General features: G+C 46.5%; 52 protein-coding genes and 1 tRNA gene (1 of these 53 running past the window's edge). 7 read left to right on the forward strand and 46 right to left on the reverse strand.

What is annotated here, in order from left to right; translation table 11 throughout:
- The 3 genes from ACFVQB_RS10425 to ACFVQB_RS10435 form a co-directional block, all read right to left on the reverse strand.
- Positions 1-152, reverse strand: partial view of a CxxH/CxxC protein gene (locus ACFVQB_RS10425; protein WP_017691462.1) — the 5' portion only. It extends 16 nt beyond the left edge of the window; the window shows 152 of its 168 coding nt (coding positions 1-152); it begins with the start codon at positions 150-152; its stop codon lies off the left edge, out of view.
- Between the two features lie 325 nt (positions 153-477).
- The gene (locus ACFVQB_RS10430) at positions 478-999 is read right to left on the reverse strand and encodes a hypothetical protein (RefSeq protein WP_379437915.1); all 522 of its coding nucleotides are present in this window, start codon (positions 997-999) and stop codon (positions 478-480) included.
- 299 nt (positions 1000-1298) lie between these two features.
- A complete protein-coding gene (locus ACFVQB_RS10435) occupies positions 1299-2570 on the reverse strand; it encodes a S1C family serine protease (RefSeq protein ID WP_379437917.1) in 1272 nt (423 codons plus the stop codon).
- A gap of 733 nt (positions 2571-3303) precedes the next feature.
- Between ACFVQB_RS10435 and ACFVQB_RS10440 the strand changes: the two genes are divergently transcribed.
- Positions 3304-3516 carry a hypothetical protein gene (locus ACFVQB_RS10440; protein ID WP_036611899.1) on the forward strand — a complete coding sequence of 71 codons (213 nt, stop codon included), beginning with the start codon at positions 3304-3306 and terminating at the stop codon, positions 3514-3516.
- Here ACFVQB_RS10440 and ACFVQB_RS10445 read toward each other — a convergent pair.
- The 27 genes from ACFVQB_RS10445 to rpsF form a co-directional block, all read right to left on the reverse strand.
- Positions 3485-4291 carry an MBL fold metallo-hydrolase gene (locus tag ACFVQB_RS10445; RefSeq protein ID WP_062327768.1) on the reverse strand — a complete coding sequence of 269 codons (807 nt, stop codon included), beginning with the start codon at positions 4289-4291 and terminating at the stop codon, positions 3485-3487. The two genes, ACFVQB_RS10440 and ACFVQB_RS10445, sit on opposite strands and share 32 nt — an antisense overlap.
- 6 nt (positions 4292-4297) lie before the next feature.
- Positions 4298-5041 carry a two-component system regulatory protein YycI gene (gene yycI, locus ACFVQB_RS10450; RefSeq protein ID WP_379437921.1) on the reverse strand — a complete coding sequence of 248 codons (744 nt, stop codon included), beginning with the start codon at positions 5039-5041 and terminating at the stop codon, positions 4298-4300.
- A gap of 268 nt (positions 5042-5309) precedes the next feature.
- Positions 5310-6590: a YycH family regulatory protein gene (locus ACFVQB_RS10455; RefSeq protein WP_379437924.1), complete on the reverse strand. Its 1281-nt coding sequence runs from the start codon at positions 6588-6590 to the stop codon at positions 5310-5312.
- A complete protein-coding gene (gene walK, locus ACFVQB_RS10460; RefSeq protein WP_379437927.1) occupies positions 6574-8424 on the reverse strand; it encodes a cell wall metabolism sensor histidine kinase WalK in 1851 nt (616 codons plus the stop codon). The genes ACFVQB_RS10455 and walK overlap by 17 nt, the downstream gene beginning before the upstream one ends.
- A complete protein-coding gene (yycF, locus tag ACFVQB_RS10465) occupies positions 8424-9146 on the reverse strand; it encodes a response regulator YycF (RefSeq protein WP_062327757.1) in 723 nt (240 codons plus the stop codon). Before yycF ends, walK begins: the two co-directional genes overlap by 1 nt.
- A 264-nt stretch (positions 9147-9410) precedes the next feature.
- The gene (locus ACFVQB_RS10470; protein WP_379437931.1) at positions 9411-10943 is read right to left on the reverse strand and encodes a peptidoglycan DD-metalloendopeptidase family protein; all 1533 of its coding nucleotides are present in this window, start codon (positions 10941-10943) and stop codon (positions 9411-9413) included.
- 604 nt (positions 10944-11547) lie between these two features.
- Positions 11548-12339, reverse strand: coding sequence for a hypothetical protein (locus ACFVQB_RS10475; RefSeq protein WP_379437933.1), 792 nt, complete (start codon positions 12337-12339; stop codon positions 11548-11550).
- A gap of 224 nt (positions 12340-12563) precedes the next feature.
- The gene (locus ACFVQB_RS10480) at positions 12564-13850 is read right to left on the reverse strand and encodes an adenylosuccinate synthase (RefSeq protein WP_076287194.1); all 1287 of its coding nucleotides are present in this window, start codon (positions 13848-13850) and stop codon (positions 12564-12566) included.
- Positions 13851-14293: 443 nt separating this feature from the next.
- Positions 14294-15655, reverse strand: a complete 1362-nt coding sequence (dnaB, locus tag ACFVQB_RS10485; protein WP_024629551.1) for a replicative DNA helicase — start codon at positions 15653-15655, stop codon at positions 14294-14296.
- Between the two features lies 1 nt (position 15656).
- Positions 15657-16100, reverse strand: coding sequence for a 50S ribosomal protein L9 (rplI, locus tag ACFVQB_RS10490; RefSeq protein ID WP_024629550.1), 444 nt, complete (start codon positions 16098-16100; stop codon positions 15657-15659).
- Positions 16097-18085, reverse strand: coding sequence for a DHH family phosphoesterase (locus ACFVQB_RS10495; protein ID WP_379437938.1), 1989 nt, complete (start codon positions 18083-18085; stop codon positions 16097-16099). The genes rplI and ACFVQB_RS10495 overlap by 4 nt, the downstream gene beginning before the upstream one ends.
- A gap of 11 nt (positions 18086-18096) precedes the next feature.
- The gene (locus ACFVQB_RS10500) at positions 18097-19017 is read right to left on the reverse strand and encodes a DUF2232 domain-containing protein (protein ID WP_379437940.1); all 921 of its coding nucleotides are present in this window, start codon (positions 19015-19017) and stop codon (positions 18097-18099) included.
- Entirely contained in the window at positions 19014-19316 is a 303-nt protein-coding gene (locus ACFVQB_RS10505; RefSeq protein ID WP_024629547.1) for a MazG-like family protein, read from the reverse strand. Before ACFVQB_RS10505 ends, ACFVQB_RS10500 begins: the two co-directional genes overlap by 4 nt.
- A 265-nt stretch (positions 19317-19581) precedes the next feature.
- Entirely contained in the window at positions 19582-20007 is a 426-nt protein-coding gene (locus tag ACFVQB_RS10510; RefSeq protein WP_063567369.1) for a CBS domain-containing protein, read from the reverse strand.
- A gap of 185 nt (positions 20008-20192) precedes the next feature.
- Positions 20193-21227, reverse strand: coding sequence for an LCP family protein (locus ACFVQB_RS10515; protein ID WP_379437945.1), 1035 nt, complete (start codon positions 21225-21227; stop codon positions 20193-20195).
- Between the two features lie 322 nt (positions 21228-21549).
- Positions 21550-23142: an MFS transporter gene (locus tag ACFVQB_RS10520; protein WP_379437948.1), complete on the reverse strand. Its 1593-nt coding sequence runs from the start codon at positions 23140-23142 to the stop codon at positions 21550-21552.
- A gap of 237 nt (positions 23143-23379) precedes the next feature.
- Entirely contained in the window at positions 23380-25809 is a 2430-nt protein-coding gene (locus tag ACFVQB_RS10525) for a S9 family peptidase (RefSeq protein WP_379437950.1), read from the reverse strand.
- A 154-nt stretch (positions 25810-25963) separates the two neighbouring features.
- Positions 25964-26854 carry a D-alanyl-D-alanine carboxypeptidase family protein gene (locus ACFVQB_RS10530; RefSeq protein WP_379437953.1) on the reverse strand — a complete coding sequence of 297 codons (891 nt, stop codon included), beginning with the start codon at positions 26852-26854 and terminating at the stop codon, positions 25964-25966.
- 252 nt (positions 26855-27106) lie between these two features.
- A complete protein-coding gene (locus ACFVQB_RS10535; RefSeq protein ID WP_379437955.1) occupies positions 27107-28933 on the reverse strand; it encodes an oligopeptide ABC transporter substrate-binding protein in 1827 nt (608 codons plus the stop codon).
- A 19-nt stretch (positions 28934-28952) separates the two neighbouring features.
- Positions 28953-29858 carry an ABC transporter permease gene (locus tag ACFVQB_RS10540; protein WP_063567375.1) on the reverse strand — a complete coding sequence of 302 codons (906 nt, stop codon included), beginning with the start codon at positions 29856-29858 and terminating at the stop codon, positions 28953-28955.
- A gap of 29 nt (positions 29859-29887) precedes the next feature.
- Positions 29888-30850, reverse strand: a complete 963-nt coding sequence (gene opp4B / locus ACFVQB_RS10545; protein ID WP_099857737.1) for an oligopeptide ABC transporter permease — start codon at positions 30848-30850, stop codon at positions 29888-29890.
- 7 nt (positions 30851-30857) lie between these two features.
- Positions 30858-31790: an ABC transporter ATP-binding protein gene (locus ACFVQB_RS10550; protein WP_379437959.1), complete on the reverse strand. Its 933-nt coding sequence runs from the start codon at positions 31788-31790 to the stop codon at positions 30858-30860.
- 4 nt (positions 31791-31794) lie between these two features.
- Entirely contained in the window at positions 31795-32793 is a 999-nt protein-coding gene (locus ACFVQB_RS10555) for an ABC transporter ATP-binding protein (protein WP_113053368.1), read from the reverse strand.
- Positions 32794-33525: 732 nt separating this feature from the next.
- Entirely contained in the window at positions 33526-34119 is a 594-nt protein-coding gene (locus ACFVQB_RS10560) for a M15 family metallopeptidase (protein ID WP_379437963.1), read from the reverse strand.
- 220 nt (positions 34120-34339) lie between these two features.
- Positions 34340-34612, reverse strand: coding sequence for a 30S ribosomal protein S18 (gene rpsR / locus ACFVQB_RS10565; RefSeq protein ID WP_062327715.1), 273 nt, complete (start codon positions 34610-34612; stop codon positions 34340-34342).
- 55 nt (positions 34613-34667) lie between these two features.
- Positions 34668-35153 (reverse strand): single-stranded DNA-binding protein, encoded by a 486-nt coding sequence (gene ssb / locus ACFVQB_RS10570; RefSeq protein ID WP_024629535.1) that lies wholly within the window; start codon positions 35151-35153, stop codon positions 34668-34670.
- A gap of 48 nt (positions 35154-35201) precedes the next feature.
- The gene (gene rpsF, locus ACFVQB_RS10575; RefSeq protein WP_024629534.1) at positions 35202-35495 is read right to left on the reverse strand and encodes a 30S ribosomal protein S6; all 294 of its coding nucleotides are present in this window, start codon (positions 35493-35495) and stop codon (positions 35202-35204) included.
- A 201-nt stretch (positions 35496-35696) separates the two neighbouring features.
- Here rpsF and ACFVQB_RS10580 point away from each other — a divergent pair, with 201 nt between their 5' ends.
- Complete coding sequence (locus ACFVQB_RS10580) at positions 35697-35891, forward strand: YjzC family protein (protein ID WP_379437966.1); 195 nt, start codon at positions 35697-35699, stop codon at positions 35889-35891.
- Between the two features lie 420 nt (positions 35892-36311).
- Here ACFVQB_RS10580 and ACFVQB_RS10585 read toward each other — a convergent pair.
- From ACFVQB_RS10585 to ACFVQB_RS10600, 4 genes are all read right to left on the reverse strand, one after another.
- A tRNA-Ser gene (locus ACFVQB_RS10585) sits at positions 36312-36402 on the reverse strand.
- A gap of 114 nt (positions 36403-36516) precedes the next feature.
- Complete coding sequence (locus tag ACFVQB_RS10590) at positions 36517-36726, reverse strand: DUF951 domain-containing protein (protein ID WP_379437969.1); 210 nt, start codon at positions 36724-36726, stop codon at positions 36517-36519.
- Positions 36716-37651 (reverse strand): mechanosensitive ion channel family protein, encoded by a 936-nt coding sequence (locus tag ACFVQB_RS10595; protein WP_379437972.1) that lies wholly within the window; start codon positions 37649-37651, stop codon positions 36716-36718. Before ACFVQB_RS10595 ends, ACFVQB_RS10590 begins: the two co-directional genes overlap by 11 nt.
- A 14-nt stretch (positions 37652-37665) precedes the next feature.
- On the reverse strand, positions 37666-37929 hold the full coding sequence (locus ACFVQB_RS10600; protein WP_029880815.1) for a putative Se/S carrier protein: 264 nt from the start codon (positions 37927-37929) through the stop codon (positions 37666-37668).
- A 116-nt stretch (positions 37930-38045) separates the two neighbouring features.
- Between ACFVQB_RS10600 and yyaC the strand changes: the two genes are divergently transcribed.
- On the forward strand, positions 38046-38651 hold the full coding sequence (yyaC, locus tag ACFVQB_RS10605; protein WP_024629529.1) for a spore protease YyaC: 606 nt from the start codon (positions 38046-38048) through the stop codon (positions 38649-38651).
- On the opposite strand, the gene ACFVQB_RS10610 is transcribed toward yyaC, so the two are convergent.
- From ACFVQB_RS10610 to rpmH, 12 genes are all read right to left on the reverse strand, one after another.
- Positions 38626-39126 (reverse strand): DUF4446 family protein, encoded by a 501-nt coding sequence (locus ACFVQB_RS10610; RefSeq protein ID WP_379437976.1) that lies wholly within the window; start codon positions 39124-39126, stop codon positions 38626-38628. The genes yyaC and ACFVQB_RS10610 overlap by 26 nt on opposite strands.
- A 235-nt stretch (positions 39127-39361) precedes the next feature.
- A complete protein-coding gene (locus ACFVQB_RS10615) occupies positions 39362-40522 on the reverse strand; it encodes an aminotransferase class V-fold PLP-dependent enzyme (protein ID WP_379437978.1) in 1161 nt (386 codons plus the stop codon).
- A 152-nt stretch (positions 40523-40674) separates the two neighbouring features.
- On the reverse strand, positions 40675-41520 hold the full coding sequence (locus ACFVQB_RS10620; RefSeq protein ID WP_379437980.1) for a ParB/RepB/Spo0J family partition protein: 846 nt from the start codon (positions 41518-41520) through the stop codon (positions 40675-40677).
- A complete protein-coding gene (locus ACFVQB_RS10625; RefSeq protein WP_024629525.1) occupies positions 41513-42274 on the reverse strand; it encodes a ParA family protein in 762 nt (253 codons plus the stop codon). Before ACFVQB_RS10625 ends, ACFVQB_RS10620 begins: the two co-directional genes overlap by 8 nt.
- Positions 42275-42459: 185 nt before the next feature.
- A complete protein-coding gene (gene noc, locus ACFVQB_RS10630; protein ID WP_379437982.1) occupies positions 42460-43278 on the reverse strand; it encodes a nucleoid occlusion protein in 819 nt (272 codons plus the stop codon).
- A 741-nt stretch (positions 43279-44019) separates the two neighbouring features.
- Positions 44020-44742 carry a 16S rRNA (guanine(527)-N(7))-methyltransferase RsmG gene (rsmG, locus tag ACFVQB_RS10635; protein ID WP_379437984.1) on the reverse strand — a complete coding sequence of 241 codons (723 nt, stop codon included), beginning with the start codon at positions 44740-44742 and terminating at the stop codon, positions 44020-44022.
- Entirely contained in the window at positions 44742-46631 is a 1890-nt protein-coding gene (gene mnmG, locus ACFVQB_RS10640; RefSeq protein ID WP_379437986.1) for a tRNA uridine-5-carboxymethylaminomethyl(34) synthesis enzyme MnmG, read from the reverse strand. Before mnmG ends, rsmG begins: the two co-directional genes overlap by 1 nt.
- Before the next feature lie 220 nt (positions 46632-46851).
- A complete protein-coding gene (gene mnmE / locus ACFVQB_RS10645) occupies positions 46852-48228 on the reverse strand; it encodes a tRNA uridine-5-carboxymethylaminomethyl(34) synthesis GTPase MnmE (RefSeq protein ID WP_379437988.1) in 1377 nt (458 codons plus the stop codon).
- Between the two features lie 214 nt (positions 48229-48442).
- Entirely contained in the window at positions 48443-49144 is a 702-nt protein-coding gene (gene jag / locus ACFVQB_RS10650) for an RNA-binding cell elongation regulator Jag/EloR (protein WP_053781950.1), read from the reverse strand.
- A complete protein-coding gene (locus ACFVQB_RS10655) occupies positions 49141-50022 on the reverse strand; it encodes a YidC/Oxa1 family membrane protein insertase (protein ID WP_379437991.1) in 882 nt (293 codons plus the stop codon). The genes jag and ACFVQB_RS10655 overlap by 4 nt, the downstream gene beginning before the upstream one ends.
- A gap of 74 nt (positions 50023-50096) precedes the next feature.
- A complete protein-coding gene (rnpA, locus tag ACFVQB_RS10660) occupies positions 50097-50447 on the reverse strand; it encodes a ribonuclease P protein component (RefSeq protein WP_024629518.1) in 351 nt (116 codons plus the stop codon).
- Between the two features lie 267 nt (positions 50448-50714).
- The gene (gene rpmH / locus ACFVQB_RS10665; protein ID WP_024629517.1) at positions 50715-50849 is read right to left on the reverse strand and encodes a 50S ribosomal protein L34; all 135 of its coding nucleotides are present in this window, start codon (positions 50847-50849) and stop codon (positions 50715-50717) included.
- A 782-nt stretch (positions 50850-51631) separates the two neighbouring features.
- On the opposite strand from rpmH, the gene ACFVQB_RS10670 reads away from it, so the two are divergent.
- From ACFVQB_RS10670 to dnaA, 4 genes are all read left to right on the forward strand, one after another.
- Positions 51632-52306, forward strand: a complete 675-nt coding sequence (locus ACFVQB_RS10670) for a GntR family transcriptional regulator (protein WP_379438016.1) — start codon at positions 51632-51634, stop codon at positions 52304-52306.
- Positions 52307-52554: 248 nt separating this feature from the next.
- Positions 52555-53916, forward strand: a complete 1362-nt coding sequence (locus ACFVQB_RS10675; protein ID WP_053781947.1) for a GntP family permease — start codon at positions 52555-52557, stop codon at positions 53914-53916.
- Between the two features lie 87 nt (positions 53917-54003).
- Entirely contained in the window at positions 54004-55551 is a 1548-nt protein-coding gene (gene gntK, locus ACFVQB_RS10680; protein WP_379438018.1) for a gluconokinase, read from the forward strand.
- A gap of 755 nt (positions 55552-56306) precedes the next feature.
- Positions 56307-57653, forward strand: coding sequence for a chromosomal replication initiator protein DnaA (gene dnaA / locus ACFVQB_RS10685; protein WP_036611990.1), 1347 nt, complete (start codon positions 56307-56309; stop codon positions 57651-57653).
- Positions 57654-57671 lie beyond the last annotated feature (18 nt).

Consider the following 57671-nt stretch of genomic DNA (forward strand, 5'->3'; position numbering starts at 1 on the left):
TCCGCGTGTTGTTCGCACTCGGCGCACTTCGCAGGCGGGTCCCAATCGGCAAATTCCGTCTCCTTCAGATCAACGATATCCGGAGCGTCCTCATACTCATCAACAAACATGTCGATGGCGATGTCCACGTGTTCTTTGCATACAACGTACATCCGTTCAAGCATCCTTTCTGTATCCAGCTATGCTCCCGATTCACAACCGCTTATCCATACAGGATAGCCACTTCTCTGTTCTATCACACCTGCCGCGGAAAAGAAACCCCTAGCCCCCATTTATCGTGTCCAACTTCCACCAATCCCCTCATTTCAGCACAAACAAAACCAAAAAAGCGTCACTTCTCGACACCCTGTTGGCATCCCAAAGTAACACTTCTCTAAATTCCGAATCTATCCCACTCATTGATTACTATTCAGATTACCGCACATATGAAAGCCATCGTCCTATTGTATTCGAATCCATACTCAATGAATATCGATCTTACTCCAGCCCCGACTGCGCCTTCGTCAGCAGCTTGCCACCCTGGAATGCGATTACTGCATTGGCTCCCGAACTCCCGGTGCCTTTATAATTGTAGACCACCATATTTTCCGCCTCGCTCAATGCCTCACCTTCACCACCAAGGATCTCGATAACATCCTCCACCGACATGCCGACCTCAAGCTTTTCGTACTGGGCAAACGTAATCAGTACCCCATCGCCCTTTCCACCCGATCCGTTGTTTCCCGTGGCTACAGGCGCTTTACCGCCAGCCTCATTCACCGCAATCACGGTGGTACTTAGCTCCTCCAGCTTTTTCTCCAGATCCTCGATCTTCTTGTTCTGCTCACTATTCTTCTCGCTCTGATCCGCAAGCTTCTTCTCCAGACCTGTAATCTGCTCCTGTAAACCATTAACATCAGCAGACCCTGATGGGGACACCTCAGAAGTACATGCGGACAAAACAAACATCGCAGATACTAGACCTGTTCCCCCCAACATGGTTTTCGTCAAACGTTTCATTGAATTAACCCCTTCCGCTCCAGATTGAGAATACAGATCGACAAACAGATGTTACTCGCACAGCCGCCCATCACCAACACATTCCCAACAGTTTACCATAACTGGAACCCTCTATAACAGAGACTTTGGCTCTGGTCCCAAACGATCATTGGGAAACGACAAAATATCCCCTGTAACCTCATGGCTTTGGTTTATATGTAAATCAAGATTAGTGCAATAAAAAAGAGCGGATCAACGAGTTGATCGACTCTCTTTCATTACCCTATTTCTGTATGCCATATACATGAGAGCAATTCTCTTTACTCCGGTTTATCCGTGAGCTTCACCGACACTTTCTCGGCGTTGCCGTCCCGGTAAAAAGTGATTTCAATCGTATCGCCGATCTTTTTCTTATCGTACAGATATTTCCGCAGATCAAGCGTAGAGGTAATTTTTTGCCCATCAAATTCCGTAATGACATCATTCAGCTTCATGCCCGCATCAGATGCCGGACCAGACGCTTCCAGTACAACCACACCGCTGTCCACGTGGGATGGCAGCTTCAGATCCTTGCGCTGCTCGTCATCCAGTGGAGCATATGGATTACTCAGATCGACAGTATACACGCCCAGATATGGACGAGATACTTTGCCATTCAGCAGCAAGGAATCGACCGTTTTCATCACTTCGTTCATCGGAATCGCAAAGCCGAGGCCTTCAACGCCTGTATCCGAGATCTTCATCGTGTTGATGCCGACCAGTTTGCCGTTAAGATCGGCCAGCGCCCCGCCACTGTTGCCTTCGTTAATCGCCGCATCCGTCTGAATCACGTTTTGTTCCCAGTCGTACACACCATCCTGATTAATGGATACCGGCAGGATCCGATCTGTGTAACTGACAATACCGGATGTCAGCGTGCCACCCAGACCGAGCGGATTTCCGATCGCCAGCACCGTTTGACCGCGCTGAAGTTTGCTGGAATCACCAAGTTCTGCGGCTGGACCGATGCCCTTATCATCTTGCACGGACAATACGGCAATGTCACTCACCCGGTCTTTGCCCACCAGCTTCGCCTTGTGCGTTTCCCCGTCCACCGTCACAATCTCCAGATCACTCGCACCTTCCACAACGTGATGGTTGGTCATGATGTAGGCTTTGCCATCTTCCTTTTTGAAAATAACCCCTGATCCCAACGCGGAATCTTCCATCGACAGGCTACTGCCTGTCTTATGGTTCACGATGCTCACCACGGAAGGGCGAACCTTCGCCGCTGCCTGGATAATCCGGTCATACGGATCAGCGGCCTGCGCTGCCTGTGTACCGCCTCCGCCGTTCCCTGCAGCGTTCGCCAGAGGTAACGCTGCGGGCTGCATGATAAAGCTGAACAGCGTAACAGTCACGATGGAGCTAATCACCGAACTGATCACGGCTACCTTGACCGTGGAGCTAAAGCCCGAGCGTGACTTGCGTGGATTCTGCCAGTGGTCACGTCCCCTGCCTCCAGGGCGAATGATCTGAAGTTTACCTTTCTGTTCAGGTTCGGCGCGTCTTGATACTTTGGTTGAATAAAAATCGTCTCCAAACAATCCCATCGTGATCCTCTCCCCTTCGTTGTCACGCATCAAGACCCTGACTGCCGCCCGATCGTTTTCGCATGGCCAACGATGGTGTTCTCACATAGCCCACTCCGCCGACAGACGAACCTTCCGATCGCTGTTACTCACAAATTTTATTGATTACCCTCTAATAAGGTAAAAATTTGTTCATAAAGGCGAGCACTCCGTTTCTTCAGGTTCCTTCTGCCGTCTCCGTTACGTGAAGACCCCAACGGTTTTCCATGCTTTTTTGCATTTTATAAAAAAATCGTTTTGCATATCGCTGCCATCCCCACTAACTCGGAATGAAGCGTCTATGTACAACAGAACGGACACCCCATTCTGCCTGTGACTCTATTAGAAATGCTCTCGCATTCTACGACATGCCTTTTTGCGCGCAAATTAGCCTCTACTATAAAAGCTCCTTATATACTAAACACGCCAAATCTCAAAAAGTTGCATAATTACGAAGATTAACGGAAATTTCCGCTATAACGCGCTTAACAATAAAGGTCCATAGTATCTATCACCACAAAATCCGGTTCGCTAAGCGCAATTTTGCCTATTCCCGTGAACTTTTTCATCTTCTTAAGCAAAATACGGCCCCTGGTTCAGCATACACGTCCCTTACGTGTAATTATAGCGGCAAAAAGAGGAATGTTTTCCACCAAGCCTGACTACAATAATAGTAAAAGACAATTCGAAGCTTCATAGAAGGAGGATTCACATTATGGATCGCACGCGTACACTCACAGCCATGGATGAAGTTCATATGGCGGCCAAGCTGGCCGATCTCAAGGAAGAACACTATCGTAATACCCTTGCACTTAGTACCATCATCGAACTGCTTATCGATAAAGGCATTCTGACCCGCGAGGAAGTCGAACGCAAAGCCGCCGAACTGGACAGCTTTATGGCTCACCCACCCTATCCCATGGCGTAGGACGGTCGTAATACGTATCACAGAGTTTGAACTCATGATCCCGATAAAAGCACCCACGGCTCTCCATCGCATCACGCACGGTCATTTTCGCCAAGTCCATCATATTATGATCCCGGCTCAAATGTGCCAGATACGTACGCTTGATGCGTCCGTTCATCAGTTCACTAAGTGCAGCTCCCGCCGCTTCGTTCGACAAATGACCAATGTCGCTCAGAATGCGGCGCTTGGTGTTCCATGGATACCGTCCCATACGCAGCAATTCGACATCATGATTCGCCTCCAGCACAAGTACATCTGAATCCGAGATCGCATCGCGAACCTTGTCGCTCATATATCCGAGATCGGTCGCGACGGACAACTTCTCACTGCCATCATCGAATGTGTACCCTACCGGTTCCGCCGCATCATGGGAGATGCCGAAGGATTCCACGCGCAGGGAGCCAAAGTCATGCTTTTCACCCGTCTCAAATACCCTCCGGTTTTCCTCTGGAATCGCCCCCACGGACTTCTCCAGTGCCGCCCACGTATTCGTATTTGCATAGATTGGTAAATTATATTTCCGAGACATCGCGCCTAGTCCTTTAATGTGATCGGAATGTTCATGTGTAACCAGAATCCCGTCCAGCTCCGTTCCCGAAATCTCCCGTTCCAGAAACAATGCCTCCAGCCGCTTCGCACTGAGACCTGCATCAATCATGAGGGACGTGCCCCCATGCTGTATAACTGTGGCATTCCCTGTCGAACCGCTGGATAACACGGTAAAATAAATCCCCATAACGCATTACTCCCCTGGTTTGTCTGTCTTGGGACTAAATACATCCCCACTGATGCCCTGCACGTACAACACTTCGCCACTTTCCAGCACGAACCGCCATGCCGGCATCGCCACCTGCATATCTGAATTGAACAACTGGCCGTAATAGCCCAGCTGAATATCTTTGACAATCGCATCATTCGGCAAAAAGTTCTCAATCAGCGTACCCAGCGCCTTCGACGCCGGAAGCACCTGCTGATCGCTCTCCTCCGCTGTCGTAATCCGCACCGGAGTCTGACGGTAACCCGTAATTTTCTGGTCGCTGTAGAATAGCTCCAGACTAACATTGAAGAGCGGCCATTTGCCATCCACCAACGGATGAAGCACAAATGCCCCATCCTCCGCCATCAGCTGATCCCATCGATACGTACCGATCTGGGGAATCTCGTCCTGCAGTGCGTCCTCCAGCTCGCTTTGCGAGAAGATCAGCTTGCTGTCCACAGGCTTTTCCAATTCAACCTGAATGCCTGCCTTATTATCTTCAATGAACTCATACGACAGCTTCGGCAGCTTCGGCGTCTCGTTCGGAATAGGAGCCAGCACCTGAATGCCCTTCTCCTCCATCGCTTGCTGTGTATTATCCGCCAGCGAGGTGAAGTCCAGATTGGCTCCGGCCGTCTCCCGCGCATCCATCCAGATCTGGTATCCCAGCACCAGATTGAGCAGCAGGAAGGCATAGATCAATACATTTTTCGCCCGTCCCCAATCCAAAACATCCACCTCCATCATTTGATAAATACGACTACTATCACACTTACCACTCCGCGGTCAGAACAACCTTCCGATCGCTGTTATCCCCAGATTTCTTGATTCCCTTTTCCTAAGGGAGAAATCCGGAGATAAAGGCGAAGCCTATGCTTCCGAAGCAGCTTTCTTTCAGAAAGCTTGTAGCTTCGCTTCTTCAGGTTTTTTCTGCCCTCTCCGTTAACGTGTGATCTTAAACCCCCGGATATCAAATGACTTCATATCCTATAACCCATCAAGAAACGGTGGTTTCCTCTCCGTTTCCGAAACGAATTACCCACACCGGGATGAGTTTCAGCCCATCCTCAATGCTGGATGGACGATATGCCGGATACACGTCTACAACCTTACGGTTGCTACCCGCCACCTTCTGTATGAGCGCCTTCAACTTGTCCCCACCGGGCAGGGTGACCGATTTCTTCGTCTCCGCGCCTTCGTTCAGATATTCAAGCGAACGTTCATAGCTGGACACCGTCTCCTGCTGCATCTCCATGCTGATCGTGCCGAACCGGAACTGCATCGAGTCCATAATCGGGAAGCTGCTGTAATATTGCTGGAACTGAAGCTTCGTCTTCGTATCGGTAGTATCCAGCATCATGCGGGAACGACCTTTCCAGCCGCCATGCTGATTGACAAAATCAACCGCGGACAGCGCATCCTTCGCTGCATCAATCTGTCCCGCAGGCGGGGCCGCCGGATCGGTGTAGCTAATCCAGCGCTGTTCTTGCTTAACTTGCAGACTGCGTTTGCTGTCTGTATAGATCTCCGATCCATCTTTTTCCCGAATATTCCGGGTCATACTTGGATCGAAGAACAGGCTGCGCTGCATCTGCTCGACGGTGAACTGGCCTGTTGGTACGTCAGCCTCAATCGTTTCCAGTGCTTCTGCCGGGATATAATATCCGCCGTCCATCAGCGTATAAGGTGTCCAGCTGCTGCCGAAGTCGACATGCTGCTGCACGTCCTGTACCGTTAGATCCGCCTGCGTCGCCTCGTAAACCACATCGCCTTTGGCGCTGAAGAACAGTGCGTGAGCCTTGGTTTCATTTTTGGCCGTATAGATCGAGATCCGGTTAATCGTCTCCCCCTGGAAGAGTGAGTCTGTCCCTAGTCGCATCACGCGCTGTAACAACGCTACAGGGATACCTTCCTTGAACGACAGCTCAAAGCCAGGATTCTCCTTACGAATCTGTTCCCAATTGACAGATTGCACGCTCCGACGCTGAAAATCATCAAACGTACGCCCCTGCAAACGTGAATAGATCAACTGATAGAACGTATTGCCCGGATAAAACACCGTATGTTTGTCCTCTCCCAGATGAATAACCATCTGATCAGGGAAAATTAAATCTTCAATATTGCGCTCCTGACCCATATTCTCGGTCTTTACATAGTTCGTTTCTGACGTCACAATCGAATCGCCACCACCGGGCAAACGATAGATCAGGAAGTAACTTTGTACCAAACTGGCAACGACGAGGGAAGCGAGCACCAGAGATTTAATCCGCTCTTTCAAGGTGCTCACCTCCTTCCTCACGCATTGGCAGTGTGAACGTTACCGTCGTCCCCACGTCCACCTCGGACTCCAGTGAGATATTGCCATCATGGGCCTTCACAATTTCCCGGGCAATGGACAATCCAAGCCCTGTGCCGCCCATACTGCGGGAACGAGCCTTGTCTACCCGATAAAACCGTTCAAAAATGCGATCCAGGTCCCGCTGTGGAATCCCCATCCCCGTATCGGTTACTGATATGGCGAGAGTATGATCATCATTGCGTCTCGCTGCGATCGTAATCGTACCACCTTCGAGCGTGTATTTCAGCGCGTTGGACACGACATTATCAAGCACCTGATCAATTTGGTCCCGATCCAGCGGAACCGCTGGAATCCCGTTCTCCACAGAAAGCACAGGTTGAATATCCTTCTGATGCATCTGGAACGAAAAACGATCCGTCACTTCTTCCAACATCTCCATAATGTCGGTTGGCTGTTTGCGCAGCATCGCTTCCTTGGAATCGAGCCTGGACAGATGCAGTAAATCCGTAACCAAGCGAATCATACGCTCCGTCTCATTCTGGATTACCCCAACGAATCGTCCAGCGAGCTGCGGATCTTCCAGAGCACCATCATCCAGCGCTTCCGCATAGCTCTTAATGGTGGTCAGTGGTGTACGCAGCTCATGGGAGACATTCGCCACAAATTCACGCCGTGATGCTTCCAGTTCTTCCTGCTCCGTAACGTCCTGAAGCACAGCGATCGTACCTGTAATGCCCAGCTCACGACGATGAACCGGTGTAAACGTCATACGGATGACAACGGGATCTTCCTGTCCCGCAGGCGCGATCTGGAGCAGCGTCGAGCCTGTAAAACCACTGGCTAACGCTTCTGCATCTTCCGGATCAATGCCGAGCAATACGGCAAAGTGTCGTCCCTCAATGTCCGCCGGACGCATGCCCAGAATGCTGCTGGCACGGCGGTTCACCAGAATGACTTTGCCATATTCGTCCGTTGCAACCACGCCATCACTCATATTGGTCAGAATGGACGTGAGCTTCTCCTTCTCCTCTTCGTTCTGGGAGAGTGCATCCCGGAGCCTGCTGGTCATATAGTTGAACGCCCGACTGAGCTGTCCAATCTCATCCGTTCCGAATACAGGGGTCTGCTGATCGAAGTTGCCTTCCGCGACAGCCGTCGCCCTTCGGGTAACTTCCTTGATAGGCTGCGTAATCGTATGTGACAGAATGACACCGAGCACCGCAGTTAATACCAAGGCAATCAAAATGCCGGAGATGAAAATCTTGTTAATGCCCTCCATAGTGGCATATAACTCATTCATCGAGGCGGCGATGTAGACCGCGCCGATAATCTTGCCGCCGGACAGCACCGGCTTGGCAACGACCTTTTTGCGGACATTATCCTCGTCCACGATATATTCCTCATTGTCCCGAATGCCTTGCAGCGCACGGCTGACAACGGTCTGGGTGTTTTTGCGCCCAACATAGTCCGAATGGGAACTAAGCGAGGTGGTCAGCACTTTGCCGCTGGCATCCAGCACCTGAATCTCGGCGCCGTTAATGTTGAACAGATTGTTCACCAACACACGCAGGTTTTCCGTTTTGTCCTCGCCAGCCTCTGCTTCTCCACCAGCCATCGTCTCTCCCACAAGCACAGAGAGCATCTCAGCCCGCGCCTGCAAATCCTCAGTAAAGTTGCTGGTCAGCGAGTTCTTCATCGCACTAACAAAATAAACGCCAATCAATTGCATCGCAATTAAAATCAGCAGTACATAGATAATAATCAGTTTCGCCTGAATCGTTCGAAAGAACGAAAATCGCGAGAAACGCCCCATTATATCCCCACGCTTTTGGGACTGCGCACGAGATAACCCAGCCCGCGGCGAGTCAGAATCGTTTCCGGTTTGCTCGGATTCTCCTCAATCTTCTCACGCAGACGACGAATCGTAACATCCACGGTTCGCACATCCCCGAAATATTCATATCCCCATACAGCTTGCAGCAGATGTTCACGTGTCATGACCTTGCCGGAATGCTTCGCCATATAATAGAGAAGTTCGTACTCACGGTGGGTCAGATCCAGCGGTTCGCCGCCTTTGTAAGCTGTATACATGTCCATATCAAACGCCAGATCGAATAAACGCATGACCTGCTTCTCCTCGTCTTCCGGCGCTTCAGCCGTAATGGCAGGCTTCTGCCGTCTTCGCATCTGTGCTTTCACCCGGGCGAGCAGCTCGCGCGTACTGAAAGGCTTTGTCACGTAATCATCCGCGCCCAGCTCCAGACCGAGCACCTTGTCGATCTCGCCATCCTTTGCGGTCAGCATAATGATCGGCATCTCCAGATGGGCACGCACCTCACGGCACACATCCATACCGTCCTTACCTGGCAGCATCAGGTCCAGCAGCATCAGATCCGGTTTCTCGGATAACGCCAATTCAACCGCACGAATGCCATCAAAAGCGCAGATGACCTCGTACCCCTCTTTTTCCAAATTAAATTTCAGAATGTCCGCAATGGGCTGTTCATCGTCCACCACCAAAATCTTCCCCTGCATCGGCTGTCTTCACCCCTATATCCTGCTTGATCCGCGTGAGCGGTCTATCTCTCTTAATTCAACTTATATAAATTGTGTTTCTTACGATTTCATTGAATATAGTCTATATCCTATGGCTTGTTGCCTATAGTCTATAGTTTAACATACCTGAAGCACCGTCACATCCCGATCAGGGCCAATGTACAGCCCAAACTGAAAAAATTTTACAGCAGCAAAAAACAAGGCCGGCATCGTATGCCAACCTTGCCCTGGATTGCGATATAACTAGTTCAAGTATGTCAACGGATTTTCCACCGTTCCGTTCTTGATAATCTCAAAATGCAGATGCGTTCCGGTCGAACGGCCCGTGTTGCCCATTACGCCGATGCTCTCACCTCTTTCGACGACTTGTCCAACCTTAACGCCAATGCTGTTCAAGTGCCCATAAAGTGTTTCGTATCCATTACGATGGTTAATAATAATAACATTGCCATAACCACTCTTCTGTCCTGCAAAAGTAATCACGCCCTCATCAGACGCTTTCACGTCCCGGTTACCGACAAGATCAACACCTTTGTGCTGGCGACCCCAACGTTGTCCAAAACTGCTGCTCATCGTAGCGTTGGATACTGGCCAAGCAAACTCACCTGTACCTTCACCAACCACTTTGGTTCCACTCAGAACCACTTCAGTAACCGCTGCTTTGATGACTTCCTGGCCAAGCCATTCTTCCTGAACGACTTCACCATTTTCCTTCGTTATCCGATATTGCATGCTTTTCAGACCGCTTTGACCTGGACGCACCACTTTGGTTGTGCCTGCTTTGAGCTCAGCACTTTTGCGTACTTCCACCTGCGGTTTAATCTCAATCTGTTCAACCACCTGCTCTACCGATTTAACAGTAACGGCTGGCTTTGGCACCGTCAGCGTAAGCTCGTCCCCAATTTGCAGCGACGTTTCTTTGATGCCCGGATTATGTTTGCGTATCTCGCTTTGCGTAATTTCGTATTTCGCAGCAATGGAAGAGATCGTATCTCCTTCACGCACGACATAGGTTACAGGCGCGTCTTTACCAACGGTTAAAGCTTCAACCGCCTCGGACACATCCCATATTTTGTTTGGATCAGCCTTCACCACATCTGTCGCCACATCTTCCTTGATGCCCACCGACTTCAGCGTAGTACTCGGTCCCTCGGCTTTCTTCGATGAGTTTGCCGATACCGACTTCGTCTTGAGCGAACTGCGCACAGCCGATGCCGATATGTACTTGTTCTGCACTTGTTCCAGAATCGCATCTGCTGTTGCCTGGTCCTTCACAATGCCGATCACTTCACCGTCTACCTTGAGCTCTACACCCTTGGCATAGGCGGTAAGCATGTCTCCGAGCTTGTCCAGCGTCTCATCGCTGTTCACTACGGGCTTGTATGCTTTAATGGTTTCGGTCGTGATGCCGTTTGTGTTCAGCACCATTTCCGCTTCTGGATATTTATTTTGGAATTCCTCGGTTTTGTCTGCAAATAATTTCTGTAATTGCGCCTCATCCGTGATGGTGCCAATCTCATTTCCTTTAACCATCACTTTATAATATGGGACGGTGTTTGCAGCAACGTATTGTTTGCCTGCGAATCCGATCGATGCAGCGATGAATAAACCGCATGCTGCTGTAATGATCCATTTGCGCGAGGCCAGAACGCGCTTTTTGTTACTACTGAAGTTGGACATGCTCATGTTGTTTTTGTCTTCGGCCGTCCGGTGTTCCCCGGATTGTTCGTGTTCCCGGTTCTTGCCCGGTTGGCGTATGCCTCTGAAACCTTTCATGATTCTCTCCTTTTCAGCACTTCTCAGTTCGCATTTCTGTCAAGACATCACCCATTGTGTCTCTCCCATGCTTGTCGATATTTGTATTCGGGTGTCCGCAAATCAGGACTTTAGCTGCGCTTGTAAAAGTGTCAAAATTTTAACCTTTTATCACACCCGTATACTTTAACACAGGTTTTACACTCATTTCAACTGTACACGTTATAGCGCAAAGCCGCGCCACGCTTGGTTTTCCTGTATTATCCATAAGATGGCAGGTCCATATTCTTCCCCATCACGCCTCTACTTCAGGTATACTATGTACTTTTGATCATTTTTTAAGACTAGGTTCTAAGACCCACCGAAATGTGTTTTCTTTTTCATAAAAATACAAACTGAATATCCCTCGCCAGATCATCTCTGGTGAGGGATTTCGTTAAACTCTTGCTATAGAGTTCCTCATATTGGCAGGGTTGTATACTAACCAATTTTTACTTATATTTCATTGTCCGAATGGCCTCAATGAAAAAATTGCTTCTAAATTTACCGTTCAGAATCCGATCTTTCGATCCCCTTATGAATATTCTAGCAAAGGCTCGCGGATATCCCCCTACATAAACTTGGTTTATTCCGCCTGAAGGACTTCCATCAGGTTATCGTATTCTTCGCTGGTTAAATACTTGGAGATTACCTGCTCAATATCGCGCAGCTCCTGCTCAGTCAGGCCGCCTTCCATGGCACCTGAGATTTGCTGCATTTCTTTCTGAGGCAGCTTGTTCATTAGCAGGCTGAAAATCTTTTCTTTTTCCTCCAACGGCAGCTTGTCCTTCTTGCCTGTGATATCATCCGGAGATACTACAATCTCATCATTCCCTGAAGAAGCCGTACCATTGGAATTCGTACCTGTTCCGTTGCCCGATGCTGCACTATTCCCAGGTGTTGTCCCTGAACCGGTACCCTTATTAGTCCCGGCATCTACGTCTGTTCCCGTGCCAGAGCTCCCCCCTGAACTCGACCCCGTAGCGGAAGAGTCTGTTCCTGTTCCTGTTCCTGCCCCTTGACCCTCATCTGATCCTGTATCCTGTCCCGAGCTGTTGCCTGTATTCGCGCCTGTTTCTCCACTTCCTGTCCCATTGCCCATGACAGATATCGCATCTTCTGGAACGTGTTCCTCCTCCGCTCCTGCCGGCTGATCTGTCGTGCCCGTTCCCGGCTTCTTCTCTTCACCGGACTTACCACCTAATGCACCCTGAAACATGGCCGTTAACCCCATGGGCTGGCCTTCCCACTGAATATTGAAACTCGCCAGCAGCGATTTTACATATGACTGAACGATTAATCCGGTTGTCAGCAGGGTCAGTGAACTGACCAGCATCACGGTAAGCAATATTTTAATGAACCATTGAAGCAACTTCATTCCCGTTCTCTCCCTCCGTTTTCCGACCCCATATCACGTTCGATGTTCAGGATCTATGAGTCTACTGTTAACCAGTATTGACGGAAATTCGGGGATTATATCAGGAAGGCGTGCGAAAAACCCCAGCCATCGCTATTTAAGCGATAACTGGGGCTCTGTGATGCCTGTATAAGCATATCATTTGGATGAACGTTTAACTTAGCGTTGCCGATTAACTCAGCTGCTTATTCGTAGATAGGAAGAACCTGATTCGTTTGCTCACGGTTACGGCCTACAGAGAAGATAGCAATTGGAATGCCTGTCAGTTCAGAAACACGTTTCACATAGTTCTGTGTGTTCACAGGCAAATCTTCCAGCTTCTTCGCCGCAGTGATATCTTCGCTCCAGCCTGGAAGCTCTTCGTATACCGCTTCACATTCAGCCAGCATTTTCAGGCTTGCCGGATAGTGAGTGATAACCTCGCCGCGGAATTTGTATCCTGTGCAGATTTTCACCGTTTCCAGACCTGTCATTACATCCAGGGAGTTCAGGGACAGACCCGTAATTCCGCTGACACGACGAGCGTGGCGAACAACGACGCTGTCGAACCAGCCAACACGACGCGGACGTCCCGTTACAGTACCGTACTCATGTCCGGTCTCACGAATTTGGTCACCAACTGCATCATGCAGCTCTGTCGGGAAAGGACCATCTCCTACACGTGTTGTATAGGCTTTAGCCACACCGATAACCTGCTGAATACGAGCTGGGCCAACGCCAGATCCGATACATACGCCGCCTGCAGACGGATTGGATGAAGTAACGAATGGATAAGTTCCTTGATCGAGATCCAGCATAACGCCTTGTGCACCTTCGAACAGTACTTTTTTGTCCTCATCGATGTATTCGTTGAGCACAACCGATGTATCACGTACATAAGGACGCAGAATTTCTGCATATCCCAGGTAATCTTTCAGAATTTCTTCTACATCTACAGGCTCGCCGCCATAGACTTGCTCGATTACACGGTTCTTTTCTTTTACCAAATGACGCAGTTTCAGTTCGAACTCTTCCGCATCCAGCAGATCAACCATACGAATACCGATACGGGCTGATTTGTCCATGTAACATGGGCCAATTCCCTTGCCTGTTGTACCGATTTTGTTCGGGCCTTTGCTCTCTTCTTCCAATGCATCCAATACCATGTGATATGGCAGGATGATGTGTGCGCGTTCGCTGATGGACAGGTTTTTGGTCGTAAAGTCATTGTCATGAATATAGTTAATTTCTTCGATGAGCGCTTTCGGGTTGATAACCATACCGTTACCAATTACACATGCTTTATCTGTGTAGAAGATACCCGATGGAATCATCGTCAATTTATATTTTTTGTTATCGATCAGAATCGTGTGTCCTGCATTGTTACCGCCTTGGTAACGAGCAACCACGTCTGCGGATTCCGCCAAATAATCCGTAATCTTGCCTTTACCTTCGTCTCCCCATTGCGTTCCCACTACAACTACCGTTGACATAGTACATACCTCCGTGGGTGCCTTGCGCACCTTTGTATTGGTCTGTCCGTCCTCTATCTCGGCAGGAATTTGAAGTGAAATTACCGCGGAGAAGCGTGCTAACGGACAGTGAAAATCCCCCTCGGTTTACATCCAAGGGAAGGTTTTCGCTGCTTTAACGCAGCAGTATTAGTGTACCAGTCCCTTTTTTTAAAGTCAAATCAAATGGCGAACAATTAGATATCCTCCAACTCTAATGTTCGGAATTGACTCGATATTCCGACGCAAAAAACCGGCGAAGCCAGTCAAAGCTTGCTTGACGGCTAACCCCGGTTATACGCTACGCGTTTCACATCCAACGCCATATATCGTATTCACAACGTATTTATGAGTTCATATGATCTAATGGTTGATGCCAGGACAGACGATTTCACTTCCCTATCGAAGCAGTCTGTGCCTGTCCCCTACATGGCAAAGGCATCATTATGTGCCCGCTCGTAGTTAACGAATTTATTAAAGTTTTTCAGGAAGACCAGTTCCACCGTGCCTACCGGACCATTACGCTGTTTGGCGATAATAATCTCGATAATGTTTTTCTTCTCGGTCTCCTGGTTATAGTAGTCATCCCGGTACAGGAACGCAACGATGTCGGCATCTTGCTCGATCGAACCCGACTCCCGCAAGTCACTCATCATTGGACGTTTATCCTGACGCTGCTCTACACCCCGGCTCAGCTGAGACAAGGCAATAACTGGAACTTCCAATTCCCGGCCAATCTGTTTTAGGGTACGTGAGATCTCGGATACCTCTTGTTGACGGTTCTCGCCGGCTTTACCCCGTCCACTAATCAGTTGAAGGTAGTCGATCAGAATCATGCCAAGGCCTTTCTCTTTCTTGAGACGACGGCATTTAGCACGAATGTCAGCTACGGTGATCCCTGGCGTATCGTCAATGTAGATGTTTGCTTCGTTCAAGGCTGCAATGCCCATCGTCAGCTTCTGCCAATCTTCATCACCTTTGAAATCACCCATACGCATGACACCCGCATCCAGATTGGCCTCCGCACAGATCATACGCTGTACGAGCTGTGCGGCTGACATCTCCAGACTGAATATCGCAACCGTCTCCTGCGCCCGAATGGCTACATTCTGAGCGATATTCAGGGCGAAGGCGGTCTTCCCTACAGATGGACGTGCCGCTACAATGATCAAGTCACTCCGCTGGAATCCGGCGGTCATCTTGTCTAGATCGATGAACCCGGACGGAATGCCCGTTGTGGTGCCCTTGTTCTGATGTAGCGTCTCCACACGGTCGAACACTTCCATCAGTACATCCTGAATGGCTATAAACCCACTACTGGAACGTCGATTGGAAATCTCCAGAATGCGCCGCTCTGCTTCTCCAAGCATAGCCGCGACATCCTCACCGCCCGTGTATCCTTCACTCACAATCTGTGTAGCCGTACGAATCAGGCGACGCAGCATGGATTTCTCTTCAATAATCTGAGCGTAATAATCCACGTTCGCGGCAGTTGGAACACCATGAGCCAGCTTAGCCAGATAACTGACGCCGCCGATGTCCTCGAGCTCGCCTTTATCCTTCAGAAGCGAAGTCAGTGTCACGAGGTCAATTGGTTGATTTCCCTCGCCAAGCTGAATCATCGCTTCGAAGATTAGTTGATGGGGTTTATCATAGAAATCCTCGGTTTGCACCCGTTCCATCGCTGTAATCAGGGCTTCGCCCTGCAACAGGATTGCACCCAGCACGGCCTGTTCGGCTTCCAGGTTCTGTGGGGGAATCCGGTCGAATAACATTTCGCCGCCCATCTTACTCCTCCGTTACCTGTACCTTCAAGGTAGCCTTCACTTCAGGGTGAACCTTGACGGTGACTTGCGTTACGCCGAGTGTGCGAATAGGCTCGTCCAGTTCAATTTTGCGTTTGTCGACTTTCAGACCTTTCGCTGCTAGAGCTTCTGCGATTTGTTTGCTCGTGATTGCACCGAACAGACGGCCGCCTTCGCCGGATTTTGCTTTCAGTTCAGTCACTTCAGCTTCCAGCTTTTTAGCCAGAGCTTCCGCTTCTGCTTTCTCTTCCTGTTTACGTCTGTCTTCCGCTGCCTTCTGGTTGTCCAGTGTTTTCATGTTTCCGTCTGTTGCTGGACGTGCGATTCCCCGTGGCAGAAGGAAGTTCTGTGCGTATCCCTCGGACACTTCCTTCACTTGTCCTTTTTTGCCTTGACCCTTCATATCTTTTATAAAAATGACTTTCATTCGAACAAACCCTCTTCCTTTTCGATTTCAGCCAGTACGTTCGTCAGCCGTTTTTCCGCCTCTCCAAGCGTTCCTTCAAGCTGAACGGCAGCATTCGTCAAATGTCCGCCACCGCCCAGTCGTTCCATGACCACCTGAACATTCATACGCCCCAGCGATCTCGCGCTGATGCCAATCAGTCCATCCGGACGTTCACTTATGACAAATGAAGCGACCACGTCGGTCATATTGAGCAATGTGTCCGCCACTTGGGCGATCATCATCTGTGGAATCTTGTTGCCAGGGTCCGTGACCGCCAGCGCAATGTTCCCGTATACCATTTTAGCATGCTTTATGATTTCTGCCTTAGCAATATATTCTGACAGATCTTCTTTCATCAGCCGCTGGATCATAATGGTGTCTGCACCACTACGACGCAGGAAGCCTGCCGCTTCAAACGTTCTCGAACCCGTATGGAGTGCAAAATGCTTCGTATCCACCGTAATCCCGGCTAATAACGCCGTCGCTTCCAGTGGAGTGAATTGTACCTTGTCATGAATATACTGAAGAAGCTCAGTTACCAGTTCTGCTGCCGAGGAAGCATAGGGTTCCAAATAGATCAGCACTGCGTCGTTAATGAATTCTTCACCCCGACGGTGGTGATCCACAACCACGACACGCGTAGCGGATTGAACCAGCTTCGGCTCCATTGTCATGGATGGTTTATGTGTATCAACAACAACGAGCAGCGTATGCTCCGTCATCATCTGGGTGGCCTGTTCCGGCGACACAAAGGCTTTGGACAGCTTCTCATCCTTATTCACCTGTTCCATCATGCGTTCAATGGAAGGGTTAGGCCCATCCAGCACAATTCGTGCTTCCACATTGTACAGACTCGCCGCTTTCCATACCCCAATAGACGCGCCAATCGCATCCATATCAGGCATTTTGTGACCCATGATAATCACCCGGTCGCTCTCCTGCATCAGGTCACGCAATGCATGCGCGATAACCCGGGCTCTTACCCGTGTACGTTTCTCAACCGCGTTGGACTTCCCACCGTAAAAGGACAACCGTTGTCCAGATTTTACGGCAGCCTGGTCACCACCACGACCAAGTGCCATATCCAGACTGGACTGAGCCAATTCTCCCATCTCACTGATGGTATCCGACCCAAATGCCAGTCCAACACTCAATGTCATCGGCACCTTAAGATCAGCGGTCATCTCCCGGACTTCATCCAGAATGACAAATCGGCTCTGCTCCAATTCCTGCAAAGACCTATAATTCAGCATCATGAGATAACGATCAGAGGAGAGACGGCGCAGGTATACCTCATACCGTTTCGCCCAAGACGTAATCTCGCTTGTTACACGGGCAATCAGCGCAGTCCGCTGCTGGTCGTCCATGCCCTGGGCTGCTTCATCCAGGTTATCGAGAACCAGAATACCCAGTGCAATGCGTTCATTCTCATATTTATCACGAAGAATGGATAGCTCTGTAATCTCGTATACATATACATACCGCTCCTGCGGGTTATGAATAACTCCATAATATCGATCATCCAGTTGGAATTCGTCATGAAGTTCCTTGGACGACTCCTTGGTCCCATCCTTTTTCTCCTTAGGTTGAGGAAGTTTGGGAAACAAATTTTGCAGCGGATTGCCTACCATCGTCTTCTCTTGGAACATGTCTGCGACGAAGCGATTATGCCACTCTACGGTACGATCTTCGCTGTACAGCACAATACCGAATGGGAGCATGCTGACCGCTTCCCCCTCCATCCGCTTAATCCGAATGGACAGGCCATTAATGTAGTCGTTAAGCTCACGTCGGAACGCGAGCTCCGCCTTAATCATGACGATTCCCAGCGCCGAAGCCAGTATCAGACTAATCAAACCAAGCGTCCAGTTGTAAATGGTCACGAACATAACAAGCAGAAGCAGCAGTATGAACGCCCATACGGTATAGTAGCCGTGCCAGCGTTTCTTCAGAAATTTAGGCATGACTCATCACCCTATCGTTTTGGTTTCGATATTGCCTCGCGAAGCGGGAACGCCAGATCGATAATCCCGATAATCCGCAGCGGTCCAATGAAGAAGACTGCTGCCGCCAGCAAATACGGTACAACCGGATTCCATTTCTTTGCATGTGAGAGAAAGAAGAAGAATCCGATCGCTTGAATCATGAAGCCCAAATTGATTAGAGGCGACAGGTTCATGGCAATCATGGTCCAGTACGTTCCGTCACTCTGTCTGGATATCACTTCGAACAACAATGCCAGGAAGTAATACCAGATCAGTGCACGCGGCATACGCCATTCACGCGCAGGTGGGAATTTCGGTACAACCACGCCCATAACGTTCAGAATCGGACGTGCAATGAGATGTGTAATTAAAGCCATGACCAGAGACGTGACCACCAAGGCGAATGGAATCATAAGCTGCGTCTGTCTTGCGACATCCTGAGTCATTTCAGGTGTCCATACAAACCCATTTACCATCTGACTGGATGTATTCGTCAAGGGCTCAATTGTCAATCTGACCACATCATCAATATAACTCGACAAATCAAATTGGAAGATTACACTTCCAATCAACAGGAGCAACAGATATTCCGCCAGCATGGCTCCACTTCCTGCCATTAAGGCGAACAGGGCCGACTTCTTCTTCTTGTACGCATTGCCCATAACAATGGCGGGCAGGGTGAACAAAAGCAGTAATAACAAATAAATCGGACTAAACACGGCTAAAATAATCGCCACTGGGACGAGATGCCATACGAATGATTTTACCGGTAATGAAGCAAACAAAATAACTCCTGGTATCATCATGAAAAATATGGCCAAAACCGATAAAGGAGTTAACAGCGAAAGTAGCAAGAGCAGATAAACTACGCTCCAGACAGCTGATTTAAAGCTAAATTTCAACAAATTCACCTCTTACGCATGTGATCTTCTAGCGCGGAAATATCCTGGTACCAATCTTCCAACTGGTGACCTTCCTGTTTATGCTTTTTCAATTTCTCAACAAGCAGTGCATCCAGATCCTTGAAAGGAATACCGAGCCTGCGGCCCAATATGTAACTACTCATCATCAAACTGGCGAGACTGTCCCCGATTCGGGTTGTACTGCCTTCCCATAACGCTTTGAATAATCGGGATACCTGATCAAGCACTTCGGTTTTAAGCCATTCAATCACTTTAGCGCGTTTGGCTACATCCAGTTCTTTAGGCATATTGGCGAAAGTCACTCTCCCCCGAAAAAGCTTTATTCTCCATTATAGCATAAAAAGGGGGGCCGCAAAATTACCCCAAAATGCGGAGAAGTCCTCCGAAACTTATCTCAGGTGCTTTGCGGGGACCCCGTACAACGAAATCGTATTTTATCTTGTGGAAAATTCATTTAAGTTCGATCTTGTTCAGCTCTTCTTAAGTTTAACATGATACCGGACGGCTGTGATTATCCACGCTATTGCAACAATATCAAAAATTTGTTTCGACTTACTTCACTTTCATCGATTCCTTGGCTACAATACCCTCGCAATACTCAATAATCTGACTCCGTCTTACGATCCCAATGAAGCGCTCCATATCATCGACGACCGGCACAAAGTTCTGCACTTTGGCCAGATTAATCAAATCCTCCATGTTGGCTTCAATGGATACCGGCTTGATATCCAATCGAAGTGGAACGTCCTTGAGCAGGAATTTTGAAGCGTTTTCAAATGTGATCTTTCCCTCGGCGTTCTTCATATACCACAACAGATCACCTTCGGTAACCGTGCCGATATATTTGCCTTCCTTATTCAAAATGGGTACCGCCGTGAACCGATGATATTCCATCCGTTCCAACGTTTGCCGCAGAGTAGAATCCGACGTCACGCATGTAACTTCTTGTTTGGGCAGCAAAAAAAATGCGATGTTCATACCCTTAAGTATCCTCCTTGTGAAATTTCATCAGTCAGCTTATTACATTCAACTTACATAGTACGCATTAGAACGCAAGATGTTCCAAAAGGACATGATTCCTTCTACAAAGTAAAAAAAACAGCAGCCCGCCAATAAACGCACTGCTGATCGTTGTCTAAAACATAACGTCTGTATGGAATTGGTTACTCGATCTTCTGCCGGTCAGGAATCATCACTTCACCGGCTGGGGTCGACTGATCCATCCAGTTGTTAATCAGCTCTTTGGCATATTGGACATCTTTCTCATCTGCCTTGCCGTAGTAAATTCCGTCTTTACGCATCCCTTCGCCCAAAATAGTGAAGCTTGAGATTTGCGGTTTTTCCTGAGTCAGCACCTGTTTGGCCAGATCAATAATGAAGGAAGGTTGCATATCCGTCTGGAAGCTGTCTCCCATAATCTGAATCAATTCCGGGATTTTGCTGATAGCGTTCAGATTAAGCATCTCATTCGCCATGGCATTCAGGAAAATCTGCTGCCGCTTGGTGCGATTAAAATCGCTATCCTCACGGTATCTTACATAGTAAAGTGCTTCCTGCCCGTCGTAGATCGGCTTACCGCCTTCTATTGTGAACTGCACATGTTCCGGGTTCTTGTTCACAATGTCCTCATCAATCGGCAGCTTCACGCCACCAAGCGCATCAACGACTTTCTTGATCCCGTCAAAATTAATTGTTGCATAGTAACCTACATCCGCATCGAGAAATTTCTCCACCGTATTGATAGACATATTCTCCCCACCGAAAGCGTAGGCATGCGCGAGCTTGTCATAATCATCCTCGCCATCCTTGTTGGCATCACGTCCAACAATCTGCACATAGGTGTCACGAGGAATCGATACCAGGAGTACGCGGGATTCTTTCGGACGAACAACGGCATAGATAACCGTGTCTGAGCGCCCACGCGTTTTCTCATAGGCACGCTTGTCTGAACCTAGCAGCAACACCGAGAACGGTTCTTTGCGATATACTGTTGGATCAGGCGTATTGTTGCCCTCCTGAGGAACATAGGAACGGGACAATTGGTCTTCAACTGAACCAGCGAGAAACAGATCGAAGGCCGCTACAGCAAGCTGCTGACGAAACAAATAGCCCCCGATTAACAAAACAACGAGCGATACGAGCGTTATATATAGACCTTTTCTTCTTTTCTTCTTCTTATCTTTAGTTCTGCTTGTCATCCATCGATTCCTTCTTCACTGTCAAAATGAAATTCGATACTACTACTATATAAGTTGAATTTAACTTGTCCTGACCCCGCAACGGTACAGTGTTAATTAAATAGTACAACTTATATACTTACCATTAAACGTGCGCAATGGCTGGTGACACGGTGTTCTCTGAAGTTTTCTCTATCTGAAAAGAGAACGCCGCTCACGCTCGTTCTATTGTAATCATTGCTGGATGATGAAAAGTTACAATACGGTTAAATTGAAAAGAACAGCGCTCCTTTTTTTACTGGCAAAAGGTGCACTGTTCTCTTGATGTGGAATGTCCATCCATTCAGTTTGTTGATGCTGTCTCCACCCGATTCCGCTTCTCTTTATGACGCTGTCTTCCTGTAATAAACGCAGCCACCAGCGTGAGTACACTGAAAATAACCGCAGACCAGAACAGCCCACTGTAACCCTCGCCGGTTGTCTGATGTAGAGCCTGCAGCAGCACATCTCGAATGCCGGGATCAGGAATTTGGGACAGTCCTTCGGTTATGCTGGAAATATCGCTCCCTGAAGCTGTACCGCCGCCAGACGCATATTGTTGAAGCTCTACGGGCGACACCTGAAAGCCCTGATCTGCAAGACCCTGCTGAATATTGGATCCCAGATTAGAGAAGGAGCGAGCCAGGAAGCCGGCAAAAATGGTTGGCGCAATCGCCATAGCCATCTGACGGAACAAGGAACTGGTCGCTACCGCAATGCCCTTGTTGTTCTCACCCGCTTGCTCAGTAACGAGCACGTTCACTGGAGCTCCCAGCATCATACCGAAGCCAATCCCCACAAGTACACTCGCAATCACAAATTGCCAGATATGCTCTACCCAAAGCGGGAAGAGCAGGAAGCCGATAGCGGATAACAGTCCGGCCACCGATAACGTCCAGATCGGCCCTTTGCGATCGACAAGATAACCTCCACCACCCGCTCCGATCCCGGAAGCCAGGGCAAGTGGTGTAAACCAGTAGCCGGAGGCTGTGTTGGATACCCCAAGGTATTGTTCAACAAAGCCTGGAATGAAGATCACGGATGCCAGAATGGCTCCCGAGAAAAAGGCAATCAGCAGCGTCCAACGGAAGGACGCAATGCCCAGAAGCTGCGTGGATACGACAGGCTCACGTTGTGATCCTTCCAGCCTTTTTTCAAGAAAGTAGAAGAGAACCAGAATGACCACACCTGCCAGGAAGAAGCCATAGAACATCGGTGATCCAAGACTTTGCAGCATATTTACACCATCCAGGTTGCTGAAGCTGTACATCAGACTGAGCACACCCAGCGTCAGGACCGCGATACCACTCCAGTCCACCGCCTTACGGCTCAGCTCCTGTTCTTCATGAATATAACGGATGCCTGCAATAAACAACAAAATGGCGATCGGTACATTAATCAAGAACAACCAATGCCAATTCCCCGTGATGTCGAGAATAAAAGCACCGATATTCGGCCCAAGAATCGCCGCAACCCCGTTCATACCTCCCAGAAGACCCAAGGCTGTACCCTGACGCTCCGCTGGGAACTTACTTAATACGTAAGAGCTCGCAATGATAAAAATCCCGCCACCACCCAACGCCTGGATGACACGAGCAATCAGGAAGAAGGTAAACGATGTGCTTAGCGCAACGAGTAAAGACCCGATTCCGAACAAAGCCACTTCAATCAGAAACAGCTTCTTGCGTCCATAACGGTCGGAGAGCTTACCCGCAATCGGCACACTCACCGCAAGTCCGAGCGTATAGAGCGTGATTGTCCATGCTCCCCACGTCGGCGACACGCCAAACGACGCATTTAAAGTCGTCAGGGATGATGTAATAATCCCGTTATCCAGCGCAGCCATAAACACTCCGATAGCAAATAGGATAAGCGGCCATTTCATTTGTTTTTGCATCACATGTTTCCTCCCCAATCAGATTGCAATCCAGCAGCGTAAGGCTGTAATGATACATATATATTAAACCGAATCGAACATTAATGACTCACTGGTCATTTTAAAGCAGATTCATTGTATATGTCAATTTATTAATATGCTTGTATACCTATTCACTCATTCCCTGCTCCACAAAACAAAACCGTCCCTCAGGTTGGATGGAACCCGTGGGACGGCCTTCTTTGTTGAACTAACCTACTATTGCTTCATCAGGTGGCGATTCAGGAATTTCTCAATTGCACGATATAAATCCAATTGATTTTCAACATTGCCGAAGCCATGTCCTTCATTAGCTTTTAACATATAAGGCACATCTACTCCACGCTTGCGCAGAGCCTCCACGATCTGATCAGACTCGGCCTGTTTGACACGCGGATCATTTGCGCCCTGAACCACGAACAATGGGGCTTTCATCTGATCGATATGAAACAGTGGCGAGACAGCTGTCAGCAGCTCCTTGTCTTTCTCCGGATCACCCATACGTTCATAGAACATGTTGCGCTCCGACTCCCAGTAAGGTGGCAGTGAATCCAGCAGCGTGAACAGATTGGATGGCCCAACATAGCTAATTCCTGCGGCGTAGACATCTGGTGTGAAGGCCAGTCCTGCCAGAGCAGCATATCCACCATAGGATCCACCATAAATGGCTACACGCTTCGCATCAACCGTTCCCTCTTCAACCAGCCAATTTACGCCGTCTGTGAGATCGTCCTGCATCGCTTTACCCCACTCTTTGTTGCCGGCATCCAGGAATTCCTTGCCGTATCCAGTAGAGCCACGGAAATTCACCTGTAGTACGGCATAACCACGACTTGCGAGAAATTGAATTTCGGGATTGAAGCCCCACGAGTCTCGGGCCCAAGGTCCACCATGCGGAACAACTACCAGTGGCAATTGGGAAGCCTCAGCTCCTTGTGGGAGGGTCAGATAACCATGAAGCGTTAAACCGTCACGTGACTTGTACGTAATGGGTTTTACATCCGACATTTTACTCTCATCAATCCAAGGTGCCGCGTCAGCTAATTTATCCAGCTTACCCGTCTTGGAATCGTAGAAGTAATAGGTACCCATGGATTTATCGCTATACGCAACGAACAGAACCTGTCCTTCTTCACTTATGTTTGAAATGCTTACTTCTTTACCCGGAACTTTCGCCTGGATATCCTGCATCAATTTTTTGAAATCATTGTCCAAGTATTCATAGTTAATCTTGTCCGTCTCATAAACTGCTGCAAGGATTGTGCCTTTTTCTTTAGAAGGAACGAAACTGGATACATCCACATCCTTGTTTTCATAGATGGTTTTCGTTACTTTTTTGCTGCTTGGGCTGTATTCGACAATCGCAGTTTTATCCCGCTCCAGATTGGATACAGCATAGATGTTTTTGTTGTCATACGTGAACATCACCGGGGCAAAGGTTTCTCCGAGCTTGGTGGTCATCAAATTCTCAAATGGTTTATCTTCCGATTCACGATACATCAACGAAGAGACATTACCATCACTGGATATGGCCACACGGATTTTACCCTCATGGTCCGTAAGCCAGCCTGTAATATTGCCCGGGTTCTCTGCAGCAAGCACAGCCTCACCTGTCTTGATGTTAATCCGGTACACATCAAAGATCCGCGGATCACGTTTGTTCATGCCCACTAGAATTTCATCTGGAATATTCTCCAGGGAGTCTACCAGGATCGCTCTTGTATTCGGATATGGTGTCAGATCCTTGCTGTTCTTACCATCGATATCCGTTACATAAATATGATAGTTCTCATCTCCTGCTTCATCCTTTACATACAACAGCTTATCCTTTGTCGCCCATACAAATCCCGCTATACTGCGCTCTGTCTCACTCGTGATACGTACCGACTTGTCCTGACCATTCTCTTTCACCACGATATTCATTCGGTTGTTCCAAGGCTCCATGTAAGCCAGATGTTTACCATCCGGAGACATCTGGAATCCTGCTTGAGCCGGCTGTTTGAAGAAGTCTTCCAGAGGTGTGAGACCTTCTGACTGCACCTCAAGTCCAAGAGCGAGGTACAGCGCATCAGCAAACTCACCATGGGTCACCGAATTTTTGGCGTTAAACGCTCTACCTTCAATTATAAAATGCTGCTTCAGACGAATGGCATCCTCCGTATGTACCTTCGGAATCTGCGCCATATCGCTGTATACAACCTGAATGCCATTATCCTTCAGTTCAAATGCCCGAGTAAACAACGATGCCATCTGTGCTTTTGTGAGAGGTGCATCTGGTGCATACCCTTTGGCTTGTCCTTGAATAAGACCACTTTGCTTCAGCGCGTAAATGGCAGGAGCAGCTTCATCCTTAGCCAACACATCTGCGAAACCAGTAAGAGACGCTGGAGCATCCAGTTTAAGTACACGCTGCAGAATGATTGCCGCCTGAGCACGGGTAATTGGCGCTTGTGAGTCTCTCATTCCATCTGTTGTGCCATCTATGTATCCCAGTTGCTGTAGTGTCTGTGTTGCCTTCGAAGCAATGGATTCAGCGACTGTCGCCGTAGGCTTCACCGCTTCTGCTGCCTGGACCGCTGGTTGAATCAGAGCGATTGACATCGCCATGCTAAGCGTGAGAGCATATACCTTTTTACTTATTGCGTTCAAGCTATTTCCCCCTTTAAAGTGAATTACATAATAATTTGGAATTATACGTAAAACATTTTACCATGATCAACCATAGGTTAACAGCGTACAGCCCCTCAAATTTCCATTAAAGAGCATTGGTTGTATAACATGTCATGTAATTTTCAAATATCCCTTACTTTGAGCCGGAAAATCCATAATTGAACAACTTTCGTGTCTCGATAAAACGTCCCTCACGACTATCCGAACCCAGTACAACGGAGATCAGTCGCTTGCCATTTCGCTCAGCCGTTCCAACGAAGTGATAGCCGGAATCTTCATCGTATCCGGTCTTCAATCCATCGTTACCATCGTAAGCATAGGGTCCGCCAATAGAGGACAGCATCCAGTTGGTGTTGCTCATGTACATTCCTTTTTGGTGCATCGATACCTGCATTTGGCTGGAAACTCTCAATATTTCGGGGTAGTTGTTCAGCAGATAACGTGCAAGCTTGCATGCATCTACAGCGGTCATTACGGTCTGCCCTTGTATTTCCTTCGGACGATTCGGACCAAGTCGTTTTTCGCTTAAACCTGTTGCATTGGTAAACACCGTCTTGTCAGACAGTCCGATCTCTATAGCCTTCTGATTCATCTTTTGTGCAAAAGTCTGCTCTGTCCCACTGATATGTTCAGCCAGAGCAATAGCGGCATCATTCGCGGAATAGACGGCTACAATCTGGAATAGCTCCTGCACAGTGAACTGCTCCCCTTGTTTCAAACCCAGGTGGCTGCCACCTACTGAACTTGCATACAAACTGATACTCACAGGATCGTCCCAACGCAACTCTCCGTTAATCACGGCTTCCATCACAAGTAGTTCTGTCATCAATTTACTGATTCCTGCCGTTGCAATTTCTTCAGAGCCGTTAAAGTTGATTAGAATCTGCTCAGAGTTCATATCCATTAATACAGCTGATTCGGCTTTAATTCCCGGTTTGCCCACCAGCATGTCCGGTTTTACACCCAAATATATAATGACCAGTAGAGCCAGCAGCATTCCTGCCCGTATCCACCATCTTTTCATCGGAAAATCACCTCTTACAGATATAGACGAAGTGAAGAGGCATTTTGTCTGCACTTTTTATAAAAAAAGTTAAATTTTTTTTATTTTTTTGTTACCAAAAAAACATGGACCCCATACCCCCATGCCAGAGTGTACGGAATCCATGCTTTTCAAGAATTTTTCTATTCATACCTAGAAGAATCTTTTCAATAAGATCTAGCAACCGAATTCTTAAAAGGACCCCAATCCTTACTGTTGCTAATGCTTTTTTTATTACTCTGCTACAACAGCTTTATCCGCATTAACTGCCAGATCATTCAGGTAAATGCCAGTTCCATCACCAATCGCGTAGTTCATTACACGTTTGTTCACTGGTGCTACAACAGCACGGTACAGTGTAGGGAATACAGGAACTTCATCAACCATGTACTGCTGCCATTGGTTGTAGATCTCTTTACGCTTGTCTACGTCAAACGCTTCAGCAGATACACCTTGTGCCAGCAATTTGTCATTTTCTTCGCTAGAGAATCTAGAGAAGTTATACAGTGCATCACGGCCATACAGACCTGCTGGATCTACGTCAATTCCTACGCCCCAAGCAGCTTGATACACATCAATATTCGGATCATCTTTACCTGTGTTACCTACACGGTCATAGAAATTGTTGAACTCAACCATTTCCAGGTTTACTTTCAGACCGATTGCTGCCCATGATTGAACGTAGTAACGTGCCAGTGGTTCAGCTGTATCGCCACCTGTCATCGATACAAAGTTAATCTCAAGTGGGGAACCGTCTGGTTTCGTACGGAATTCTCCATCCAGTTTATAACCTGCTTCGTCGAGCAATTTTTTCGCTGCTTCTGGGTCATAAGCTACACCCGGATTGCTGGAATCATGGAATTCTGGGTGAGAAGGTGGAATCAGTGTTGTTGCATTCCAACGTAGACCGTTGTAGAAACGTTTACCAACCTGGTCGTTATCTACAGCAAGCCACATTGCTTTACGCAGATTTTTGTCAGCCATTTTTGCATCTGGGTTTGTTACAACTTTACCGTTGTCTGCATCCCATGTGCCCAGTTTGAAACCGATGTAGGTGTAAGCACGATCAATTGCACCCAGGAATTCAACGTTGGACATATTGGCATTGTCTTTATATTGATCTGTCGGGAATGAATCCACGAGGTCTACCCCGCCAGATTTCAATTCTTGAACAACCGTTGTTGGGTTGATTACTTTCAAAGTCACTTTGTCCAGTTTTGGAGCTCCGCGCCAGTAGTCATCGTTTTTAACGAAAGTTACAGACTCACCTGGAGTGATTGTTTCCACTTTGAATGGACCAAAACCGATTGGTTTCTCACGTACTTCTTTGGAAGAAGACATTTTCGCTACATCCATATCACCAAAGATATGTTTAGCCAGCGGATATGTCCATACGCCACCTGTCAGCAAGGAAGGTGTAGATTCTTTGTACGTAATGCTAATTTGTTTTTCGCTAAGAACCTTGATCCCAGAGATCGTTTTTGCTTTTCCAGCGTGATATTCATCCATACCTACTACACTTGTAAAGTTGGAATCGTAACGTGGACCATCATAAGCCTTGTTACCGATAACTTCATAAGCAAACTGCAAATCTTCAGCCGTTACCGGCTTGCCATCATGCCAGTTTACATTATCACGAATGGTCAGTGTGAACGTTTTGCCATCTTCCGATGTTTCATACGTTGCTGCACCATCGTTGGTATATACATAGTCTTTGTCCCAAGTCAGCAAACCCTCGTCAAACCATTGCAGAACCTGTGAATCCGGATTACCCGAATAGAAGTTGAAGTTCAGTGTTCCTTCAAAAGCAGTATCTGATACAAGTCCGAATGTAACGGATCCGCCCTCAATGGCAGTCCCTTCATTCGTTTTGACATTGTTGAAATCTTCGATAGAGTAAACGCCCTCTTCTTTGGTAGGCTTCTCCTCTGTTTTGGTTTCCCCTGTGTTCGTAGAAGGCGTTGGTGTTGCCGCCTCTTTCTCCGAGCACGCCGCAAGCGCAAGTACGAAGACCAACATCATTGTGAAAAATAGTCCCCGTGAAAATAATCCCTTTTTCATGAACCTTTCCTCCCTTTTTTTAACCTCTTCTTTGTCTTGCATCAGTCGCACGCTTCAGGGCCTGTCCGACATTATTTATACTCAACATCAATACCAGAATCAGTACTGACGCAGGTAGCCATATCCACCATCTGTATTCCAGTGTTTGCGGATTACGAGCATAGCTTACGAGTGTTCCAAGACTGGGTGTACTTTCCGGGAATCCAAATCCCAAGAAGGACAGTCCCGATTCGAGGCCAATATTGGCAGCGAGGTTCAACGTCATCGTTACGATGATGATGGAGCTAAGATTAGGAAGAACCTGTGAGAGCATAATCTTCAGATGGGACGAACCTAATGTTTTTGAAGCTTTTACATAGTCCAGTTCCCGTTCCTGTAATGCTTTGGAGCGGATCAACCTGGCAATCCCCATCCAGAGAAAAGCTGTCATGATTAATGAGAAAGATACAATATTATATTTGGGTACTGCAGTAACAAACGCGATAACAATCATCAACATCGGAAGAATCATGAAGAAATCAACTACGCGCATAAACAGGTTATCGATCATTCCACCGAAGTAACCGGATAACAGACCCACCAGGATACCTATACAACCAGTCATTAGCGTGACGATAATACCAATGGTTAGAGAGTTACGTGTACCGATGATCAGTTGTCCGAACACATCGCGACCGCCGTAATCAGTTCCCAGCCAATACTGCGCGGAAGGCGGCTCATACAAAGCGAATAAATCTACTTTAACAATTTCAGCTTGATCCAGGATCAAAGAAGTTCCATAGACCAGTAGTATGACCAGTCCCAAAAATATGAGCGAGATTAGTGCCACCTTATCTCTGACAAGCTCCCGCCACAAGATACTCAAGCTGGAGGGGCTCTTATCAATCTTCTGTGAAGTTATAACGACATCATTGGCCTTGCTCATCTTATTTTCACCCCGAAATCTTCAAGTTCTTACTTGATCCGGATACGCGGATCAACAATACCCAGAATAATGTCAGACAGCAACGATCCCAGGATTGTAGCTATGCCATATAACAGAACGAGTGCAGTTACTACACTGAAATCCCGAAGAGAAATGGAATTCAGGAACAACTGTCCCATACCTGGATAACTGAATATACTCTCAATGAAGATGGTACCTCCGATAAGTCCCGTAATCTCATAACCGAAAAATGCGGCGATCGGCAACAAGGAGTTTCTTAAAATATGCCTGTTGTAGATTCGAGATTCCGAGGCGCCCTTGGCTCTCGCAGTAAGAACGAATTCTTTGTGCTTGATATCGATAATTTCACTACGCAAGTATTGGACGGTAGATACCGTTGCAATTAATGCCATGGATAGTGAAGGTAATAACAAATGATAGAATTTGCTTGTTATATAGCTGAATGTACCTGGTGTAAGTCCAGGTTCCACGCTTCCCCCGGTTGGGAACCAGCCAAAATGGAATCCAAAAATCCATAACATCACCAGTGCGAAGATAAACAACGGGGCTGCAAAGCCCAAGTAGGTGTAACCTGTGATTAACCGATCAGACCAGGTATCGTTGTACCGACCACTGATAATGCCAAGTGGAATGGCAATCAGATAAGTAAACACGAGTGTCGCCAGTGCAAGCCAGAACGTATTGGCTACACGCTGACCAATCAGATCAGATACTGGCATTTTGAATCGGAAAGATTGTCCGAAATCGCCTTGTGCAGCATTTTTGATCCAATCCCAATACTGTACATACCATGGATTGTTTAACCCCAGTCGTTCCCGCTGTTCATCCAGCGCTTTTGGATCAATACTCGGATCGAGTAATCCGGTAAGTGCATCACCAGGCATCGCCTTGGCCATCAGAAAGACCAGCAGGCTAAGCAAAAAGATCTGAGGGATCATAATGATAATTCTGCGTACTATCGTTTTCCACATATGGTCTTCAACCTTTCTGAGGTAGAGCTACTCGGTGAGTATCGGAAATGGATTGGAGCGAGTATGCCAGCCCTTCCTCATCAAAGAAATTTCGGTATGAATGTTCATACTCGGATTTGACCTGCTGACGGAAGGCTACCATTTCTTCACGTTTGGTTGGGTCCATATCCGGAATGGCTGCAATTAAACGCTTGGTATAGATATGTTGTGGATTCTCAAAAATATCATCCGTTGTGCCTTGCTCCACATACCGACCTTTATACATAATTCCGATCTGATCACACATATGGCGGATAATGCCGAGATCGTGACTGATGAACAGGTAGGTTAGATTCAACTCTTTTTGAATTTCCTGCATAAAGTTGAGCACCTGGGCTTGTACAGATACATCGAGTGCGGATACTGGCTCATCTGCGATGATCAGCTTCGGCTTCAATGCAATCGCACGAGCTATGCCAATCCGTTGGCGCTGGCCCCCGGAAAACTCATGAGGATACTTATAGATCGATTCGGGACTCAATCCAACCTTCTCCAGAAGGTCTCTGACCTGGCGTTTCTCTTCCGTAGCCGTCAGCCGTTCATAATTACGGAACGGTTCAGCAATAATGTCGATAACCCGTTTCTTGGGATTTAACGAAGAGTACGGATCTTGAAAGATCATCTGCACATCACGCTGCAGTTGTCGGTCTTTACGCCGCTCGGTAGCCAAATCTCTTCCGTTGAAAAGGATTTTTCCAGCCGTTACATGGTTCAGACCAATAATGGCTCTACCCGTAGTCGTTTTGCCTGAGCCTGACTCACCTACAAGGCCGTACGTTTGCCCCTGCTCAATGGAGAAGCTCACATCATCAACCGCTTTGATGTTACCAATTTCACGCTTGATCAACCCTCCGCGAATCGGAAAGTGAATTTTTAGTCCTTCTACTTCGAGTAATGCCATTATGTTATTCCTCCTCAGCTTGATCAGGGAAATGAAAGTGCTGATAACAGGTACACCGTACAAAGTGACCTGGCGCAATTTCATGCATCTGTGGGTTTTCTTCATGAGCCGAATCACTTATCCATGGAATTCGAGCCTTGAATCGGCACCCTTGGCGAGGAAGATTTTTCAGTGAAGGAACGATACCTTGAATGACATGAAGCTTCGATTTTTCTTCAGAAATGGTAGGAATAGAGTTTAGTAGAGACCGTGTATATGGATGCTTGGCATCCGTCATTAGAGTATAGATATCTGCAATCTCAACAATTTCACCTGCATACATAACTGCAACGCGATCAGCCATCTCGGCAACGACTCCCAGATCATGCGTGATCAGGATGATTCCTGCGTTAATCTCGTTCTTCAATTCGCGGATAAGCTCCAGAATTTGTAGTTGGATTGTAACGTCAAGCGCTGTCGTTGGTTCATCGGCAATCAACAATTCAGGTTTATTGGCAATCGCAATCGCGATAACAACTCTCTGTCTCATACCACCCGATAGTTCGTGAGGATATTGCTTGTATAATTGTTCGGGACGTGGAATCCCTACTTGGTTGAGTAAATCAATAACTTTGTCTTTCTTTTCTTTCGAAGATAGCTTGGGTTGATGCAGTGTCAGAATCTCTTCGATCTGTTCACCGATCACCATCAGAGGATTTAATGCGGAAAGTGGGTCCTGAAAGATCATCCCCATTTCTTTACCGCGGAGTTTGTTTAATTTGTTGGGAGATATGCCAGCTATGTTCTGCCCTTTGTACAGAATCTCCCCATCAATTTTGGCTTTGTTATGCAGGCCCATAATCGAAAAAGCAAAAGCACTCTTGCCCGATCCTGATTCTCCCACAATAGCCAGTACTTCATTCTTTTTAACCGTAAGGTTAACGTGATCAACTGCTGCATAATAGTCATCTTCAATTCTGAATGATGTAGTTAGATTTCTGACTTCCAATAGCTCTGTATTCAAATCAATCACCCTAACCCCATAATTTCTGCAGACTGTATTCATGTGTAGAAGAATGCATCCACTGTATATTTCCATGTTCTTGAAGATAACGAACGAAAGTGTATACAAAATACCAAATCATTAGGAGAATCCATTTTTGACTACTGCTATTTAGACCGATGGTCAATTAATGCTGACAATTCCTAGCGGGATTATAATGCAAAATAATTAATGTAATCATACGTGTAAATTTAGGTGACGTCAATGCTTAATTTGAGATTTATGGTATAAATGTTTTTTATAGCACAGTTTTGGATATTAGTTATACTTTATAGGGAATAAATCAAGGAATTTTAGAATCGATTGGACGCTTTCAATGGTAGAGTTGGAATCTTAAAAATACCGATTATCTAAATATATGACATTATCATTACACGTGTTGTATAGTTAAATGTTAGAAATATAGATATAACAAAATATTATGTTAGGTATGAGGGAATTGTGGAGGACATATTTCATTTGGAAGTAAAATTGATTTCTATCCAAATTCTGTACTTTTAGAGGTATAATTTAGATATTACTAAAGGATTGAAGTTAAATTTCTAGTTATTATAGTATAGTTTCATTTAATCGCTTATGTAAAGAACAAATTGTCATCTTTTATCATTTATTTTACAAAAGCAAGCAAAAAGCCCTGCAAAATGCAAGGCTTTTCTAATATTTATACATAAAGATGTATATATAATACCGTAACTACTGCGCATCCGGAGGTCTTTTACCACGCTTCAAATCATTGATGCTTAATCCAAAGTCCATCTGCAAGTGAGGATAATCCGGAAAATTAGCCCAATCTCCTCCCCACGTAAACCCTAGTTCTTTGGCAAGTTCCACAACTTCCAGCCAATCTGCCTTTCCATTGCCGTTATCATCACGTTCCATATCCCACACTACATCTCCTTCAGGAGTCCGCAATGCAAAATCAATGGCCAAACCATAGTTGTGATAGGATTCTCCCCCTTTGGCGTTGGTAACGACATTTCCGGCAATGGAACGTCCTTGATTATAAAGGGCATCTTGTTCCTCAATGCTGCGGAAATCATGTGTAATTACGACTTCAATCCCCCGTCTAGCCGCCTTTCGAACCAACAACTTCTCACTTTCCGCAACTACCGGGTGAAGCCCTGTGATCGGCACCTCTTCTTGTACGTTGGTTCGTGGCCAAATATCATAGGTGTCTCCTTTTTGCTGTAACCACACATATATAATGGAAAGCAACAACGTAGCTACGATCCAAAATCTCAGACTACTCTTGCGTTTCTGTTTTACTTTACGTTTGGATGTATTCATGCTCTCTCCTGATGGTCGAATCTATATTCGTTCATATTCACGCTACCTGGTATCAGCAATATAATAGACTCTATTATAAATCATTTACGCTTTAATTGCTTCTATCTTCGCATCTCCTTACGATATCCAATTACCAGGAGAGAAGCACCCTTAATGTACTTCTAGATGCAAAAAAGCAGCCGGCTATAAGCCGACTGCTTTGTATTCATGCTGAGTAAGACTACTCAGTTGTGTATGGCAGCAATGCGATTTGACGGGAGCGTTTGATGGCAATCGTCAGCATGCGTTGATATTTAGCGCTAGTACCTGTTACACGGCGTGGCAAAATTTTTCCGCGCTCGCTGATAAATTTACGAAGCAAGTCCGTATCTTTATAATCGATGTGAGTAATTTTGTTAGCTGTGAAGAAGCACACTTTACGACGTTTGTTACGGCCGCCACGGCGAGCCGGTCTTTTATCGTTGTCTCCGCCTTCTCTTTGCTTGAAGCTCATGCTTTTCAGTCCTTTCCTATCGTTTAGCCAATCACTCTAAGAGTGTCGGTTCACGTTAAAATGGCAAATCATCATCCGATATATCAATCGGTTTTCCGTCATCGGAAAAAGGATCCTGATTGTTGCTACGCGAATTATTGTTATTGTTCGCGCGCCCGCCGCCTCCATAAGAAGGCTCTTCACGCATCGGTTGCCCACCGCCACCACCGTTATTATCACGGTTAGCTGACTCCAAGAAACGGACGTTATCGGCAATGACTTCGGTCACGTATACACGTTTTCCTTCGTTATTCTCGTAATTCCGTACTTGAATGCGTCCTTCGACTGCAGCTAGGCGTCCTTTGCGCAAATAGTTTGCACAAGTCTCAGCAAGCTGTCTCCAGGTTACGACCGGAATGAAATCCGCTTCCCGTTCTCCCCCTTGGCTTGTAAACGGTCTGTCCACTGCCAAAGTAAATTGCGTAACTGCTACTCCAGCTGGAGTATAACGCAACTCAGGATCCCGGGTTAACCGGCCGATCAGAATGACACGGTTCAACAATGTAATCCCCTCCTTCAGAGCGTATTGGTGCGTTGATCACGAGTTGTCTTAAGCAGACTTAACGTCGTTTGTAATGAGATAACGAATTACTTCGTCAGAAATCTTCATGAGACGTTCAAGTTCAGTAACTACTGCTGGTTCAGCAGTGAAGTGTACCAAAACATAAACACCATCACGGAATTTCTTGATCTCATACGCAAGACGGCGTTTACCCATAACGTCGTGAGCTGTAACTTCACCACCGCCGTTGGAGATGATGCCTTGGAATTTATCGACTGTAGCTTGAACAACTTCTTGCTCAACATCAGGACGAATAATGTACATCACTTCATATTTGCGCATAATTTTCACCTCCTTATGGACTCTGGCCCTCAATCTAAGTTGAGAGCAAGGAACGAGCACAAACTCGAACTATATTAATATAACAAAAATGACGTCTCAATGCAAGCAAACGTTCCCTCTTCTTATTGCACATGATCATAACTCCAATGGAGCACACTACAGAAGCAACATTGAAATCCATTATGCCAAGGAGGTTTTATCATGGGTGAAAAAACCGAGTTTGAACCAGGAGACAAAGCTCCAAACGATGGCGAGTACACCGAGGTTGGTGAGAAGAGCTTTCATACGGAAATTAACAATCCGAAACGGGTCACCCTCCAAAAGGGTGAAGCTTTCCCTGAAACAAGCAATAAGAATCGCAAGTGGAAGAAGCTGACCAAAGCCCGCGTCCACTAATCGTAAAGATTTTTTTCAGACTGCTGTATATAAAACGTACTAATGCACATAATACAATCAGGCGATGCACGAGAGAGGTGTGGTTCCGTTGGACAACGAAGCCGATCATTCACTGTTGGAGATTCATCACGTAATTTAAGAAGCAAGATGGTTGTGTGTAAGGCCTTTGTCTGAAGCACGAGTATTGCTACTTGCAGTACGCCAAGTTTCTGATTGTTACGACCGATTGTTTCCTAACAAACCAAATGCATCGCCGAATGAAGAGCCCTTAGGGGCTCTTTTTTTTTCAATTACAAATAATTCAGACGACAACATAATCAAAAAAAGAAGACCCTCCAAATGGAAGGTCTTCTTGCATGTATAGAGCTCAACACACGTTGAGTAAATTGTTAAATTACAATTTCAAGCAAGATCTATTAGTGGCGGAAAGGGTGGGATTCGAACCCACGCACGCTGTGACACGCCTAACTGATTTCGAGTCAGCCCCCTTGGGCCTCTTGGGTACCTTTCCGCAGCAATAATGATTATAGCATGATCATTTACAGAACGCAATACCTGAGCTACGCCTACATGTAAACGTTATTATGGAGTGCGAAACAAAGTAAATATTAACTGCATTATTGCATTAGGAATCAGCTGAATCCTCTGTTGAACGAAGTACCTTTTTCATGTTTTTCTCGAATTTTGCTCTGGGAATTAATACGCTGTGTTTACATCCTACACACTTAATGCGAATATCCATACCCATCCGGATAATCTCCATCTCATTGCTGCCACATGGATGCTGCTTCTTCATCTGCACAATGTCCCCAAGCTGGAAACTTTTACGCTCCACCTATGCCATCCCCCTCATCCTTCTCCTGAGCTGCTGCTTGCTCTAATGCTGCCTGATTGCTCATCTCATGATACTCCAGTGTTTTCTTCACATCACTCTGAATTTGACGTTCTACAGAGGCTCTGGAGTTCGGCAGGCACTCAGCAACAATGCGAACCACGTATTCCGAGGTAGACATGGACTGGATACCAAGCACGTCTGGTACTTTAACGATGTTCAGATCGCGATCCTCAATCCCAGCCAACGCTCGTTTCACCAAGTGTACAGACTCGTCCAGGGTCTGTTCACCCTTCATGGGAATGTCCACAACCGCAAGGGAATTCGACATTGAGAAATTGGTTACACTTGCAATCGTACCATTTGGAATGATGTGCACCTCACCCTGCCAGCTAACCAGCTTAGTCGTTCTCAGGCCAATGACCTCAACCGTTCCTTTATAGGTACCTGTTTGAATAACATCGCCTACCGCAAATTGATCCTCCAATATAATGAAGAAACCGGTAATAACATCCTTCACCAATCCTTGGGCACCAAAACCGATAGCCAGTCCAAGTACTCCTGCACTCGCTAACAATGGTCCGACTTTCACATTGATCTCAGATAACAGTAACAGAATCATAATGAAATTACATGTTATGGAAGTCGCATTTTTCATCAACTCTCCCACTGTTATAAATCTCCGTGGGTTGACGCGAATCTTGCCTTCCTGCTTACGTGCCATCGTGCGATCTATAATACGTGATACAATCTTGATCACAATACGCGTAATAATGAAAATAATAACGATGCGGATCGAGCTGAACAGAATATTAAACCACATATCTGCATCGGCGACTTTATCCCATAATTGGTCTGTCCAGCGGATGGCTCCCTCTATAGTCTTCTCTGGAGCACTCGGCTCCTCAGCAAACTTAAATGGCAACATAGATCAAACCTCCTCTACATGGGTATGTTATCATAGCTGTCAGCGGTTTTGAAATAGAGGCCACGGATCTCCACAAATTCGTTACGAATGATCTGTTTCACTCTCTCCAGATCTTCTTTGGGAAACTGAATACATAGAGCACAGCCCGCTGTGATCTCTTTTGGGGTAGGAAATAAGTCGATCTCAATCTCGGCAAACTCAAGCAGCATTTCTGCCCGCAGCGCCTGCTGGGTGGAATCAAAAGCAATCAACATCCAATCATCTATCCACTCGTCCATGTCCGGCTCCTTTCGCGATACATTCATCCCTTTGAAAAAGCTTGTCCCCACGAAGTATAAAACGTTCTATTCTTCCATATACTGTTACTACTATTCCAAGGGAAAGGATAGATCCTATGAATCCCATTTCGCATTCCTTCTCATCTCAAGACATGGCAAGCCTGAAAATCCCACATACAGATCCAGGCATTCACTCAGCCATCATTCATCGTTTAATGTTTCATCTCTATAAAGCCCATTCTTTGCAAAATGTAGTTGTCGTCTGTATCGGTACAGATCGCTCTACCGGGGACTGCCTTGGCCCCCTCGTCGGCTCGTCGCTTGCCAAGTGGGACAGCCCTCTATTCCATCTCTATGGCACATTGGATGAACCCGTACATGCAATGAACCTGCAGGACACCCTACACAAAATACACACCACACATCACAACCCTTATGTGATTGGCATTGATGCCTGTCTCGGACAGTCTTCGAGTGTTGGATGTATCCAGGTCGTGAATGGACCGCTCAAACCAGGAGCGGGTGTAAATAAAGAATTACCGCCGGTTGGCGATATCCATCTTACAGGTATCGTTAACGTCGGCGGCTTTATGGAATACTTTGTTTTGCAGAACACACGTCTCAGTCTCGTCATGCGCATGTCCGAGATTATATCCAGCAGTCTCTACTCCGCCATTCGCGAATGGCATACCCGTTCTACTCTGCTTGCTGTGCCAGAGTAATGGCTTCCTTTTCCTCAGGGGAAAGAGTATACGTGGACTCTCCCCCTTTAAGAGGTTTAGCATATACGTAGGAGCCGTCTCGATTATAGATACCGGTGAGTACCATACCGTCCTGGCTATCGTTAACCATCGCCATGGAGAAACTCAGATCACTGCCAAGCTCCCCATAAGCGTTGTACCGTTTCACGCCCACTTTACCCTGGATGCGGTTCAGCTTCTGCATGACAGCCTGTAACTGATCCGTTTGCAGTGTATGCTCATCCTCAATGCTGTCCATCTGAATTTTCAGATTGATTAACAGCGACTCCAGATCTTCCACTCCACTGCCAGCCATCATGGCCTCATATTTCAGTTTAAACTTACGTAGCTTTGCGCCTTGAACAATACTTATGATAAGCAAAATCACCAAAAGTAATGCCATGCCGCCAATAATCCATATCAGCTGTTCCAGAATCAGCTCATTTAATTCAGCCATGTAGTGCAACTACCCCTCTGTTGGTTTGTTCAGGTAACGTTTATAGCTTTAAACGTACTCCACATCATCGATCCATTCAGCCAAATAAAGCTATCCAACGCTCTGATGTAACCCTAAAGCTTATCCTTATTATTCACCAGATAACCCATACGGTTAATCACTCTGTTTTGGCTACTTGCCTCTTTTGCATTTTGCTAATTCAAGCGATTAAAACTCATGTTTTATTAGGGTTGATTCATACCGATTTTGATGCTGTTAATTCGATAACTGCTTCGATCAATGCATCGACATCTTCTCTTGATGTACTATACCCCACGCTCGCTCTGACAGCCCCACTTGCCGTTGTGCCAGCCGACTCATGGGCAAGAGGTGTGCAATGAAAACCTGAACGCACAGCGATGCCATAATTTCGATCTAATTGAAAAGCGAGTTGAGCCGAATCATATCCTTCAACAGTAAAGGATAACAATCCGGTACGCGGCTGTCCAATTTCAGGACCAAGCATTCGAATCCCCCGTACTGATGATAACCCATCCATCATATGCTGAGTCAAATCCCACTCCTGTTTATATATGAATTCAGGCGTCAGTTCAAGCACATGCTGCACTCCGGCTGCCAGCCCTGCTATACCCACGGTATTCGGCGTACCCGCCTCATAGCGATCAGGACGAACAAGCGGCTGCTCAATCGCCTCGGATTGGCTTCCTGTCCCTCCGTGAAGCAATGGCTGTACATCCAGCTCAGGTGCGATGTACAGCCCCCCTGTTCCCTGCGGTCCCAACAGTCCCTTATGCCCTGGAAAGGCAAGCATATCAATGCCAAGCTGATTCACGTTCACAGGTATAATCCCAGCACTTTGAGCAGCGTCAACAAGCAAAGTCACCTGATGTTTTTGACACATCAGCGCAATTTCACCAATGGGCAGAATACTCCCCAGCAGGTTCGAACTATGCGTGCAGACAACCAATCTGGTATTGGAACGAAACAACCGTGCGAATTGGGCCAGATCGATCTCCCCGGCTGCATTAACAGGCACATAATCAACCTCTACATTACGAGACCTACGCATGTACTCCAGGGGTCGTCTTACTGAATTATGTTCAGCCATCGTAGCAATAACATGATCGCCTTCTCTTAACCACCCTTGAATAGCTAAATTCAAGGCTTCTGTGGTATTAGAACCCAAAGCAATATCATTGGCATTACGGACACCCAAAAGATTGGATATCGCTTTTCTGGCACCAAATAAAACTCGGCTAGCCTGTACAGCCATCCGATGACTGCCTCTGCCTGGGTTGGCCCCTGCAACATCCAGAGCCTGCATCATGGCTTCCCCGACAGCAGGTGGCTTGGGCCAAGATGTCGCTGCATGATCCAGATAGATAACTCCCTCCACCTCATGACCACCTCTGTCCCTATTTGATCGTTCTGTATAGATGAATCCCCTATAAACAAACAATGACATATCGTTTCTCCATGGTACAGAGGCGATATGTCATCACATGAAAAAGCCCCGCATGTTGTTCATCGATCATGGAATCATGACTATTATTGCAACAGTTCCAACAGTCGCTCCAGATCTTGTTTGCTGTAGTAGTTGAGCTCAATTTTACCTTTATCTTTGTTATGCTTAATTTTCACCGTTGTTTTGAACCGTTCACGCAAAGACTCTTCCAAAGTATCAATAAATGGATCCTTTTTCTTCAACTTGGATTTGGCTTTCGCTTCACCCGGTTTGGAACGATCCAATTGTTGAACAGCCTCTTCCAGTTCACGTACACTCCATTGCTGATCAATGGTTTGTTTTGCCAGCTGCTTCACAAGGCTCTCATCTTTAACACCGACGATAGCACGTGCATGCCCCATTGACAATGTTCCACGTGAAACATGATCCTTCACTTCTTCCGGCAATGATAACAAACGCAGAAAGTTAGCGATGTGAGAACGTGATTTACCCACTTTTACGGAGAGCTCTTCTTGTGTTAATCCGAATTGGTCCATCAGCCCCTGATAAGCAACTGCAACCTCCATCGCATTCAGATTCTCCCGCTGCAGGTTCTCGATTAAAGCAATCTCCATAACCTGCTGGTCACTGAAATTACGAACTACGGCAGGCACAGTGGCATTACCGCAATATTGGGAAGCTCTGAAACGCCGTTCACCAGCAATGATCTCATAACCTCTCAAAACAGGACGTACAATAATAGGTTGTATGACACCATGTTGACGGATCGATTCGGCTAGTTCATGTATCGCATCCTCATCAAATACTTTACGAGGTTGATAAGGGTTTGCCCGCAGTTGACTAATCGGGATTTCTACGACTTTATCATCGTCATTAATTGAAAGCGAAGGAATGAGGGCATCAAGACCTTTTCCAAGCCGCTTACTCATAAGAAATCACTTCCTTTGCGAGCTCTAAATAAACTTCAGCCCCTCGGGATCGAGGATCATACGTAATGATAGACTGACCATGAGAAGGTGCCTCACTAAGCCGCACATTGCGCGGAATAATGGTCTGATACACCTTTTGTTGAAAATACTTCTTCACTTCTTCAATCACTTGAATGCCCAGATTCGTACGAGCGTCAAACATCGTCAGCAATACCCCTTCAATCTGCAGGGATGTATTCAGATGTTTCTGCACCAAACGAACCGTGTTGAGTAATTGGCTCAACCCTTCGAGCGCATAATACTCACACTGAATCGGAATGATCACCGAATCGGAAGCTGTCAACGAGTTGATCGTTAACATGCCGAGGGAAGGTGGACAATCGATCAGTATGTAATCATAGTTTTTTTTCACCATGGCGAGTGATTTTTTCAGGCGAACTTCCCGTGATATCGTGGATACCAGTTCAATCTCGGCTCCGGCAAGCTGAATCGTTGCAGGTATGATATGAAGGCCTTCAATCTGAGTTTCCACAATCGCTTCCTGAGGGGGAACTTCATTAATGATGACATCATATATACAATTGGCCACATCTGCTTTGTTGATCCCGACTCCGCTGGTTGTATTCCCCTGGGGGTCAATATCGACAAGCAACACCCTTTTCCCGAGCGAAGCCAGTCCTGCACCCAAGTTAACAGATGTCGTCGTTTTCCCCACACCGCCCTTTTGATTTGCTACGGCCATAATCTTAGACAATTACTTCACCTCAAATAAAATAGGAGTCTTTTCTTGTAGGTTGTGAGCTACAGTTAACAAAAAGCAGGTGGCTATCATCCACACAAACATCAACTACCGTTTCTTCATGGTGCTATTCTACGCTGTTCATGCCACTCTCAACTTTATAGACAGAAAAAGCGGCCCATTGCCGCCTTAAGCTTCAATTATTTGCGTTTCGGGATATGGATAACGATCTCGTAATGGTCCTCATGGTCCGCTTCCTTCGTTTTGATGTCTAGACCGGAGCCCGATACCATATCAATGGATTGACGAATCGTATTAAGTGCAAGTCTAACGTCCCTGGTGAATGAGACACGTTTGGATTTTTTGATCTTCGAGGATTCCTTATAAAAGGCAACCCGTGCTTCCGTTTGTTTTACATTCAACTCTTTATCAATAATCTCGCCGAGCAATTTCATTTGCAACTCTTCCGTATCCAATGAAAGCAAAGCTCTGGCATGGCGCTCCGAAATCTTACGTTCCATCAGTGCTGTCTTAATGCCATCCGGAAGCTGTAACAACCGGATTTTGTTGGCGATCGTAGACTGGCTTTTGCCTAATCGCTGCGCAAGACTTTCCTGTGTAAGTTGGTGCAGGTCAATCAATTTCTGATAAGCAACAGCCTCTTCAATTGAAGTGAGTCCCTCACGCTGCAGGTTTTCGATCAATGCGATGGACGCTGCCTGAGAGTCGTTGAATTCACGTACAATGGCCGGAATATGATCCAAACCCAGTTTTCGAACTGCACGCCAGCGACGTTCCCCGGCGATAATCTCATATGATCCATTTCGTACGCGGACGACAATCGGTTGTATTACTCCATGTGTCTTGATCGTCTGCAACAACTCATCAATTTTATCATCATCAAAAATAGTACGGGGCTGATATGGGCTGCTCACAATTTCATTGACCGGAATTTGTTTAATCTCATCTCCGTTATTGCGCTCCGCCAAACCAAACAACTTCGAAAATTGTTCTTTCATTCCGTATATTACCACCTAGTTTCGTAATAGCTCCCGCAGAGTTGCAGGTGCTTCTTATTCAATATGCGACCCTTCCAAATGCTGTCGTTCTTCGAATAAGTTTTGCCTTCCATGACTCTTTCTGTAACCTATACAATTATGCTCAAAAATCTATCTATACATATAATCTATGATCTCTGTAATCCAGGACCGGATACTTCTATTCTATCATCTTTTCTTCCATAATCCTATGTTTACCTATTCTTTAAACTCTTCTAATTTTCCTGCTTTTTCTTCATGAACATTAGCGATATGACTGCTTGTACACAATAAGATATGGAGGAACTCTGTAGACAGGACCTGCTCATAGTAGCTGCGTTGTGTACTCGTTTGATACCACGCAAAATTGGATTTTCACAAGACAACCTCGGTGGCAGAATAACCCCTCCCTTGCGTGTCTTCCTATTCTATTGCCACTGCTCTTCCTCTATCCATAGGGCAATGACCTTCATTTAAGTATAGCTGTAACAAGAAAAATGATTTTCCATCAAGAAATACTTCTATGCTAAATAAATTAAATTTCCGATTCCGTTTTTCTCTACTTTATGTAATCGTAATGTAGATGCTATCTATAGATAAAAAATCAAAAAAAAGAGGATGTTTCACGTGAAACATCCTCTTTACTCTTATTGAACGTTCTTCATTAAATAAACGAAGAATACTCATCTTACCTTTTTAATACATACGATGTTACACCAGGAACTATACCAAAGGTGTTTTTAATGGTGTTCCTGGTTTACGTGGATATTTAAAAGGTGTCTTATCAAACTTTTGAATCAGAATGATATGACGTGCCGATTCTTCAACAGGTAGCTGGAACGGATGAACTGCCTTTACCCGTCCTTTCAGCTGGTTAAAGCTGAATTCAGCTTCCTTCATTTCTTCGCGCGGGTCTCCACCCTTCATTGCAGCGAATAATCCACTTTTACGAACAAAAGGCAGACAAAATTCGTTAAGCACCGCTAGCTTAGCAACTGCACGCGCAGTAACAAGGTCGTAGCTGTCACGATACCCCTCTTTGCGTCCAAGTTCCTCCGCACGACCATGAATCAATTCTACATCGGTCAAGCCGAGCGTATTTACAACATGCTGCAAAAAGCCAATACGTTTATTTAGTGAATCAATGATCGTCAGCTTGATATGCGGAAAACAAATTTTAAGCGGTAGTCCTGGGAACCCAGCCCCTGAACCAATGTCTGCAAGTTTGTTTACCTTCGACATATCTGTATAGAATGCCAGCGATACCGAATCATAGAAATGCTTTGTATATACTTGTTCACGTTCAGTAATCCCGGTTAGATTCATCTTTTCATTCCAAGCTACCAGCTCCTGAAAATACAACTCGAATTGCTCTAACTGGCGTTCATCCAGCTCCAGTCCATGTTTCTTCAGGCGCCGTTGTAGCTGCTGTTGAATATCGTCCATTATTGTCCCCTTGCTGCGGTTACACGGTTATAATGCTCCAGGTAAACCAGCAGAATGGAGATATCCGCAGGAGTAACCCCGGCAATACGGGACGCCTGTCCTATCGAGATGGGACGAATCGTAGCGAGCTTCTGTTTTGCTTCCATCGCAAGGCCATGAATTTCGTCATATATAATCGTGTCCGGAATTTTCTTTTTCTCCATTTTTTGCAAACGTTCCACGTGGATCAATTGTTTCTCAATATAACCCGCATATTTAATTTGAATTTCCACTTGCTCTTTCATGTCAGCAGTCAGTTCCACCTCGGACGGTGAGATCTGCTCAATCCAGTCATACCCGATCTCTGGGCGGCGCATCAATGTCAGAAGTGTGCTGCCATCCTGAATCGGTGTAGAACCGATCTCTTCCAGCTTCGGATTTACTTCGACAGGGCGAACTTTTGCTGCCTTCAGACGAGCCACTTCCTGCTCTACCTTAGCCTTTTTGTCCAGGAATTTGGCGTAACGCTCTTCAGGAATCAACCCGATATCGTGGCCAATTTCCGTCAAACGCATATCGGCATTATCATGACGAAGCAACAAACGGTATTCTGCACGGGAAGTCAGCAGACGGTAAGGTTCATTCGTACCTTTAGTTACGAGATCATCAATCAGTACACCAATGTACCCTTGGGAGCGATCAAGTACGACAGGCTCTTTACCCTGTACTTTACGTGAAGCGTTGATACCGGCCATTACGCCTTGTCCTGCCGCTTCTTCATACCCGGAGGTACCATTAATCTGCCCTGCTGTGAACAGACCTGGAAGACGTTTCGTTTCCAATGAAGGCCACAACTGTGTAGGCACCATCGCATCATATTCAATAGCGTAGCCGTTACGCATCATTTCTACTTTTTCCATACCCGGAATTGAACGAAGCACCGCCAATTGAACGTCCTCTGGCAGACTGGTAGACAGACCTTGTACATAGTATTCCGATGTGTTTTTGCCTTCTGGCTCCAGGAAAATCTGATGCTTCGGCTTGTCGCTAAAACGCACAATTTTATCCTCGATCGATGGGCAATAACGCGGTCCGGTCCCTTCAATAACACCTGAGAACATAGGCGCACGGTGGAGATTATCGTTAATAATCTGGTGTGTCTCCACAGAAGTATACGTCAACCAGCAAGGCAGCTGCTCATTATCGGAAGATTCCGTTTCATAAGAAAAGAACTTCGGCTTGTCATCACCTGGCTGGATTTCCGTTTTGCTAAAATCAATCGTATCCTTATGCACACGCGGCGGTGTACCTGTTTTAAAACGAACCAGGTCGAAACCAAGCTCACGCAGATGTTCGGATAACTTAAGTGAAGGCTGTTGATTATTCGGACCACTCTCGTACATCAACTCACCCATGATTACTTTACCGCGCAGATACGTACCTGTTGTCAAAACAACGGCTTTGGCCCGATACTCTGTGCCCGTCTGAGTAACCACACCTACGCACTGTCCGTCTTCAACGATCAAGCGATCAACCATGCCTTGGCGCATCGTCAGGTTGCGTTCATTCTCCATCGTTTCTTTCATCGTATGCTGGTAAGAGAATTTATCCGCCTGAGCACGAAGCGCATGAACAGCAGGTCCTTTACCTGTGTTGAGCATTCGCATCTGAATAAAGGTCTTATCGATGTTCCGTCCCATCTCTCCACCCAGTGCATCAATCTCACGTACCACATGTCCTTTTGCCGGTCCCCCAATAGATGGGTTACAAGGCATGAAGGCCACCATATCCAGATTGATGGTAATCATCAATGTTTTCGAACCCATACGGGCTGCAGCCAGTGCCGATTCCACACCAGCATGTCCTGCCCCAACGACGATTACATCATAACTGCCGCCATCAAAAGCCATTCCAGTTTACCTCCTTTTTGCCGCCGCACACCTAAATTCATGCAAACGATCTATTTTCTGTAAAAACGACGAAACACGCTCCGCACTCTACGGAGTGCATTCGATCTATATTAAGCCATCAAGTCTATAGGTACTTCAGACATATTCGCGGATTCTTTGACCATCCACAGATGGACTTTATTATCATACTACTTTTCAGAGCCGGTATGTTTGTCCGGTGTTATTTTCCGAGGCAGAATTGAGAGAAAATCTGATCAATCAACGCATCATGTGCTGTATCGCCCACGATCTCACCCAATTGCTCCCATGCCAGACGAACATCAATCTGGATCATATCAATGGGAATAAGCTGCTCTGCCGCTTCATAGGCATCGATGAGCGACTGCTTCGCTTTTTTGAGCAAAGCAATATGACGCACATTGCTGACATACGTCAGGTCGGCCGACTCCAGCTTGCCACTGAAGAACAACGTCGAGATGGCATCTTCCAATCGGTCAACGCCCAGATCATCTTTCACTGACATCGGAACAAGCCGTTCTTCGGGGATGTAACGAAGCAACACATTGCGGTCCGCCTGCGGCGCTAAGTCCATTTTATTCATAATAATAATGGATTGTCTACCGCGGATTTGTTCCAATAATTCAATCTCGTCCTGATGCAGCGGCTCGGCAGCATTGATAACCATTAATAATAGATCCGCCTCATTGACAGCAGAGCGAGAACGCTCCACCCCGATTCTCTCCACGACATCCATCGTTTCCCGAATACCTGCCGTATCGAGCAGCTTGAGCGGTATATTGTTAATCGTAACAAACTCTTCGATGACGTCACGCGTTGTACCCGGAATGTCCGTTACAATTGCGCGGTTGTCCTGGGCCAACGTATTGAGCAATGAAGATTTCCCTACGTTTGGCCGACCTACGATAGCGGTTGTGATTCCTTCACGCAGTATCTTCCCTTGCTCTGCGGTTACCAGCAATTTATCGATTTCAGTCATGACCTGACTGGATTTTTCTTTAATAAATTCAGAGGTTAGTGATTCTACATCATGCTCAGGATAATCGATATTTACTTCGATGTGAGCCAGCGTCTCCACCAGCGTGTATCTTAGATCGCGCAGCTTGGACGACAATTTGCCCTCCACCTGCTTGAGTGCAACGGAGAAAGCCCGATCGGATTTGGAACGAATGAGATCCATGACGCCTTCCGCCTGGGACAGATCAATCCGTCCATTGAGAAAGGCACGCTTTGTGAACTCGCCGGGTTCAGCGAGACGAATATCGAGCTGCAACAACAGATCCATTACACGCTTAACCGAAACCACTCCGCCATGGGCGCTAATCTCCACGACATCTTCTGTTGTGAAGGAACGTGGCGCCCGCATCACCGTAACCAATACTTCCTCAATCTTCTCTCCAGTCCCCGGATCTATAATATGACCGTAATGAACCGTGTGGGATGCTGCCTGCGTGAGTGGGGTTTTGCTGCGAAAAATCTTCTCCGTCTCCGACACTGCATCCGGGCCGCTCACCCGGATTACAGCGATACCGGCTTCTCCGACAGCTGTTGATATCGCTGTAATCGTATCACTAATCATCGTTATCTCTCCTTGCTCTATTTTAAAATTGCGCCCCTCGGGACGCTATATTAATTTCAATATATAGTTCAGTTACACAACGCTTCTTACCGCATCATTCATACCTTGATATGGCTTTACTGAAGTCGCTCTTTAGTTTTGGAAAAATACTTCTGTACGAAAAAAGCAATGGCTTCTGCACCGGGCAGGAAGCCATTGCGTCTTCAATTTCGTGTTATTTCGTCGTAATGACTACGCGCCGATTGGGCTCCTCGCCCTTGCTGTATGTCTTAATCTGCGAGTGGTTTTGCAATTTCGCATGAATGACTTTGCGTTCGAGTGGGGGCATCGGCTCCAGCACAACTTCCTTGCCGGTGCGAATGGCCTGTCCAGCCAAACGTTCAGCCAGATCCTCCAGCGTCTTGCGTCGACGTTGACGGAAATTCTCTGCATCAAGTACGATGCGAACGAAGCTTTCCGAATAACGGTTGGCTACAATGTTCGTTAAATATTGAAGGGCATCCAGCGTCTGTCCACGTCTGCCAATAATCATGCCCAGGTCTTCACCGGCAATATTGAAGATATGTCCGTCACGCTGTTTTTTGATATGCACTTCAACATCCAGTCCCATACCTGCTGCCACTTCTTTTAGGAAAGCAGCCGCTTCCTCATAGGGATTTTTAGCTGCCACACCCTCAAGTGTTGCTTCAACCTGAGGTATATGTGCGGCCGGTTTGATCGGCTGTGGAACTGGTTCGGGCACAGGCAGAAGTTTTACTTCCACTTTAGCGGCCTTTACCCCGATCAAACCCAGGAATCCTTTTGACGGCTGCTCTAACACTTGTATCTCGACCTTGTCCCGGCTCACGCCAAGCTCAGCCAATCCTTGGTTTACAGCATCTTCAACGGTTTTTCCTGACGCAATGACTTTGGTCATTTCGATTTTTTGGCCCCTTTCGAACCTTTTCCAGAGACAGTTGCCTTGCCACCGTTTTTGCGTTTAGCTCCATTTCCATTTTTGGAAGAGCTGGTCTGCTTCACGTTGACCTCAGCCACGACTTTATCATTATTCCGGTAAAGGAAATAGTTTTGCACGATCGTGTAGATGTTACTGTAGAACCAGTACAGTGGCAATGCAGCCGGGAACTGATACGACATAACGAAGATCAATATCGGGTACACCCACAGCATGAATTGCATCGGTCCAACCTGTTGTGCAGGGTTCATGCGCATCATCATCCACGTTTGTACGAATGTAGTGATGGCAGCCAGCACTGGCAAAATAAACAGGTGATCCGGCGATCCGAGTTGAAGCCACAAGAAATCATGCGTTCTCAGACTGGAGTTTCCGTAAATTGAGTTATAAAGTGCGATGTAAATCGGCATCTGAATCAGAAGTGGTAAGCAACCCGCCATCGGATTAACTTTGTTCTCCTGAAACAACTTCATTGTTTCTTGCTGAACTTTCTCAGGTGTATCTTTATACTTGGCTTGAATTTCTTTCAATTTCGGTTGAATAGCCTGCATCGCCTTGGAACTGCGTACCTGCTTCATTGTCAGCGGCAAGATTAACGTCCGTACAATCAACACCATCACAAGGACGGCTAGTCCATATTCACCGTTAAACCAGTTGGCAAATGTATCGAGCGCCAGGGAGAACCAGTAAATAACATTGCTTTGCCAGAATGATCCGTTTCTTAGATCTTCCGTAGTGACCCCGGCCCCTTGCGGAGTACATCCGGCTAGTACGGTGACCATTGCAATGACTGCAATGAGGAGAATCCACTTCCCCTTTGATGTCTTCAATCGCGACACTTCATAACCCCTCTCTTAACCATTCCATTCCACCGTAAATCATACCATAATTAGGAGGACAAATAAACCGAAGCTTACCGCTTGCCCGACTTCAAAAGAGAGCCCTTACGCATCGCATGCAGCAGGCTTTTTTCCATATCCTTATAGGACATGTCCAATGCACCTTTTCTGACGATAAAGATCAGATCCATCTGCGTGACAATCTCTTTCTCATGATGGCGTACAATTTCCTTAATCATGCGTCTCATCCGGTTGCGTACGACAGCGTTTCCGATTTTCTTGCTGCAGGATACACCCACTCGGAATTGTTCTGTATCTTTACGACGACAGCCATACACCACAAACTGATGATTGGCAAACGATTTCCCATACCGGTATACACGGCTAAAGTCCGCCCGGTTTCGTAAACGCAGTCTTTTATACACGGCGCTTCTCCTTGCTGTTCTCCACCAACATTATTGACGAAGGCCTCATTACTGATTTAGTATAGGCTTTCTTGAATAACGATAAACCGTCTTGGCGGCAACTTCATTATATAAGGAACGTTTTCGAAAAAACGGACATCTCATTCATTGAACATAAATGTACACTTATGCTTTTGCGCAACCAATTCAGACCTGACCTATACCAGCATCCAGTCTGAAATGACCTATTTAAGAAAAAAAAGACCACCTCGGTGGTCTTCACATGCATTAAGCACTCAGGACTTTACGGCCTTTAAGGCGACGTGCAGCCAGAACTTTACGTCCGTTGCTCGTGCTCATTCTTTTCCGGAAACCATGAACTTTTTTACGTTTGCTAACGTTCGGTTTGAATGTAGGTCTCAATGTATTGCACCTCCTCACAAGGAAATACTTATGTGATGAATCACTTTCATCTTCACAGAAAACACCTTTATATATTTAACCATGAACACCTGGAAAAGTCAACTGCGAGCCTCTTGCCTCCCTTCTCCTTTTAATGCCTATTCCACCCCGCCTAAACGGCCATCGATGCGTCAGCCTGTTTACAACCTTCTTAAAGCAGCATTTAGGAGCTCCAAAAGTTATCCCCAAGTCCCGATTCGTTCACCAAAAATCAGCTTTCACGGTTATCCACACCCCTCAAACCCCATAATTCTATCTTCAATTACTTTTTCAAGTTATTCACATGTGGATAAAGAATATTTTCCGATGACAGACAGCTTCATTGGCTCTGATTTTGGTTAATATTCCTACGTTTCTGAAGAAATTCAGTGGTGCAGCTATCCATTAGATGACCCATGTATTATAGCTTTTGAAGTGACATACTTTAAATTTAATGTATCCGCTTTATTCTTATGGTTTACAAGTATTCGAGAAAGGTGTAGGATAAAAAAACACATCTTGTATACAAGTATACTTATGAGAAGTGCAGTACAAATCCAGACTCATTTAAAGGAAGACAATTGTTCCTCTAGCTCTTTGAAAAATCCATTTGAAGCAGTATGACGTTCCTAAATTCAGCACGCGCACAGATCATACTGCCATTTATTCTCGTTATAAGGATTGGTGTAAAACGCTCAATCAGCAAAATAGTTGTGCTATGATCAGTATTGAACTGATTACTTATAATAGGAGCGTTAGCCATTATGCTGTTTCCTTCATCCTGGCTTCAGGGAGCTTCCCGCGGGGAAGCCATTGCCTGCGAATTAAGACTGCGGATTATTAGCGGAACCCTTCGTCCTGGCGAAATTTTGTCAGAAAATCGGATTGCCGCTGATTTTGACAGCAGTCGATCACCTGTACGTGAAGCGTTAAAAACATTGTCGAATGAAGGGCTTATTCGGCTGGAGCGCATGGGTGTCGTTGTCATTGGATTGAAAATTAAAGATGTCGAGGAATTGTATGACGTTCGTTTCCTGATTGAAAGCTTTGTACAGCAACGACTTGCAGGGGATGTCCCAGAACAATTGATTACCCAGTTAAGCAATGTGATAGACAAGATGGACTTGGCTGGACGCCACCAAGATGCGGTTGAATTTGCATATCAGGATCTGATCTTTCACGAGACCATTATCGAAGCCGCCAAGCATTCCCGTATTTTACATCTATGGAAAAGCATTCGTTATGTTGTCATGACAGTCATGCTGCTCACCACCCGCAGGGTATTTATTCAGGGCGAGCAGAAAGTAAGCGCTGTAATTGATAAACACCGTCTGCTGATTGAGGCCCTTGAATCGGGTGACAAAGAACGGATTCAATCTGGAGTTCGTACGTATTTCCAGGATTCAGGCAAGACGTTGCACGAAAGCTTTGATTCCTAATGACAAGGTGATGAAATTCCATTCATCACTTCGTGGAATATCTGTGCAGGGAGTTTGCAATCATATCCATTGTGAATGATTGCCTTCCAACTTGTCGACAAGTATACAAAATGCGATTTGTTTCAATTTTTTGGGGCATATTAAGGGGGATTTAGCAGCCCAGGCTACATGAATTGTAAAGCAACTTCCCTCCACCTGATCATAGATCAGTTGTAAGCGTTATATATCACAATAAAGGAGCATACTTCATGAGCACTCTTTTTGGGTTATCCCACAATGCAACGTTATTGGTCTGGACATTGATTGCGATCGTATTTCTGATCGTATTGATCTCCAAATATAAATGGAATCCTTTCATTACTCTTTTGATATCGGCATTAATGCTTGGTTTACTCGCTGGTATGAAGCCTGCCGATGTAATTACTTCTATTACTGGTGGACTTGGTGGCACACTTGGAACGATCGCCATCGTTATCGGTCTGGGCACGATGCTTGGTAAGATGATGGCTGAATCCGGCGGAGCCGAGCGTATTGCCACCACTCTTGTGGATCGTTTCGGTGTGAAACGTGTGCATTGGGCGATGATGATTGTTGGTTTTATCGTCGGTATTCCTGTTTTCTTCGAAGTCGGCGTCATTCTGCTGATTCCGATCATTTTTACCGTTGCACGTAAAACCAATATGTCGCTGCTGCAAATCGGTATTCCGATTTTGGCAGGTCTTTCGACTGTACATGGTCTGGTTCCACCTCACCCGGCACCCATGATTGCGATCGAAGCGTTCAGCGCCGATTTGGGAAAAACGATCTTGTACTCCCTTATTGTAGGTATCCCTACTGCTATTATCGCTGGACCTCTGTTCGGTAAATTTATCGGTAAAAGAATACATACCGAACCGCCTGCAGAGCTGGCTGAACAATTCGCTACGAAAAAAAGCAACAACTTGCCTGGTTTCGGAATAACCCTGTTTACCATCTTGCTGCCGGTCATTTTGATGCTTATTGGCTCTATCGCCAATATCGTAGACCCGGATGCCACAAGCGGATTTACGGTTTTCTGTGAATTTATTGGCCATGAAATTATAGCGCTGCTGATCTCCGTCGTGTTCGCCCTCTTTTCACTCGGCTTCTCACGCGGGTTCAACAAACATGACATCTCCCGCTTCACCAGTGAATGTCTGGCGCCTACGGCGACCATCATTCTCATTATTGGCGGAGGCGGTGCGTTCAAGCAGGTGTTGATCAATAGCGGCGTAGGTAATGCCATTGCTGAGGTCGCCACACATGCCAATATTAACGTAATCCTGTTCGCCTGGCTTGTAGCTGCACTCATTCGGGTTGCTACCGGTTCAGCGACTGTGGCAATGACGACAGCAGCTGGTATTGTAGCTCCGGTTCTTGCACTAACCCCAGGTGCCAATATTGAGCTGGTTGTACTCGCTACTGGTGCAGGTTCACTTGTTCTCTCCCACGTGAATGACGCAGGCTTCTGGATGATCAAAGAATTCTTCAATATGAGCGTATCACAGACCCTGAAGACGTGGACCGTTATGGAAACACTACTATCTGTCGTTGGACTGATCTTTATTTTGCTGCTGAGTACAGTTGTATAAATTGAATATCTATATAGAAGAAGAAAATAAGTTCAAATAATTCGAGTTTTAACTTTACGGGTTCAAAAGAAAGAAGGTTTATTTAAAATGAACAACTATATGATTGGTATGGATATCGGTACAACCAGTACCAAATCCGTACTATTTACGGAACAGGGTGAAGTTGTAAGCACATCGACTCAGGAATATCCTTTATACACCCCAGCTCCGGATGTCGCTGAGCAGGATCCAGAACAAATTGTGCAAGCTGCCCTTCGCTCCGTACGCGGCGTGATGGATCAAAGCGGCGTAGCTGCGGAACAAATTATGTTCGTGTCCTGCAGCTCTGCCATGCACAGTGTCATTGCGATGGGACAAGATGGCACCCCCCTCACCCGCTGCATCACTTGGGCTGATAACCGGAGTGCTGCCTGGGCTGCCAAACTGCAAGAGAATGGACTGGGCCATCGTATCTATTTGCGTACAGGTACACCGATTCACCCCATGTCGCCACTGACCAAATTAATGTGGCTGCGCCATGACGAGCCTGAACTTTTTCAACGCACGGCCAAATTTATCTCTATTAAAGAATATTTGTTCTTCCGTCTGTTCGGTCAATATGTCGTAGATCACTCCATCGCCTCCTGTACCGGCCTACTCAATCTGGAACAACTGGATTGGGATGTCGAAGCCCTTGAGGTTGCAGGCATTACAGCTGACCATCTATCGAAGCTCGTCCCGACCACACATACTATAGAGGGAATGGATCGTACATGGGCTGAAAAAATGGCCCTCTCCCCCTCTACTCCCTTCGTCGTCGGTGCAAGTGACGGGGTATTGTCCAATCTGGGTGTAAACGCCATTGAGCCTGGCGTTGTTGCAGCAACGATCGGCACCAGCGGAGCGATTCGCACCGTCGTTGACCGTCCTGTTACCGATCCCAAAGGTAGAACGTTCTGTTATGCCCTCACCGAGAATCTTTGGGTTATCGGCGGACCTGTGAATAACGGTGGCATGCTTTTCCGCTGGGTACGGGACGAATTCGCTGCTTCGGAAGTGGAAACAGCCAAACGGCTCGGTATTAATTCCTATGATGTACTCACCAAGATTGCAGAACGCGTCAGTCCGGGGTCGGAAGGGCTTCTATTCCATCCGTACCTTTCAGGGGAACGCGCCCCTTTATGGAATCCGGACGCCCGAGGTTCCTTCTTTGGTTTGACCCTTCATCACCAGAAAGAGCATATGATCCGTTCCGTTTTGGAAGGGGTTATTTTCAACCTATATACAGTACTGCTGGCCATGGAAGAACAGATCGGACAACCTACCTCCATTCAGGCAACGGGTGGTTTCGCTCGTTCCCCACTCTGGCGTCAGATGATGTCCGATATATTCAACCAGGAAGTCATCGTGCCTGAGAGCTTCGAAAGTTCCTGTCTGGGGGCTGTCGTGCTCGGTCTTTATGCGACAGGGCGAATTAAGTCGCTTCATGCCGTTTCATCTATGGTAGGTACAACGCACAAGCATACCCCTATCAAAGAACATGCATCGATCTACCAGGAGCTGCTCCCCATCTTTATTCGCATTTCGCGAAAATTGGAAGAAGAATACGCAGACATCGCGGAATTCCAACGTAAATTTTCCGCTCATATCGAGTAAATCATCCTTTTATAACCACCAAAAAGAGGTTGTTCTCTTTGACCACCATTCCGGTCTTAAAGAACAACCTCTTTTTGGCATAAACAAATCTGCTTCAATGATCCAATGTTTGCGCGCATATCCACCTACCTCTTTTAGGAATAAATTCTACGTTTAGTTCATACAAATCAGTACACGCTCCTTCCGTTCAACAGGCATCTCCTTGACCTCCGATGTCTTTCATTTTGTCGTGTCCTCAATTCCTCTCTTCGAAAAAGGAAAACGGGCATGAAGAGTCACTCTCCTGTAAATCCCCAAAACGGTAATTTTCACTTTACGGTTATCCACAGAGAGGTTATTCACAAACAGAGAATATTTTCACACACAATTCAGCATCATTTGACGAATAACCTGTGTATAAAATAATTTGGGTTTTTGGGTCATCTTGTCGAAAGTTAAACAATTTATAAACAATATATTGTGTTGTGATTAAAAATTATACACAAGTTATTGAATTTGTGGATAAAATCACACGATACATTGAAATGCCGGGCTTCTTTTGCTATGATTGTATTACTTTTGGATGTGAATATGTGATCTGACCCATAATATTATCAACAGCCTGTGGATAAAGTTGTGAACAATTTTCCGTTGTTCATTCTTTTTTTGTTTTCGACCTGCGGGGGTTTGGGGATAAATTCAACAATATATCTCGTATTTCGACACTGAATCATGGCTTAAGCCACACTTGGAACATGTAAAAGGAGTGACAGTCTGTGGACAGCCATACTTCTGATTTATGGCAGCAAATTTTATCAATCATACAAAACAAGCTCAGCAAACCCAGCTTTGACACTTGGTTCAAAGCAACCAAAGCGACCAAGCTGAATGATCGTTCGATCGTCATATCCGCACCAACCACGTTTGCCGTCGAATGGCTGGAGAGCCGTTACACCAAACTGGTCGGATCGACGGTATATGAGCTGCTTGGCAAACAGGTCGATGTGAAATTTGTCATCGAGGAGAACAAGCCTGCTGAACCGGACCCTCAACTGCCAGCGCCAACGCCTACAGTTGTTCAGGAAGAAGCGGTACTCAGCATGCTGAATCCGAAATATACATTCGATACATTTGTCATTGGGCCGGGCAACCGTTTTGCCCACGCCGCATCGCTGGCGGTCGCTGAAGCGCCCGCCAAAGCTTACAATCCTCTGTTTCTCTATGGAGGGGTAGGTCTCGGCAAAACTCACTTGATGCATGCGATCGGACATTACGTCCTGGAGCATGATCCGGGCAGCAAAGTTGTTTATTTGTCATCTGAGAAATTCACGAACGAATTCATTAACTCGATCCGTGACAACCGCGGGGAGAGTTTCCGTAACAAATACCGTAGTGTCGATATTCTGCTCATTGATGATATTCAGTTCTTGGCTGGAAAAGAATCGACGCAAGAGGAATTTTTCCATACGTTTAATGCGCTGCATGAGGAACGGAAACAGATCATCATCTCCAGCGACAGACCGCCGAAGGAAATTCCGACCCTGGAAGAACGGCTTCGTTCCCGTTTTGAATGGGGGTTAATTACGGATATCCAGCCTCCAGATCTGGAGACACGGATTGCTATTTTGCGTAAAAAAGCTCGTGCGGAAAACCTGGATATTCCGAATGAGGCGATGATGTACATCGCCAACCAGATTGATACCAATATTCGTGAACTGGAAGGTGCCCTGATTCGGGTTGTTGCCTATTCTTCGCTGACTAATCAAGATGTAACCACTCATCTAGCAGCTGAAGCACTGAAGGATATTATTCCTTCCAGTCGACCGAAAATGATCACTATTCACGACATCCAACAAAAGGTCGGCGAGTATTACAGCCTTAAGCTTGAAGATTTCAAAGCACGGAAACGGACCAAGGCCGTTGCGTTCCCAAGACAGATTGCCATGTATCTCTCTCGTGAACTTACAGACTTTTCTCTGCCCAAAATCGGTGAAGCATTCGGAGGGCGAGATCATACCACCGTCATACATGCTCATGAAAAGATCTCCCAAGCGATTAAAAACGATCAAGATCTCTATAAAGTTATCAACAACTTAACCGAAAAAATTAAGAATCCAACCTGAACAAGTCCCAAGCCTATG

This window comes from Paenibacillus sp. NPDC057886 (assembly GCF_042796655.1).
Lineage (GTDB): Bacteria > Bacillota > Bacilli > Paenibacillales > Paenibacillaceae > Paenibacillus.

What these genes read in the sequence shown, in the direction of transcription:
- ACFVQB_RS10430 (WP_379437915.1), bottom strand. Translation starts at nt 999, where the DNA reads ATGAAACGTTTGACGAAAACCATGTTGGGGGGAACAGGTCTAGTATCT.
- ACFVQB_RS10435 (WP_379437917.1), bottom strand. Translation starts at nt 2,570, where the DNA reads ATGGGATTGTTTGGAGACGATTTTTATTCAACCAAAGTATCAAGACGC.
- ACFVQB_RS10440 (WP_036611899.1), top strand. Translation starts at nt 3,304, where the DNA reads ATGGATCGCACGCGTACACTCACAGCCATGGATGAAGTTCATATGGCG.
- ACFVQB_RS10445 (WP_062327768.1), bottom strand. Translation starts at nt 4,291, where the DNA reads ATGGGGATTTATTTTACCGTGTTATCCAGCGGTTCGACAGGGAATGCC.
- walK (WP_379437927.1), bottom strand. Translation starts at nt 8,424, where the DNA reads ATGGGGCGTTTCTCGCGATTTTCGTTCTTTCGAACGATTCAGGCGAAA.
- yycF (WP_062327757.1), bottom strand. Translation starts at nt 9,146, where the DNA reads ATGCAGGGGAAGATTTTGGTGGTGGACGATGAACAGCCCATTGCGGAC.
- ACFVQB_RS10470 (WP_379437931.1), bottom strand. Translation starts at nt 10,943, where the DNA reads ATGAAAGGTTTCAGAGGCATACGCCAACCGGGCAAGAACCGGGAACAC.
- ACFVQB_RS10475 (WP_379437933.1), bottom strand. Translation starts at nt 12,339, where the DNA reads ATGAAGTTGCTTCAATGGTTCATTAAAATATTGCTTACCGTGATGCTG.
- ACFVQB_RS10480 (WP_076287194.1), bottom strand. Translation starts at nt 13,850, where the DNA reads ATGTCAACGGTAGTTGTAGTGGGAACGCAATGGGGAGACGAAGGTAAA.
- dnaB (WP_024629551.1), bottom strand. Translation starts at nt 15,655, where the DNA reads ATGGGCGGCGAAATGTTATTCGACCGGATTCCCCCACAGAACCTGGAA.
- rplI (WP_024629550.1), bottom strand. Translation starts at nt 16,100, where the DNA reads ATGAAAGTCATTTTTATAAAAGATATGAAGGGTCAAGGCAAAAAAGGA.
- ACFVQB_RS10495 (WP_379437938.1), bottom strand. Translation starts at nt 18,085, where the DNA reads ATGCCTAAATTTCTGAAGAAACGCTGGCACGGCTACTATACCGTATGG.
- ACFVQB_RS10505 (WP_024629547.1), bottom strand. Translation starts at nt 19,316, where the DNA reads ATGCCTAAAGAACTGGATGTAGCCAAACGCGCTAAAGTGATTGAATGG.
- ACFVQB_RS10510 (WP_063567369.1), bottom strand. Translation starts at nt 20,007, where the DNA reads ATGAACATCGCATTTTTTTTGCTGCCCAAACAAGAAGTTACATGCGTG.
- ACFVQB_RS10515 (WP_379437945.1), bottom strand. Translation starts at nt 21,227, where the DNA reads ATGACAAGCAGAACTAAAGATAAGAAGAAGAAAAGAAGAAAAGGTCTA.
- ACFVQB_RS10520 (WP_379437948.1), bottom strand. Translation starts at nt 23,142, where the DNA reads ATGCAAAAACAAATGAAATGGCCGCTTATCCTATTTGCTATCGGAGTG.
- ACFVQB_RS10530 (WP_379437953.1), bottom strand. Translation starts at nt 26,854, where the DNA reads ATGAAAAGATGGTGGATACGGGCAGGAATGCTGCTGGCTCTACTGGTC.
- ACFVQB_RS10535 (WP_379437955.1), bottom strand. Translation starts at nt 28,933, where the DNA reads ATGAAAAAGGGATTATTTTCACGGGGACTATTTTTCACAATGATGTTG.
- ACFVQB_RS10540 (WP_063567375.1), bottom strand. Translation starts at nt 29,858, where the DNA reads ATGAGCAAGGCCAATGATGTCGTTATAACTTCACAGAAGATTGATAAG.
- opp4B (WP_099857737.1), bottom strand. Translation starts at nt 30,850, where the DNA reads ATGTGGAAAACGATAGTACGCAGAATTATCATTATGATCCCTCAGATC.
- ACFVQB_RS10550 (WP_379437959.1), bottom strand. Translation starts at nt 31,790, where the DNA reads ATGGCATTACTCGAAGTAGAAGGACTAAAAATTCACTTTCCGATTCGC.
- ACFVQB_RS10560 (WP_379437963.1), bottom strand. Translation starts at nt 34,119, where the DNA reads ATGAATACATCCAAACGTAAAGTAAAACAGAAACGCAAGAGTAGTCTG.
- rpsR (WP_062327715.1), bottom strand. Translation starts at nt 34,612, where the DNA reads ATGAGCTTCAAGCAAAGAGAAGGCGGAGACAACGATAAAAGACCGGCT.
- rpsF (WP_024629534.1), bottom strand. Translation starts at nt 35,495, where the DNA reads ATGCGCAAATATGAAGTGATGTACATTATTCGTCCTGATGTTGAGCAA.
- ACFVQB_RS10580 (WP_379437966.1), top strand. Translation starts at nt 35,697, where the DNA reads ATGGGTGAAAAAACCGAGTTTGAACCAGGAGACAAAGCTCCAAACGAT.
- ACFVQB_RS10595 (WP_379437972.1), bottom strand. Translation starts at nt 37,651, where the DNA reads ATGTTGCCATTTAAGTTTGCTGAGGAGCCGAGTGCTCCAGAGAAGACT.
- ACFVQB_RS10600 (WP_029880815.1), bottom strand. Translation starts at nt 37,929, where the DNA reads ATGGACGAGTGGATAGATGATTGGATGTTGATTGCTTTTGATTCCACC.
- yyaC (WP_024629529.1), top strand. Translation starts at nt 38,046, where the DNA reads ATGAATCCCATTTCGCATTCCTTCTCATCTCAAGACATGGCAAGCCTG.
- ACFVQB_RS10610 (WP_379437976.1), bottom strand. Translation starts at nt 39,126, where the DNA reads ATGGCTGAATTAAATGAGCTGATTCTGGAACAGCTGATATGGATTATT.
- ACFVQB_RS10620 (WP_379437980.1), bottom strand. Translation starts at nt 41,520, where the DNA reads ATGAGTAAGCGGCTTGGAAAAGGTCTTGATGCCCTCATTCCTTCGCTT.
- noc (WP_379437982.1), bottom strand. Translation starts at nt 43,278, where the DNA reads ATGAAAGAACAATTTTCGAAGTTGTTTGGTTTGGCGGAGCGCAATAAC.
- rsmG (WP_379437984.1), bottom strand. Translation starts at nt 44,742, where the DNA reads ATGGACGATATTCAACAGCAGCTACAACGGCGCCTGAAGAAACATGGA.
- mnmG (WP_379437986.1), bottom strand. Translation starts at nt 46,631, where the DNA reads ATGGCTTTTGATGGCGGCAGTTATGATGTAATCGTCGTTGGGGCAGGA.
- mnmE (WP_379437988.1), bottom strand. Translation starts at nt 48,228, where the DNA reads ATGATTAGTGATACGATTACAGCGATATCAACAGCTGTCGGAGAAGCC.
- jag (WP_053781950.1), bottom strand. Translation starts at nt 49,144, where the DNA reads ATGACCAAAGTCATTGCGTCAGGAAAAACCGTTGAAGATGCTGTAAAC.
- ACFVQB_RS10670 (WP_379438016.1), top strand. Translation starts at nt 51,632, where the DNA reads ATGCTGTTTCCTTCATCCTGGCTTCAGGGAGCTTCCCGCGGGGAAGCC.
- ACFVQB_RS10675 (WP_053781947.1), top strand. Translation starts at nt 52,555, where the DNA reads ATGAGCACTCTTTTTGGGTTATCCCACAATGCAACGTTATTGGTCTGG.
- gntK (WP_379438018.1), top strand. Translation starts at nt 54,004, where the DNA reads ATGAACAACTATATGATTGGTATGGATATCGGTACAACCAGTACCAAA.